The 57671-nt window shown below is 42.5% G+C and carries 46 protein-coding genes and 7 tRNA genes (1 of these 53 running past the window's edge); 49 read left to right on the plus strand and 4 right to left on the minus strand.

What is annotated here, in order from left to right:
• From G628_RS0106515 to G628_RS16630, 3 genes are all read left to right on the plus strand, one after another.
• Window positions 1-341, plus strand: partial view of a DMT family transporter gene (locus G628_RS0106515; RefSeq protein ID WP_051199060.1) — the 3' portion only. Its footprint begins 610 nt before the window's first position; the window shows 341 of its 951 coding nt (coding positions 611-951); its start codon lies beyond the left edge, outside the window; its stop codon occupies window positions 339-341.
• Between the two features lie 181 nt (window positions 342-522).
• Window positions 523-2514 carry a methyl-accepting chemotaxis protein gene (locus G628_RS0106520; RefSeq protein ID WP_026654292.1) on the plus strand — a complete coding sequence of 664 codons (1992 nt, stop codon included), beginning with the start codon at window positions 523-525 and terminating at the stop codon, window positions 2512-2514.
• Between the two features lie 327 nt (window positions 2515-2841).
• On the plus strand, window positions 2842-4233 hold the full coding sequence (locus G628_RS16630) for a methyl-accepting chemotaxis protein (protein WP_196803718.1): 1392 nt from the start codon (window positions 2842-2844) through the stop codon (window positions 4231-4233).
• Window positions 4234-4329: 96 nt separating this feature from the next.
• Here the strand turns inward: G628_RS16630 and G628_RS0106530 are convergent, their stop codons facing one another.
• Window positions 4330-5298, minus strand: coding sequence for an AraC family transcriptional regulator (locus G628_RS0106530; protein ID WP_026668376.1), 969 nt, complete (start codon window positions 5296-5298; stop codon window positions 4330-4332).
• Between the two features lie 337 nt (window positions 5299-5635).
• Here G628_RS0106530 and G628_RS16635 point away from each other — a divergent pair, with 337 nt between their 5' ends.
• The 7 genes from G628_RS16635 to G628_RS0106565 all read left to right on the plus strand — a co-directional run bounded on the left by G628_RS16635 (window position 5636) and on the right by G628_RS0106565 (window position 15612).
• Window positions 5636-7066 carry an extracellular solute-binding protein gene (locus G628_RS16635; protein ID WP_034461903.1) on the plus strand — a complete coding sequence of 477 codons (1431 nt, stop codon included), beginning with the start codon at window positions 5636-5638 and terminating at the stop codon, window positions 7064-7066.
• A 99-nt stretch (window positions 7067-7165) separates the two neighbouring features.
• Complete coding sequence (locus G628_RS0106540) at window positions 7166-8077, plus strand: carbohydrate ABC transporter permease (RefSeq protein WP_026668375.1); 912 nt, start codon at window positions 7166-7168, stop codon at window positions 8075-8077.
• Between the two features lie 2 nt (window positions 8078-8079).
• Window positions 8080-8949 (plus strand): carbohydrate ABC transporter permease, encoded by an 870-nt coding sequence (locus G628_RS0106545; RefSeq protein ID WP_242827187.1) that lies wholly within the window; start codon window positions 8080-8082, stop codon window positions 8947-8949.
• Window positions 8950-9011: 62 nt separating this feature from the next.
• Window positions 9012-11024: a right-handed parallel beta-helix repeat-containing protein gene (locus G628_RS0106550; RefSeq protein ID WP_027208774.1), complete on the plus strand. Its 2013-nt coding sequence runs from the start codon at window positions 9012-9014 to the stop codon at window positions 11022-11024.
• Between the two features lie 175 nt (window positions 11025-11199).
• Window positions 11200-12300, plus strand: a complete 1101-nt coding sequence (locus G628_RS18065) for a helix-turn-helix domain-containing protein (protein ID WP_051199061.1) — start codon at window positions 11200-11202, stop codon at window positions 12298-12300.
• A gap of 156 nt (window positions 12301-12456) precedes the next feature.
• Window positions 12457-13869: an extracellular solute-binding protein gene (locus G628_RS16645; protein WP_081670586.1), complete on the plus strand. Its 1413-nt coding sequence runs from the start codon at window positions 12457-12459 to the stop codon at window positions 13867-13869.
• A 15-nt stretch (window positions 13870-13884) separates the two neighbouring features.
• The gene (locus tag G628_RS0106565) at window positions 13885-15612 is read left to right on the plus strand and encodes a methyl-accepting chemotaxis protein (protein WP_027208775.1); all 1728 of its coding nucleotides are present in this window, start codon (window positions 13885-13887) and stop codon (window positions 15610-15612) included.
• 227 nt (window positions 15613-15839) lie between these two features.
• Here G628_RS0106565 and G628_RS18895 read toward each other — a convergent pair whose 3' ends face one another.
• Both G628_RS18895 and G628_RS0106575 read right to left on the minus strand, forming a co-directional pair.
• Window positions 15840-16163 (minus strand): type II toxin-antitoxin system RelE/ParE family toxin, encoded by a 324-nt coding sequence (locus G628_RS18895; protein ID WP_027208776.1) that lies wholly within the window; start codon window positions 16161-16163, stop codon window positions 15840-15842.
• 18 nt (window positions 16164-16181) lie between these two features.
• Window positions 16182-17240 (minus strand): LacI family DNA-binding transcriptional regulator, encoded by a 1059-nt coding sequence (locus G628_RS0106575; RefSeq protein ID WP_027208777.1) that lies wholly within the window; start codon window positions 17238-17240, stop codon window positions 16182-16184.
• Between the two features lie 247 nt (window positions 17241-17487).
• Between G628_RS0106575 and G628_RS0106580 the strand changes: the two genes are divergently transcribed.
• From G628_RS0106580 to G628_RS16650, 4 genes are all read left to right on the plus strand, one after another.
• On the plus strand, window positions 17488-19026 hold the full coding sequence (locus tag G628_RS0106580) for a glycoside hydrolase family 32 protein (protein WP_027208778.1): 1539 nt from the start codon (window positions 17488-17490) through the stop codon (window positions 19024-19026).
• Window positions 19027-19092: 66 nt separating this feature from the next.
• Window positions 19093-21219: a hypothetical protein gene (locus G628_RS0106585; RefSeq protein WP_027208779.1), complete on the plus strand. Its 2127-nt coding sequence runs from the start codon at window positions 19093-19095 to the stop codon at window positions 21217-21219.
• Between the two features lie 15 nt (window positions 21220-21234).
• Entirely contained in the window at window positions 21235-24009 is a 2775-nt protein-coding gene (locus G628_RS0106590; RefSeq protein WP_027208780.1) for a methyl-accepting chemotaxis protein, read from the plus strand.
• A 189-nt stretch (window positions 24010-24198) separates the two neighbouring features.
• Window positions 24199-25611, plus strand: a complete 1413-nt coding sequence (locus G628_RS16650) for an IS1182 family transposase (RefSeq protein ID WP_155833780.1) — start codon at window positions 24199-24201, stop codon at window positions 25609-25611.
• 141 nt (window positions 25612-25752) lie between these two features.
• Here G628_RS16650 and G628_RS0106600 read toward each other — a convergent pair whose 3' ends face one another.
• Complete coding sequence (locus G628_RS0106600) at window positions 25753-26097, minus strand: hypothetical protein (RefSeq protein ID WP_026654304.1); 345 nt, start codon at window positions 26095-26097, stop codon at window positions 25753-25755.
• A 218-nt stretch (window positions 26098-26315) separates the two neighbouring features.
• Here G628_RS0106600 and G628_RS0106605 point away from each other — a divergent pair, with 218 nt between their 5' ends.
• From G628_RS0106605 to G628_RS0106770, 35 genes are all read left to right on the plus strand, one after another.
• Complete coding sequence (locus G628_RS0106605; RefSeq protein WP_026514772.1) at window positions 26316-26537, plus strand: helix-turn-helix domain-containing protein; 222 nt, start codon at window positions 26316-26318, stop codon at window positions 26535-26537.
• Between the two features lie 10 nt (window positions 26538-26547).
• Window positions 26548-26618, plus strand: a tRNA-Gln gene (locus G628_RS0106610).
• A gap of 4 nt (window positions 26619-26622) precedes the next feature.
• A tRNA-Cys gene (locus G628_RS0106615) sits at window positions 26623-26694 on the plus strand.
• A gap of 6 nt (window positions 26695-26700) precedes the next feature.
• Window positions 26701-26773: transfer RNA gene (locus tag G628_RS0106620), tRNA-Phe, on the plus strand.
• 126 nt (window positions 26774-26899) lie between these two features.
• Window positions 26900-26972 (plus strand) — tRNA-Lys (locus G628_RS0106625).
• A 4-nt stretch (window positions 26973-26976) separates the two neighbouring features.
• Window positions 26977-27049 (plus strand) — tRNA-Lys (locus G628_RS0106630).
• Between the two features lie 4 nt (window positions 27050-27053).
• Window positions 27054-27126, plus strand: a tRNA-Gln gene (locus tag G628_RS0106635).
• A gap of 4 nt (window positions 27127-27130) precedes the next feature.
• Window positions 27131-27203: transfer RNA gene (locus G628_RS0106640), tRNA-Asn, on the plus strand.
• Window positions 27204-27373: 170 nt separating this feature from the next.
• The gene (locus G628_RS0106645; RefSeq protein ID WP_026668164.1) at window positions 27374-28153 is read left to right on the plus strand and encodes an Rpn family recombination-promoting nuclease/putative transposase; all 780 of its coding nucleotides are present in this window, start codon (window positions 27374-27376) and stop codon (window positions 28151-28153) included.
• 524 nt (window positions 28154-28677) lie between these two features.
• A complete protein-coding gene (locus G628_RS18900; RefSeq protein WP_242827188.1) occupies window positions 28678-29304 on the plus strand; it encodes an excisionase in 627 nt (208 codons plus the stop codon).
• An 86-nt stretch (window positions 29305-29390) separates the two neighbouring features.
• Window positions 29391-30125 carry a tyrosine-type recombinase/integrase gene (locus tag G628_RS19145; RefSeq protein ID WP_242827189.1) on the plus strand — a complete coding sequence of 245 codons (735 nt, stop codon included), beginning with the start codon at window positions 29391-29393 and terminating at the stop codon, window positions 30123-30125.
• Window positions 30091-30564, plus strand: coding sequence for a tyrosine-type recombinase/integrase (locus G628_RS19150; RefSeq protein WP_242827190.1), 474 nt, complete (start codon window positions 30091-30093; stop codon window positions 30562-30564). The genes G628_RS19145 and G628_RS19150 overlap by 35 nt, the downstream gene beginning before the upstream one ends.
• 135 nt (window positions 30565-30699) lie before the next feature.
• Window positions 30700-31797, plus strand: coding sequence for a redox-regulated ATPase YchF (gene ychF / locus G628_RS0106660; RefSeq protein ID WP_027208781.1), 1098 nt, complete (start codon window positions 30700-30702; stop codon window positions 31795-31797).
• A 15-nt stretch (window positions 31798-31812) separates the two neighbouring features.
• The gene (gene lgt, locus G628_RS16665; protein WP_242827191.1) at window positions 31813-32814 is read left to right on the plus strand and encodes a prolipoprotein diacylglyceryl transferase; all 1002 of its coding nucleotides are present in this window, start codon (window positions 31813-31815) and stop codon (window positions 32812-32814) included.
• Between the two features lie 227 nt (window positions 32815-33041).
• On the plus strand, window positions 33042-33482 hold the full coding sequence (gene mraZ, locus G628_RS0106670) for a division/cell wall cluster transcriptional repressor MraZ (RefSeq protein WP_026654308.1): 441 nt from the start codon (window positions 33042-33044) through the stop codon (window positions 33480-33482).
• 9 nt (window positions 33483-33491) lie between these two features.
• Window positions 33492-34430: a 16S rRNA (cytosine(1402)-N(4))-methyltransferase RsmH gene (gene rsmH / locus G628_RS0106675; protein ID WP_026654309.1), complete on the plus strand. Its 939-nt coding sequence runs from the start codon at window positions 33492-33494 to the stop codon at window positions 34428-34430.
• A 38-nt stretch (window positions 34431-34468) separates the two neighbouring features.
• Window positions 34469-34909 (plus strand): hypothetical protein, encoded by a 441-nt coding sequence (locus tag G628_RS0106680; RefSeq protein WP_026654310.1) that lies wholly within the window; start codon window positions 34469-34471, stop codon window positions 34907-34909.
• Between the two features lie 43 nt (window positions 34910-34952).
• Complete coding sequence (locus G628_RS16670; RefSeq protein WP_242827192.1) at window positions 34953-37289, plus strand: penicillin-binding transpeptidase domain-containing protein; 2337 nt, start codon at window positions 34953-34955, stop codon at window positions 37287-37289.
• 20 nt (window positions 37290-37309) lie between these two features.
• Window positions 37310-38275 (plus strand): phospho-N-acetylmuramoyl-pentapeptide-transferase, encoded by a 966-nt coding sequence (gene mraY, locus G628_RS0106690; protein ID WP_027208782.1) that lies wholly within the window; start codon window positions 37310-37312, stop codon window positions 38273-38275.
• A 15-nt stretch (window positions 38276-38290) separates the two neighbouring features.
• Window positions 38291-39661 (plus strand): UDP-N-acetylmuramoyl-L-alanine--D-glutamate ligase, encoded by a 1371-nt coding sequence (gene murD / locus G628_RS0106695; RefSeq protein WP_027208783.1) that lies wholly within the window; start codon window positions 38291-38293, stop codon window positions 39659-39661.
• A gap of 34 nt (window positions 39662-39695) precedes the next feature.
• The gene (locus G628_RS0106700) at window positions 39696-40853 is read left to right on the plus strand and encodes an FtsW/RodA/SpoVE family cell cycle protein (protein ID WP_026654313.1); all 1158 of its coding nucleotides are present in this window, start codon (window positions 39696-39698) and stop codon (window positions 40851-40853) included.
• Window positions 40854-40860: 7 nt separating this feature from the next.
• The gene (locus tag G628_RS0106705) at window positions 40861-41682 is read left to right on the plus strand and encodes a cell division protein FtsQ/DivIB (RefSeq protein WP_027208784.1); all 822 of its coding nucleotides are present in this window, start codon (window positions 40861-40863) and stop codon (window positions 41680-41682) included.
• A 121-nt stretch (window positions 41683-41803) separates the two neighbouring features.
• Entirely contained in the window at window positions 41804-43045 is a 1242-nt protein-coding gene (gene ftsZ, locus G628_RS0106710; protein WP_026654315.1) for a cell division protein FtsZ, read from the plus strand.
• A gap of 51 nt (window positions 43046-43096) precedes the next feature.
• Complete coding sequence (locus G628_RS0106715) at window positions 43097-45058, plus strand: DUF2142 domain-containing protein (protein WP_027208785.1); 1962 nt, start codon at window positions 43097-43099, stop codon at window positions 45056-45058.
• A 173-nt stretch (window positions 45059-45231) separates the two neighbouring features.
• Window positions 45232-45744, plus strand: coding sequence for a transcriptional regulator NrdR (nrdR, locus tag G628_RS0106720; RefSeq protein WP_026654317.1), 513 nt, complete (start codon window positions 45232-45234; stop codon window positions 45742-45744).
• Window positions 45745-45819: 75 nt separating this feature from the next.
• The gene (locus tag G628_RS0106725) at window positions 45820-47400 is read left to right on the plus strand and encodes an ABC transporter substrate-binding protein (RefSeq protein ID WP_027208786.1); all 1581 of its coding nucleotides are present in this window, start codon (window positions 45820-45822) and stop codon (window positions 47398-47400) included.
• 32 nt (window positions 47401-47432) lie between these two features.
• The gene (locus tag G628_RS0106730; protein WP_026654319.1) at window positions 47433-48377 is read left to right on the plus strand and encodes an ABC transporter permease; all 945 of its coding nucleotides are present in this window, start codon (window positions 47433-47435) and stop codon (window positions 48375-48377) included.
• The gene (locus G628_RS0106735) at window positions 48374-49198 is read left to right on the plus strand and encodes an ABC transporter permease (RefSeq protein ID WP_196803721.1); all 825 of its coding nucleotides are present in this window, start codon (window positions 48374-48376) and stop codon (window positions 49196-49198) included. The genes G628_RS0106730 and G628_RS0106735 overlap by 4 nt, the downstream gene beginning before the upstream one ends.
• The gene (locus tag G628_RS16675) at window positions 49189-49989 is read left to right on the plus strand and encodes an ABC transporter ATP-binding protein (RefSeq protein WP_051199063.1); all 801 of its coding nucleotides are present in this window, start codon (window positions 49189-49191) and stop codon (window positions 49987-49989) included. The genes G628_RS0106735 and G628_RS16675 overlap by 10 nt, the downstream gene beginning before the upstream one ends.
• Before the next feature lie 2 nt (window positions 49990-49991).
• On the plus strand, window positions 49992-50747 hold the full coding sequence (locus tag G628_RS0106745; protein ID WP_034461910.1) for an ABC transporter ATP-binding protein: 756 nt from the start codon (window positions 49992-49994) through the stop codon (window positions 50745-50747).
• A 195-nt stretch (window positions 50748-50942) separates the two neighbouring features.
• Complete coding sequence (locus tag G628_RS0106750; protein WP_027208787.1) at window positions 50943-51338, plus strand: hypothetical protein; 396 nt, start codon at window positions 50943-50945, stop codon at window positions 51336-51338.
• 206 nt (window positions 51339-51544) lie between these two features.
• Complete coding sequence (aroE, locus tag G628_RS19155; protein ID WP_027208788.1) at window positions 51545-52954, plus strand: shikimate dehydrogenase; 1410 nt, start codon at window positions 51545-51547, stop codon at window positions 52952-52954.
• Between the two features lie 42 nt (window positions 52955-52996).
• Window positions 52997-53767: an epoxyqueuosine reductase QueH gene (locus tag G628_RS0106760; RefSeq protein ID WP_027208789.1), complete on the plus strand. Its 771-nt coding sequence runs from the start codon at window positions 52997-52999 to the stop codon at window positions 53765-53767.
• 202 nt (window positions 53768-53969) lie between these two features.
• Window positions 53970-55739, plus strand: coding sequence for an arginine--tRNA ligase (gene argS / locus G628_RS0106765; protein WP_027208790.1), 1770 nt, complete (start codon window positions 53970-53972; stop codon window positions 55737-55739).
• 87 nt (window positions 55740-55826) lie between these two features.
• Window positions 55827-57182: an MATE family efflux transporter gene (locus tag G628_RS0106770; RefSeq protein WP_034461911.1), complete on the plus strand. Its 1356-nt coding sequence runs from the start codon at window positions 55827-55829 to the stop codon at window positions 57180-57182.
• The last annotated feature ends 489 nt before the right edge of the window (window positions 57183-57671 follow it).

Raw genomic sequence — 57671 nt, forward strand, 5'->3', positions numbered from 1 at the left:
AAGAGAATCCGGTGACGCTCAGCGGATATCAGTTCCTTATTGGTGGCTTTGTCATGATGGTTGTAGGATTTGCGGCAGGTGGAAGGATTCACCTGACAAGACCGATTGGCATTCTGCTTATCATATACATGGCATTGATATCGTCGGTTGCGTACTCGATATGGGGGATTTTGCTCAAGCACAATCCTGTATCGACGGTTACGATCTACGGTTTCTCGAATCCAATCTTCGGAGCTCTTTTGTCCGCATTCTTCCTTGCTGAGTGGGATAAGCTGAGTCTTAGGTATGTGACGGCTCTTTTGCTTGTCAGTCTGGGAATATATGTGGTCAACAGAAAGTAAAGGCGTTCAATTCCTCCTGTCGTCTGAGTCACAGAAAAATATACTGTATATCGTAAAAATATGTTAAAATGAATCAATAACGCATCAACGTAGTAATAACAGAGTGTACTGAAAATTTCCGGGGAATGGCGTTTAAGGGATGCTTGATCCGGTTTGTAAAAGGCAGGAGGAACTGTTTTATATGAAAGGTACTATCAAAGAAAAGCTTACGTTAGTTGTAATTCTCATTGTCGTCGCGGCAATGGTCATTTCCTCGGCAGTTATTGTCGGAACGTCGGGTGGCAAGCTTACCGGACAGCTTACAAATCAGCTTCAGATAAACGCTGATAAGTATGCAAATTCGATTAATGCCTGGATTGAGATGGAAAAAGGTCTTAACAGTGCAGGTGCTGCGGCATTGGCTGCACTTCCCGACAAATCCTATAATGTTGAACATGCTCAGCAGATGGTCACGACGCAGGCTGCCGGACATTCTGAGTTTCTTAATCTTTATTATGGTATGGCAGATAAGACACATCTGCAGATGGATCCAAATGCAAAGCCGCCGGAGGGCTACGATCCCACACAGAGGGGATGGTACAAGGCAGCAGAGGCAGCAGGAACGACCATAGTGACAGATCCGTATATGGACGTTTTGATTGGCGGTATGTGTATCACTATCGCAACGCCTGTTTACAGGAACGGCCAGCTTGCGGGCGTTCTCGGAGCAGATTTTACCCTTGATTATATCGCAAATGTTGTCAACAGCATTCCGTACAGCAAAGGCGAGTACGGCTTCCTTGTTGATGCAAGCGGCAATTACATAATGCATGAAAATGATGCGTTCCTTCCGGGGGAAGAGACGGCAACGGCTGTGCTTAACGTTATGCCGGGCATATCTTCGATAATTACGACGCCGGGTAGCGAAGTGGTTCTTACGAAGGACTACGATTCCGAAAAGAATTACATCGCAACATCCACTATAGAAGGCTGTAACTGGGCGCTTGGTCTTGTTATGCCAAGGAAAAACGTCAGCGGCACCATAACACAACTTATCGTAACTGCCATAATTATTACGTTGATAGCAATAGCTGCTGTAATTGTTATTATGACAAAGCTTATAGGTGTGCAGCTTGCGCCTATGGAAGAAATGAAGTCTTTTGTAAAAGAGAAAGTCATAGGCAATGAAAATATCAAGCAGACCCGCTCAGAGACGGAAGAAATAAGATATCTTTTGACAGAGCTCGAAGACCGCGTCATTGATACGATACATAAGACTAAAGACGAATCGCAGCTTATAAAAGACAAGATGACGAGTGCGTCCGATAAGATTACCGATATCAAAGACAGTATTTCCGAGATAAATGAAGCGATGCAACGCACGGAGGGAGGCATAGAGACCCAGACGGCCAGCATCCAGAACATTGACAAGATATGTGATAATGTTATGACTGCAACGGAGAGCTTTGCGGCTGATACCAAGAGTATGAGCGACAGAACCAATGAAGTGATCGGAAGAGTTAAAGAGATGGTTCCCGAGATCCTTGCAAACAAGAATCATGCGGTTGAGATGACGAACAGGGCAAAAGAGGAGCTTGAAGAAGCTCTTAAGGGAATTCAGGTAATTGAGCAGATTGTGAATGTGGCAAGTGCAATTCAGGATATCGCAAGCCAGACAAATCTTCTTGCACTCAATGCCAGCATAGAAGCGGCAAGAGCGGGAGAAGCGGGCAAAGGTTTTGCGGTTGTCGCAAGTGAGATCAACAGCTTAAGTACTACAACAGGAAATGAGATTGATAAGGTAAATGCACTTACAAACGAAGTTACAGCCAATGTAAATGAGCTTTCGAGAGTAAGTAATCAGATCATCACATTTCTTACCGACAGAGTGCTTAAAGATTATGATAATCTTGAGACTCTTGCGAAGAATTACATGGATGATGCAAATTATTACAGCGACATAAGTAAGGGGCTTGGCAGCGGTGCCAAGGAAGTAAGCACATCCGTAGCCGATATCAACAATGTACTGGAAAGAATAAATTCCGTGCAGAAAGAGCTTGGCGAAGCGGTTCGCGATATCTCGAACAATATGCAGAGTATCACAGAATACAGTGCGAATGTTTCGGGTGAGACCAAGGATGTAATGGATAGCATCATAAATCTTCAGGATACAACAGATAAGTTCAACGTATAAGGCGGTAACCCCTTTGCCGTGATATATATAAGAGTCTGCAACTGTCAGAAAATAGGCAGTTGCAGTTTTTTTTATATCATATGAAATTGCTTTGCAACTCTTTGTTCTTGATTTAAATACAACTGATATTTATAAAAAAGTTGTAAAATTCGCTAAAAATCCGTAAAGATTGTCAAGATTTACGTAAATGCGTAATAGGGTGGTATAATCTATAATATAGGAAAAGAACGGAGGAAGGGCGCTATGCAGGAAAATCATTTAAAACGCACTTGTAAACTAGTATTTCTAATTCACGTAATTACGACTTTTTTTTCAATTGTCGGTCTAATGTCGCAGATCACAATGTCAGATCTTGCTCCGATCAGAGGAATTATCCCTTTGATAATGGTTATATTGGTATTTATCGCAGATTCGGTGTATCTTTTCATCAGTAAGGGTGGAGTTACATATATAAGAATACTTGCGATCACATATTCTATAGTTTATTGTGCAATGCTTAACAGCGGGAACACGGGTACGACATATCCATATATGATCCCATTTTTGATCGTATTTCTTCTTACACTTGATAGCTTAAGTGTAAAAGTCGGAGTTATCGGATTTGCCGTTTCCAATCTTATAAGAGTAATACTTACTATTACTACTTCAGCGAATATTCAGAATGATATCGAAGTTATCATGATAGAGGCGATCATTTCAATCCTTACGGTTGTTACGATCCTTAAGGGTTATGGGCTTCTTTCAAGATTCTTTGAGGAATCACTTGATGAAGTTACATCGGTTTCGGATAAAAATAAGACTATCACCGAAAAAATCACGGAAGTTGCCGACAGTGTAGTGGAAGACGTTTCTTCCGTAAGCGAAGCGCTTAAAACTATCGGTGAATCTGTAGAGCTTCTTGATGAGACTATGGAAAACATCATGGTTGGAACGCAGAATACCGCTGAGGCAATTACTCATCAGACAACCCAGACGCATGATATTCAGGATATTATCGATGATACCAAGAAGAGTGCGGACATAGTTGAGAACATAAACAACGAAGCTGCAGATGCCCTCAAAGAAGGCATGGGTGTCATGGAATCCTTGTTTGAAGAGGTTGAAAAAGCCAGAAAAGCAGGAGAAAATCTTCAGACAGCTGCGGATGAACTTCGTTCCAACACTGAGGATGTAAGCGGAATCACAAGCATTATCCTTTCAATTTCATCACAGACCAACCTTCTTGCACTCAATGCCAGCATAGAGGCTGCAAGAGCGGGCGAAGTGGGTAAGGGATTTGCGGTAGTTGCCGATGAGATCAGAAATCTTGCCGAGCAGACAAGAAATGAGACAGAGAATATTACACGTATTATTGAGATTCTTACAGCGAATGCCGATACAGTCGCTGACTGCGCTACAATAAGCTCACAGTCTGCAATCCGCGAGACTGAATATACACAGAGCGCATCCAAGAAGTTTGAGTTTATCAGTGAGAAACTTGCGGAACTTAGTCAGGCTATCAATGATATTGCTAATTTCATTTCATCACTTAGCAGTGCAAATAACGAGATTGTAGACAGCGCCAGCACGTTGTCAGCTACGAGTGAAGAGATAAGTGCAAGTTCGACCGAGGCTTCCAAGGCAAGTTCAAGAAACGTTGAACTCGTTGCACAGTTCAAGAAGTCTATGGACGGTATTATTGCGAAGATTGAGGAACTTCAGAAATATACACAGGGATAAAAGAGAATACTAAAAAGCAATCAATATAAGGGTTGTGGAAAGCAAAAACTTTTCACAACCCTTTTTCTTTGGACTTTGGTGAAGCGATATTGCTTATTACGGCCTTATTTTTGCAAAATGCGGATTTGCGGAGAGCGGATGTTGCTCCTCGTTAAGTATCCTGAATTGTGAAGGCGGATAGCCGGTGGCTTTCTTAAATGCACGTGTGAAAGCTGTACAACTTGTAAAGCCGGCCTGATAGGAAATATCTGTGACGGTCAGTTCGGGATTTGAAAGAAGCGTTTTGGCATAGCTTATTCGCATCTGCTGAAGATATTGATATAAGGTCATTCCGGTGTATTCGGAAAAAATCCTCTCGAAGTAATATTTGCTGAAACCTGCATGAGCAGCGACGCTTTCAAGAGTCAGATCTTCCGTAAAGTGCTCTGAGAGGTAGCTGCATACATTGCTCAGAGAGGCATTGTTTTTAAAATTAGTCGAAGCTGAGGCAGACTCGGGCTCACGGAAAAGATTAATGTTTTTTCCGCAGAAAGCAATAAATTGCATAAGAATTGAATAAATCTCAAGTTCATCGTAAGGTGCGAGTTCTGAAAAAGATATAACTTCGTCGTCCATCTCTTCTTCGTGCATATGAACCCGCGGTGCGGAACCGAAATATAACTTCATTATCGTATCGATAAGGCCACACAGATAATTATATATATCAGGCGGACATGTCTTTTTCTTAATGTGCAGAGCGGGGGACATAAGACGGAATGCCCGATCCATTTCTTTTAAATTGATTATTCCGGAAAAGTCGGCTTGAATGTACACTCTGGTTCCCGGTGTCGGAGAAAAAATCTCATGAATAATGGTGGGGCAGATTAATAGAATGTCATCTATTTCGACATGATAAGTCTGATTGGCACAGATTACCTTGTAGGGAGCTTCTTTTGGCCAGATAATCTCGATATCTGTGTGCCAGTGCGGTGGAAAATCGGCGTGCAGACGGTTTATGAACATCCGCAAACTTGTGTTGATCTTGTGTCTGACATTTTCTTTGGTGCTTGAATAACAATATTTCATACTACAAAAAGAACTCCTGAAATAATAAAAAACGGTGCAAAATCATAAAAGGCAATTTTTGTTTTATGATACAACATTATAGCATGAATTGATGGTAAAAATGTCTAACAGCTCAGCATTATGTCATAATTTATGTAGATAAATAATGTAAACTGTGAAAAAATGCACAAACAATAGAGCAATTTTGGTATGGTAGATGGCAATTTTCCACACGCGTAAAAAAGTAAATTATTATAGAATTATGTAAAGGAATGAAACAGTTTATTGTTTCATGAAGGAGAGATTTTCAGAGAATCTGAAAAGTAACAAAGGTATTTATATGATAGGAGGGTAAGATATGAACAAAAAGGTATTGGCTACTTTTTTTGCAACGGTCTTGGCAACTACTACGCTTGTTGGATGTGGTGGAAGTTCTGCCACTACGACACCGTCGGCAGGTGGCTCCGGAGCTGATGCGACGGCGCAGGCAAATTCTTCTGCGGGAAAGCAGACGGACGGAAAGAATCTACCGACACTTACAACTGAGCCACTTGAAATAACTCTTTGGGACATAGCTACGGAGGATCCGGCAAAAACCACGCAGGAAGGTGCTGTGCAGAGATTTATGAAGGATTATCCGAATATCAAGGTTAATCAGGTACATCAGCAGAATGACAATTATAAACAGCAGCTTGTTGTTGCGATGAGTTCGGGACAGGCGCCTGACATCTATGTTCACTGGGGCGGTGGTCCTATGGCGGAGTATTACAAATCAGGTTTTGCCAACGATCTTACCGAAATGTATGCAAAATACGATCATCCCGAATTTATAGATGCTGCGGTTGCGCAGTCGACATATGACGGAAAGATGCTTGCTATTCCTTTCGGCGGACTTTCGGGCTGTGATATTTTCTATAATAAGACAATCTTCAAAGATCTTGGTCTTGAGGTTCCCAAAACGATTGATGAACTTGAGGCTGTTTGCGAGAAACTGAAAGCAAACAATATCATTCCGTTCTCACTTGCAAATGCATCAAAGTGGACAGGCTCAATGTATTACATGTATCTTGTTGCACGTCACTCCGGAAATGCTGAGTTTGACGCGGCTTATACACAGGAAAACGGCGGAACATTCACAAGCGACGCATTTGTTTATGCAGGCTCCAAGATTCAGGATTGGGTTAAAAAAGGATATTTCCCTGATGGCGTTAATTCACTTTCAGCTGATGATAATCAGGACAGAGCACTTCTCTATGACGGTTCGGCTGCAATGATGCTTCACGGTGCATGGCAGGTATCGGGAATAAAAGCGGACAGCGAAGAGTGGTACAACGAAAATGTCGGCGTATTCCGTTTCCCTGAAGATTCGGAAGCAAAGGCAAAGGGCGTTCCTCAGGATGTAGAGATCGGTACAGCAATCGGTATGGGAATGTCATTTAACTGCTTCAAAGATGATAAAACTGTGGATCAGGAAAAACTTGACGCATGCTATGTGCTTGCAACACAGTATTACAATGATGACACATATAACAATGACCAGCTTTCAAGCGGAACACAGCCTTCAATTAAAGGAATGGAAGAAAATATCGACGATCCTAACATGAAGGTTATAGCTGATGTATTCTTTAATGCTTCCAATGTACAGCTTTGGTATGATCAGTATCTTCCCGCATCAGTAACGGAAGTACACAAGAACTGCATGACTGAGCTGTTTGGCCTTGAAAAGACACCGGAAGAGATTGGAAAAGAGCATGATGATGCTATGAAGAAAGCTATTGCCGAACAGTGAAAATAAAAAGCAATGCGCATAGATCGCTGCCTGCGGGGAGTTTTTCCTGCGGGCAGCGACTGTTATAAAAAAGTGAAAATGCGGCAGGAAGGAGTTTATGTGAAAAATGAAAATAATATAGGGCTTGCACAGGCCAGAGCCAAAAGCACGGCAAAAGCGGCAACGGTCTTTCTTATACCGGCTCTTTTGCTTATAACGATATATATAATCTATCCGGTCATTGATACTTTCGTGATAAGCGGATATAAGTGGAACGGTATTTCATCCGACAGGATTTTTATAGGAACAGAGAACTGGGTATCACTCTTTAAAGATGAGATGTTTTGGAAATCTTTTAAACATAATCTGATCGTCATGGTATTCTCGATTCTTTTGCAGATACCCATGGGTATGCTTCTTGCAACATTCCTGGATGCGGGAGGAAAAAAATTCAACATATTTAAAATCATCTGGTTTCTGCCATATCTAATGAGTTCTGTTGCGATAGCTTTCCTTTTTGTATATGCACTTGCAACAAATGGAGGAATTGTTTCATCACTCGCTACGCTTATTATGGGTAAGAAAACTACGATAGATCTTTTGGGAACCGCGCCCAATGCGCTTTATACCGTAATAGGCGTTATGGCGTGGCAGTTTACACCTTTTTACATGGTCTATTTCATCGCCGGATACGGAAACATCGATACATCGATATACGAGGCGGCTATCATCGACGGCGCAACAAGATGGCAGTATATAAAGCATATTGCGATTCCTCTTTTGGGACCTATTTTCAAGACCGCATGCACGATGTCTCTTATAGGTTCGCTTAAGTACTTTGATATGATCTGGAACATGACTCAGGGAGGGCCTGCAGGTTCGACGGAACTTATGGCTACATACATGTACAAGCTCTCGTTCCAGCAGTTCAATATGGGTTATGGTTCGGCAGTGGCAGCAGGAATGTTCCTTCTTATAACGGCTATCGCGTTGATATTTAACAAAGTTTTCAAGGTTAAGGAGGAATATTGAGTATGGTCAATCCAAATATGAGTGAAGCGGATTATCGTAAGTCCAAGATAAAATCGAGGATCGCGTGGGGAGTAGCTATATTTTTCGCATGCATCTGGCTGGTACTTACGCTTACACCGTTCTTCTTTATGATAATAAATTCGTTCAGAAAACAGTTTGATATGCTGCAACAGGGCGTTTTCCATCTGCCCGATCCGTGGTTCTTTGATAATTATGTAAATGTTGTTTCGCATGGATTTTTCGGATATTTCTTAAGAAGTGTGATCGTGGTTGCGATATCGCTTGTGCTTATGCTTGCCATTTCGGCATTTGCGGCATATCCGCTTGCAAGAATGAGCTTTAAATTAAATCCGTTCATTTATGCGCTTATCGTAGCTATGATGTCGGTTCCGATGCACGTTACTTTGATACCTATCTTTAAGCTCACAACATCGGTGGGGCTCTACGATTCGCTCGGATCGCTGATAGGACCTTATGTTGCATTTGCGCTTCCGATGTCGGTGTTTATTTTGACGGCATTTATGAAAACGATTCCGAAGGAAGTGGAAGAGTCTGCGGAAATTGACGGATGCAACCGCTATCAGAACTTTTTTAAGATGATACTTCCTCTTTCCAAATCGGGACTTTCGACGCTTGCGATTTATAACGGCGTTTCGATGTGGAATGAATTTGCTTTTGCCAACACCTTGCTCATTACTCCCGAGAAAAAGACATTACCTCTTGCACTTGGGCAGTTTAAGGGCGAACATTCGCTTGATATTCCGATCATCTTGGCGGTACTGACTCTTTCGGTGCTTCCCATGATAACTCTTTTTATCGTTTTCCAGGATAAACTTGTAAAAGGAATGATGGCAGGCGCGGTTAAAGGCTGAAAACGGCGATATAAACAGAACTTACGGGAATAAAAACTTTTTTAATGTAAAGGAAGGGGCCTATGATAATTTACGTAGATGCAAGTGCTGAGCACGACGGAAACGGAAGCAGGAATTTACCTTTTAAAAGAATAAACGAAGCGGCGAAAGTTGCGATGCCGGGAGATGAGGTTGCTGTTGCGCCCGGAACTTACAGGGAATATGTCAATCCGGTCAATCCCGGAACTTCGGAAAATCGAATAACTTACAGAAGTGAGAAGCCGCTTGGCGCCGTTATAACAGGTGCCGAGAAGATCACGGGATGGTCGAAGTTTAAGGGCGGTGTGTGGACGGCACGGGTAAAAAACAGTATCTTTGGCAGTTACAATCCTTACACGACGCTTGTTTACGGCGACTGGTATTTTGCGACGCCAAATAAGCATACGGGCTGTGTGTGGCTTAATGACGAGGCGCTGTATGAAGCTCTTAGTATCGATGAGTGCGCTGAAGGAAAAGTTTACGAGTGTTCGTGGGATCCCGAGAATTCCAAGAGAAAATGGTACGCAGAGCAGGATAATGAAAATGACGAGACAGTTTTTTATGCCAATTTCGGCGGAGCGGATCCAAATAAAGAAAATGTCGAGATTACCGTAAGGCGCGAGTGCTTCATGCCTGAAAAAGAGGGCGTTGGCTATATAACCGTAAGTGGCTTTAATATAAACAAAGCTGCGACGACGTGGGCTCCTCCCGCTGCTTATCAGGACGGAATGATAAGTCCGCACTGGAGTAAAGGCTGGATAATAGAAGACTGCGAGATCTGGGGCAGTAAGTGCGCGGGCATTTGCGTTGGGCGTTACTACGATCCCGAGAATAGCAATTTTTATACAACAAAGCATGTTAAGAGTCCTACTCAGATGGAGAGAGATTCTGTGTGCCGCGGTCAGTATTACGGATGGTTAAAAGAAAAGATCGGCGGACATATAATCCGAAGAAACAATATTCACCACTGCGAGCAGGGCGGAATCATTGGCCGTATGGGCGGAGTGTTCAGCGTTATCGAGGACAATCATATTCATCACATAAACAATATGATGGAGCTTGGAGGAGCCGAGATAGCGGGGATAAAGATGCATGCCGCAATCGATGTTGTAATGAGACGAAATCATATTCACCACTGCACAATGGGAATCTGGTGTGACTGGGAGGCGCAGGGAACAAGGATAACGCAGAACCTGTTGCACGACAATCAGCGTCCTTCTTTTGCAAAGCAGTTGCAGGGCGGTATGACTTGTCAGGATCTGTTTGTTGAAGTAAGCCACGGACCTACGCTTATCGATAACAACATTTTATTGTCGGATGTTTCGCTCAGGATAGCAACTCAGGGTGTTGCGATGGTACATAATCTTTGCGCGGGCTCTTTTACCTATGTCGGAGACGGAACGACCTGGAGATATACGCCTTATCATATGCAGCACAGAACGGAAGTTATGGGCTTTATGACAATCCTTCATGGGGATGACAGGTTCTACAACAATATCTTCATACAGAAGTGGCCGGCCGAAGATCTTGAGCTTTTAAATGATTCTGACCCGGATGAGAAGTATACGGAGAACAGGAAAGTCGGAACATATTGCTTTGACGAATATCCTACTTATGATGAGTGGATCCCGCAATTCGATATGGAGACGGAATATCCAAACATGAGGAAGCATGAAGATGCGCACTTTAGCCATCTTCCCATATGGATTGACGGAAATGCATACTTTGAAGGCGCACTTCCGTGGAAAAAAGAGGAGAATGCATTCTTCGATGATTCGGGAAAGGTATACGTTGATGTGGTTGAAAAGGATGGTGAATATTTCCTTGATACAAATATCTACGAGGCACTTGGCGACTTTAAGGTCTGTATGATCTCGACCGAGACTCTCGGCGAAGCGTTTGAACCTCAGCAGAAGTTTGAAAATCCCGATGGAACCCCGATTACTTTCGATGTGGATTATCTCGGAAACCACCGAGGTGCGGGCATTATCCCCGGACCGTTAGCTTCAGGGGATGACGCTAAGAATAAGCTTTACGCGAAACTTGATATTGAATAAAGATTAATTAAAGGAGCAGCTGTCACGTTGATAGCTGTTTCTTTTTATTGGAGAGCAAGTTTCCAAATTGGAAAAAATATTTTATCTTATTTGTGCATTTGATGTATTATTTTTTTCCAAAGAGTCAAATAGAATTATTCCATAAGCGATTATTTACTATAGAAAGGAACAACGGATGAAACTTAAGTTGCATGAAAATATAAAAAGATTAAGAAGAGAGAGAAATCTGACGCAGGAAAAACTTGCAGAGATATTGGGAGTAACTGTCGGCGCGGTGTCTAAGTGGGAGAATGGAAACAATACACCGGATATAGTGATGCTGGCAACGATAGCAAGCTTTTTTGATGTGTCAATCGATGTCCTTTTGGGATATGACATGGCATCTAAGAAAGCCGCGAAACTGGTTGAAAGTATAGATTCACTTGTATGTGAGCACAGATTCGATGAAGCGGAAAATCTTTCAAAAGATGCCATTTCAAGGTACCCTCATGATTTTTCTGTCATCTACGCATCTGCCAAACTTTATTGTGTGAAGGCGCTTGAGAATATGGATAAGGAAGATGCGCGTAAGGCAATGGGGCTTTTGACAAGATCTATGGATTATATATCGCAAAACACAGATCCTGACATAAATGATTTCGTGATAAGAACGCAGATCGCGTACAATTACATGATCATAGATGAAAAGGCCGCCCTTGAAATGTTTAAGGAAATCAACTTCGGTGGGATAAACGACACAATCCTGGCGTTTGTGTATCTTCAGAACGGAGAAATAAATCAGGCACTAAATTATAGTACATCGGGCATAATAAACCACCTTGGCGAACTGATAGGTTCTACGGCATACATGATTCTGGCTCTTTCCGGAAAAGGTGGAAAGACGAATATCGGTGAGGCGGTCTGCATCGCGGATACGATGATCAAAGTAATCGATTTTTTTGCAAAAGACGAAGTCGGATGCTTTTACAAATATAAGGCTTTTTACCATGCGATAAAGGCATATCTTTGCGTTTGCATGGGAGACTTTAAAGGAATGAAAAAGAGTATTTCCGAGGGAAAAAAACTTGCAGCGTGCTTTGATGAAAAAAGTTCAAATGACATGGCGAAGCAGCTTAAGTTCTATCATTCGGACAAGAAGCAGTATTACATGATTGATAGCATCGGTGAAAATGCGACTTTGGGAATAGGTGCGTTTTTTTCAAAGCAGCTTGCGAAGATGGCATTTATCGATAAAGAAGCGCTTAAAATGATTAATGATTATTGGGACAAGAATTGATGAAGGGGGCTGTAAAGAATTTAAAATGAAATTTCGGGAAAATATTAAAAAACGATAAAGCGATTATAAATAATTTATAAAGTATTTACAGCACTGATTGAATTGTATAAAATATTATGATAGGTTATTTCCTCAGAATGAAATAGGAGGCGTAATATGTTCAAAAAAGTGTTAACAATTTTACTGTCTGCAGTGATTTCTTTGTGCTCACTTGCAGGTTGTGGTGCAAGTGGCGGTGAGGAAGGAATTTCTGAGGCAGAAGCTGTTAATGAGAATGAGCTTCCTTCAGGAGATATTAATCTCAGAGTATGGGGATCTGAAGAAGATACAGATCTTATTAATCAGATCATATCAAGTTTTGAAGCTGAATATTCCTCACAGGCAAAATTCAATATTACATTTGAAGCTCATAGCGAGTCTTCTGCCAAGGATGATATTCTCGGTGATGTTCTCAATGCACCTGATGTTTTTACTTTTGCGGATGACCAGTTGCTTGCGCTGATTGCGTCGGGTGTTCTTAAAGAAGTTCCCAATGCTTCGGAAATATCAGGAAGAAATCTTGCGGCTTCAAGTGAGGCTGCTTCTTTTAACGGAAATTTGTATGCTTATCCTTTGACAGCGGATAATGGATATTTTCTTTTTTATGATAAAAAGTATTTGACTGATGAAGATGTGCAGACTATGGACGGAATCCTTGCTGTTGCTGAACGGGAGGGCAAAAAGTTATTCATGGAACTGACTTCAGGTTGGTATATTTATTCATTTTTCGGTAATACAGATATGGAAATCGGTCTTGATGACGACGGAATATCTACTTTCTGTAACTGGAATGCAAAAAATACCAAGATAAAGGGTGTGGATGTTGCACAGGCTATGTTGGATATCGCTCGCAATCCGGGATTTTTGAGTGCGGTTAATGATGACTTTGGCGTTGGGGCTGCAAATGGAACTATTATTGCGGGAATTAGCGGAACATGGGATGAAAACGAGATTAAGGAAGCATGGGGCAATGATTATGCTGCAACAAAGCTTCCCACATATACTGTTGCCGGGCAGCAGCTTCAGATGTCAAGCTATGCGGGATATAAGCTAGTAGGTGTCAATTCGTATTCTGAAAATACTGCTTGGGCAAATAAGTTTGCCGATTGGATGACAAATGAACAGAATCAGAGTCTCAGATTCTCGATGAGAGGTCAGGGACCTTCAAATACAGCAGCTTCATCTTCAGGTGAAGTTGCTCAGTCAAAGGGACTTCAGGCACTTCAGAAGCAGGCTGAGTTTGCAAGTCTTCAGAGAGTCGGTGGAACATTCTGGGATCCTGCAACAAATTTTGGAACAATTATAAGCGAGGGTAATACTAAGGGCAAAAATCTGCAGACACTTTTAAATGAGATGGTTACCGACATTACAGGTATAGAATCAACAGGAGATGCGGAAGGTGCTGAGACTTCGGGAGAGGAAACAGATACAGAAGAGGCAGCAGAAGATTCTGCGGAAGAAACTGCGGAAGAGGGTGATAGCTCGGATAGTGATGACGGCGCAGAAGCAAGTTCTGAGGCAAGTGAGTAATAGGAGGTTGGATCGATGAAGAGAAAAGCAAGTATTCGTGTAATGATTATGGTTCCGGTCCTTCTATTGGGATTTGTTTCCATTTTTTCAAATGTAATGTCATTAACAAACCTTAGAAAAGTAAATAAGACAGCGTCAACAATTGCGGATGACTATATGTCTGCCATAAATGAACTTGATACTATCGGACAGACATCCAAAAGCATCCATACTTTGGCTCTGTCACATATTGTAGCCACTGATTTTGAGACGATGACTTATGTAATTACCGAAATTGAAGCGGAAGAGGCAGTTATGGATCAGACAATGGCTGATTACAAAAAGTATGTCACCAAGGATAGCACGGCAAGCTATGATAAGATGATTGCTGATTATCATGGTTTCAGAGATGCGGTTAAGGTTCTTTTGGCACAGAGCGCAGCTCAGAAAACCAAGGATGCATATGCGACTGCAAATGGCCTTGTTGCTGAGAGCTCAAAGCAGTTGAATGCAGACATCAACGATATTATTGGTGTATTTCGTGATAGTTCCGATACAGCAAGACAGGATCTCGGCTCCAGCTATATGGTTGCAAGAATTTCGGGATTTGCGGTGATTTTTATAAGTATTCTTGCTGTGGTAATTGCACTTTACATTGTACTTAGACATGTAATAAGCCCTGTGATCAAGGCTGAGGCGGAGCTTAATGAAATCATTGAAGGTATCAACAGACGTGAGGGGGATCTTACAAAGCGTATCACGATTGAATCCAATGATGAGATCGGAGCTCTTGGTAAGGGTATCAACTCATTTATTGAACATCTTCAGAATATCTTTTTGACCATCACAAACAATTCATCTGCAATGGATAAGGTTGTAAGCGATGTTTTGGGAAGTGTAAAGACATCAAACAGCAGTGCCGCAGATCTTTCTGCGCTTACGGAGGAACTTACCGCTACTATGGAGGAGGTTGCGGACAGTGCAGGTACTATTAATAAAAATACGGAAGCTGTAAGAGCTGAAGTTGATGAGATGGCTGATAAGAGTCACGAGATAAATGAATATTCAAAGATTATGAAAGAGCATGCGGATGCTATGGAACAGTCTGCAAGAACAACTATGGCTGAAACAAATGCTAAGGTTGAGGATATTCTTACATCTCTTAATCAGGCTATTGAAGACAGCCGGAGTGTTGATCAGGTTAATTCACTTACAGCTGAGATCATGAGTATTGCGACACAGACAAACCTTCTTTCTCTTAACGCTTCTATCGAAGCTGCAAGAGCAGGAGCAGCCGGAAAAGGCTTTGCGGTTGTTGCGAGTGAGATTGGATCTCTTGCCGAATACAGTAAGAGAACTGCCGGAAACATTCAGGAAATCAACTCTGTTGTTGTTGAGGCGGCTCATAATCTTTCAAGCAGCTCAAATGAACTTGTTGATTATTTGCAGAATTCAATCTTGCCTCAGTTTGAAAAGTTTGTTGAAGACGGCGAAAAATATAAAGAGAATGCCAATTACATCGAAAGCGTCATGAACGACTTCAGCAATAAGACAGAAGGATTTAAGTCAACTTTCAGTGATATAGCAGAGTCTATCAACAATATCACAACATCCATAGAAGACGGCGTCCGCGGTGTTTCTTCAGCAGCTGAAAGCACTCAGGTACTTGTATCCGATATGGACAATATTTCAAGACGTATGGATGAGAATAGCCGTATTGCAGGCGAACTTGATGAGGAAACGGCTATTTTCTCAAAGATATAACAAGGTAACTTTCCCTTATTTACAAGGATTGTGAACCTTTATATAGTGATTGGATTGCGGTTTTCCCTTGTTTTTGCCCTTATGAGGTAGATACAAGGGAAACTTTTTTATCCGACTATAACCCGATAAAGCTGCATGGTTGCACGTTTTTTCGTGCAATTTTTTAAACCGATAAATACAGTGATTAGGGAGCAAAAGTTTGATAGTTATTTGTGCTTTTTGAAATATTAGGTCATTTTTTCAAAGAATTTATCAAGATCCATTGCGCCATAAGGTTTACGGACAATTTCAACGCGCTCATTGGTTTCATCTACAATGTATAGAACAACGTAATTGTCAACATTCAATCGGCGCATACCAAGGCTTGCAATAGTTGATGGAATGGATCCTGCAACAGGTAAGATCATTTTCAGAAATTGATCATTGATATATAGACCAAGACTTTTTAGTAATTCCTCATCTGCTGGGGATATAGAAGTCTTGGTCTTTTCATTTATTTTTCTATGGCGTTCAAATACCAGGGCAAGGGCTTCTCGCACTTTGCTGAACAATATTTTAAAAAGTGTAGTTTATTTAATCGTATTTCCGGTTGATTCTCTTATTATGATATCTGTTTCTACATATGTTTTTTTGTAAGGAGTATTTGGATTTGCGATCCTGGAAAGCAGAATATCCGCAGCAATAAAGCCCATGGAGCTTGAATGGATCTTCACCGTGGTAAGACTTGGCTCGATGATGGTGGCTTCGGGCGCATTATCAAATCCGCAGACCGCAACGTCCTTCGGAACTTTTTTACCAAGCTGCCTAAGGGCCTTTATGGTGCAGATTGCAAGGTAATCGTTGGCACAAAAGAAAACTTCAGGCATTTTCCCAAGCTCGCTGATCCTTGCAGCGAGATAATCTGTATCTTTGTACGGACTCGTGTCGTCATCAAGAATACAGGATCCGGTGTCGATGCCAATCCCGCTATCTGTCATGGCTGAAACGTAGGCCTGCCACCTCTCATTGAAGGACTGGCAATGGAATCTGTCACCAACAAATGAGATGTTTCTCTTTCCGCTTTGGATAAATGAACTGATCAGGCGGTAGACGCTTGTAACATTCTCCATGTAGAGAGTATCAGCTGCCAATCCGAATTTCTGAAGAACAGGGGTATCTACAAAGAGAATGGGAATATTCAGGCTGCAGAGGAATTTGCTGTATTTTTCGGAAAAGAGCTCTATACAGAGAATTCCTGCTATATTGTCCATGGAAAAATTAGTTGGGAGGCTTAAGGATTCAATATCATTATCTTTAATAATGTTGATTGAAAGCTTGTAGCCCAGTGAATCTATTCTGTTCTGAAATGCCTCAAGAAGCTTGGTCCCTGAATGGGATGCACCGGGAAAAGAATGAGTGAACAGGGCTATTTCTGTCTTGCCGTCCTTTAATGCTAAGAGCGTACTTGATGCTGTATCAGCGGTATCAGCTAAACTAAACTGCTTGTAGCCCATGGCTGTAGCCATCTGACAGATCTTACTCCTGGTTTCCGAAGATACGCTTCCTGAGTTGTTAAGTGCTCTGGAAACAGTATTTCTTGACATTCCAAGTGCGTCTGCAATTTCCTGTAATGTTACTCTTTTTCCCATAATGGATGTCCCCTCAATACTTTCTGAGTTTTTTTATATTCGGTAAATATCATAACGCTGCAATAGTAATGTGTCAAATGCACTAATTTCTGTATGACAATTGTGCATAATTTACAAAAAAGAAACCCATAAAAACACTGAATTTCACGAAAAGCTGTGTCATATGCACTTTTAGATTGATACAAATGACACAAAATGCTATATTGTTTCTGTCAAGTGATAGTGCAAAATCACCAAGGGAGGAATTATGCATAGAATAAAAACATTGCTTTTGATTGGCATTATGACCATCGCCAGTGTTGGATGCTCATACAAAGCCGCAGAACCGGATACTACTTTAGATGAAACAACAGAGGAAAACGTGCAGTCAGCGGATGAAAAGTATCTGGGAGAGAACATTGAAGATCATATCGTTTTTCCGTCATCAGTGGAGGGACTTGTGGGCGATACAATGCCGTTTTACGACGAGGGAAAGTACAATGTCTTTTACCTGGCAGACCAGAGAGACGGTAAGCAGGGATATCACCCTTGGGGGCTGATCCAGACTACAGACTTTGCCTCATATGATGACAAGGGAGTTGTTTTGAATTATGGAGACGCTGTAGAAGACCAGGACATAGCTCTTGGAACCGGAAGTGTAATAAAGGGAAATGACGGTAAGTACCATGCTTTTTATACTGGACATAACGATATGTTTGAGCCAAAAGAAGCAGTGATGCATGCTGTCAGCAGCGATCTTATAAATTGGGAAAAGATTCCCGAAGATACACTTTATGCAAACGAGAATTATGCACAGAACGACTTCAGGGATCCGTTTGTTTTCTATGTTGAATCAGAAAAGTGCTATTCAATGCTTGTTGCAACAAGACAGAACAACATCGGAGTCATTGCAAGATACACTTCAGAGGACTTAAAGAGCTGGGAAGATGCCGGTGTTTTCTTTGAAAATGATATGGGAACCGATTCAAATCTGGAATGCCCGACACTCCTTTCTTATAAAGGAAAGTGGTACTTGTCATTCTCTGATCAGTGGCCTCACAGGCTTGTTCATTACAGGATAGCAGACAATTTTGAGGGCCCGTTTGAGATCCCTTCACAGGACATCTTTGACTGCAACGGCTTCTATGCAGGAAGAATGGAGACAGACGGAGAGAACTTATATGTTGTCGGATGGAACGGAACGAAGAAAAAGCATACAGACAATGAGGACTACGACTGGGGCGGAAATATGGTCACTCATAAGCTTGTGCAGCATGGAGATGGAAGCCTCACACCTGTTTTAAACCCTGAGCTTGAAAAGCTTTTATCTAATGAGCTTTCGCTTACACCAGTCAAGATGACTGATTCAGCTTCTCTTTCGGAGGGCGTTATATCTTTTGCCGGTGAAAAATATGAGATGGCGGGATTTAAGGAGCTTCTTGGCAGTTATCTTATTAAGACCACGATCAGGGATTTTGATAAAGACGGTATGTTTGGGTTCTGCTTTGATACAAACGAAGAAAGTGTCGGAAGCCTGAACATTGTGTTTAACGGCGCCAACAACAGGATTGAGTTCTACAACGGCAGCAATATTATGGAAAGAACAGCTCAGTCATATGTTGATTTCAATTTAGCAGATAAGAATGAGCTGAATGTTTCACTGCTTGTTGCAGACGGCGTTGTGTGCATGTATGTCAACGATGAGATTGCTTTCACAACAAGGATGTACATGTCACAGGGCTCTGATTTTGGGGTGTTTAGTGTTGAATCAAAGGCAAGTTTTGAAGATTTGAAGGCATTTAAGTAAGGATAGGATAGTTGTCTTTTGGGAGAAGGCTTAGGAAGCAGATATCGTTTATAGAGGTGGAATGCTATGGGGTTAGATTTAAAAAAAGTAGTGGCAGTTGCATCAAAATATAAAGTTGCACTCGGGGGAATGCTCGCGATCGTTGCAACCTGCACAGGAATTGCGGTATGCGGAACTAAAGAAGCGCTTCAGCAGTCAATCGAGGATGAGATTGTTGCGCTTGCGAGTTCATGGCCTTCATCTTTTTTTTCGCATGACTATATCGAACCGGAATATGTTGATGATGAAAACCGCACCAATAATGCTTTTAACGTTGCAGATTTTGGAGAGCAGGGAAATAACGGATGGTTTTACAGATATGGATCATCACAGGACCCGGCAAGGTCTAAGAGACTTGAATCTTATGATGGAGAGAGATACTTTCAGCCCGGACAAAAGGGATTAGAGATAAAGTCCAATTTTATTCATACCGCGGAGGAAGTCGCATCAATACTGGAGTGGCGAGCTGCAAAGGGCGGAGATATAAATATTGACCTTGCATATGTCAAAAACGTAAATAATGATAAAAATCCCATGTATCCTGATGGCGTAACACTGTACGTTTACAAGGGGGATGAACCTATCGGAAGATACAAGGTCGATGCAAAGACAGACAAGGAAGAAGTTGTAGAAGAGTCCTTAAAAGATATACATGTCGATGAGCTGGAAAGCCTGTACTTTGTTGTGGATCCGAACATGAACAACGCTTACGACGGTGGTTCATTATATGTTGCCATTTCCGATGTAAATGCCGGCGGTCCTACAGCGAAAAAGGATACAGACAGAATTGATAATAATGCTTATTCCATTGATGATTTCGGCCACCAGGGAAATAATGGCTGGACTTATATGTGCGGAAAAAGCATCGCTGATGCAAAACTTGTATCAACAGAAAAGGACGGAGAGTACATGAATTCTACATCTCCAAATCTTTCAATCAGCCAGTTCTTTATTCATCCATCAATAAATGATGAGGCGATGCTGTGCTGGCAGCCTGCGGTCGATGGTGCCGTTGAAATAAGAGGAACTTACACCAAGTTTGAGCAAAACGACGGAAATCCTGACTGGCCGGATGGTGTAACTGTGTCTGTCTACAGGAACAGAGAAAAGCTCTTTTCCCAAAAAGTTGCAGCACCAAAGAAGGGCAAGAATGAGATTTCTTTCAGGGAAAAGAATGTAAGCGTAAGCACGTCAGACAGATTATACTTTGTGGTTGATGCAGGAGGAAATGCGTCTTACGATGGCGGCGCATTCGATATTGCAATCCTTGACAGGACCGGCGCCACAACCGAAAAAGACGTTGTTATTGCCGGAGATGATACAAGAGAAAACTACGCAGACGTTAAATATGATTTTGGCAAACAGGGAGAAAACGGCTGGTTCTATCAGGAAGGTTATGGAGATGACCCAAATGATGTATGCAATATGCGCATCTTTGACGAAAAGGAGTACAGATATTTTGACAGCAGCTACCTGGAGATAAAGAGCGATTTTGTAAGTCCCGGAAAAGGAAAATCTGCTGTGATCAAATGGAAGGTCGCAAAAACAGGAACAATCAGGCTTAATACTTCCTATACCAAGTTTAAGAATGAGGATAAGAATCCAAGCTGGCCCGACGGAACCAGGGTTACTCTTTATCATAATAATACGGTTCTTACACAGGAGGAATTTGCGCCAGACACCAAGCAGGAAATATCTAAGCGCATGGATGTTGAGTCCTTAAAAGTAAATAAGGACGACTATATTTCCATGGTCATCAATTGTAAGGAAAACAACGCCTATGACGCGGGAAAATACGAGTTTTCCGTTTTTGACCTCACCGATGTTACCACAGAAAATGATATATCGATCAACGAATGCGAGACAAGGCAGAACTTTGCTGATGTTAAATATGATTTTGGTGAGCAGGGAAAAAATGGCTGGTTCTATCAGGAAAGCATAGGAGATGCTCCGTTCGTCGCCTACAATATGCGAAAATACAGCCCTGAAGAAGAGCGATACATTGATTCACGCGATCTGGAGATAAAGAGAGATTTTGTGAATCCCGGAAAGGGCAAGTCCGCAGTTATCAAGTGGAAAGTAGCCCAGAACGGAACGATCAGGATTGATGCTTCATATACAAAGCTTAAGAACGAGGATAAAAATCCGGATTAGCCGGATGGAACAAGGGTGACACTGTATCATAATGGCACAGTTTTAGTTCAGCAGGATTTTGATGCTGAACTCAATGAAGTTACCAAAAGACTTGATGTTGCAGGACTTGATGTTGCCAAGGATGACTATATATCAATGGTCATCAATTGTAAGGAAAACAATGCCTATGATGCAGGTCTTTATGAGTTTTCCATAAAGGGATTGTCTGCGCTTACGGGACAGACAGAGAGAGACGTTATAAATTGGGATAAAGGCCGTTCAAACAACGCATCACTCCAGGATGATTTCGGAAAGCATGGAGAAAACGGCTGGTGCTTCCAGTCAGGATACTATCAGGATCCATACTTTGCTGTGAACGTTGAGCGACTTGAAGAAAATGGCGAGAAATACACGACTCTTGACGGAATAGAGATAAAACGTGATTTCATCATGCCTGCTAACAAGGGAAGATCTGCAAATGTGAAGTGGGTCGCAGCTGAAAACGGCAAGATCGACATAATGGCATCCTATACAAAACTTCTTAATGAAGATAAAAATCCGGATTGGCCGGACGGCGTGACAGTGTATCTTTTCAAGAACAGAGAAGTCTTGAAAAAAGAGGATTTCGCGCCACTTACCGATGAGAAGATCACGAAGGATCTGTCAGTAGAGGATGTTGAGGTACGTGCCGGAGATTGCATTACTCTTTTGGTAGATGGAAAGGCAAATACCGCTTATGACGGCGGAAACTTCACTTTTGTGATCGAAGATGCAGAGCTTAGGACCATGAAGATGGTCAATAACAGCGGGAAGAATTATGCAAATCTTTCTTATGATTTTGGGGAGCAGGGCAGTAACGGTTGGTACTATCTTGAAGGCAGAAGAATAGACAAAGCAGAGGTCTTGTCAAAGAAGACTGCTGATGGAACAGGGTTTATTTCAAGAAAATTTAGCGGCCTCGAAGTGAAGAAGGACTTTGTGCAGCCAAGGCTCAATGCCGATGCAATGTACAAATGGGTTGTGGCAGTTGACGGAGAAATAGATATAACCGGTCAGTATGTGAAGTTTGGCCATGAAGATCCAAATGCAGACTGGCCTGACGGCGTAACTATCGAGATCTTCAAGAACAACTCCAGACTGTATAACACTGTTTGCAACTGCTCGAAAGGTGAAGGAAACGATAATGCAAGAGCTGTAAACATCGAGAAACTGCAGGTTAAGAAGGGAGACATCCTTACTTTTGACATAGGCTGCAACAGGAATAATGCCTGGGACGGAGGAAGACTTGAAATTGATATTGCTGATTCTGAAGGAATCAAGGTTTCAGTAGGCGATGAAGTCAGGACCAACAACACTGTACTCGGTAATCTTGAATCATTCGAGCAGGGTAAGGACGGATGGTGGTTCCTTGAAGGAAAAGACTTAAACAGTGCAAAAGTCCTTGTATATGCTAATGAGGATAAGACTGCTTTTATTTCTCCTTCCAATAAGAATCTCGAAATGAAGAAAGACTTTGTTCATCCCGGAGAGAAGAAGGCAGCAATATATCAATGGGTAGTGTACGAAGATGGAAAAATCGATGTGCTTGGCGACTATACCAAATTCGGGCAGACTGACGCAAATCCTGATTATCCGGATGGTGTGGGACTTAAGGTGTTCTTAAATGAAGAGCTTCTTGAGGAAAAAGATATAGCGGTTTTGCAGGGAGATGGCAATGATAACAAGGCAGACTTCATGTTTACTCAGCTTGACGTCAGGAGAGGTGATAAGCTTTCATTTGTTATTGACGGAAAGAATAATATAGCCTATGACGCAGGTAGATTGTCTGCGAGGGTTTATGCGGCAAAAGAGAAGGCTGAAGGTGAGGAACTGCGGACTAACAACACTAATCTCTTTGAATCATTTGGTGAGCAGGGCACAGATGGCTGGACCTATGGAATGTGCGACTGGGATGGAAAGAACTTTGAAGAGCTTTCCTATGATCCTGATAATGAAAGATACTATAATAACGGAAAACCTGAGCTGAAAAGGGATTTTGTAGAGCCCGGAAATGGCAGAAACGCTGCATACAGATGGGAAGCAGTTAATACAGGAAAAATAAAGGTTTGCGGAAGCTACACCAAGTTTGCCAATAATGAAGACCCTGATGCCAACGGCATTTGCATGAGAATTTTCGTAAACGGCGAAGAAAAGAAGTGGTTTGGTGGAATTACCCAGGGCAACTTTGATTCTGAAAAAGAGATAACATTCGATGAAGAGTATATTGTTCACGAAGGTGACATCGTAATGTTTGCTGTGGATCCTGACGGAAACGACAGCTACGATGGCGGAAGACTTTCTGTAGTTATCAAAGATGCTGACAAGAACTCAGATGATGAGGAAAATGGAGATAAGCCCGAACCCGGAGAAGGTGGCAATGCTGAGAATCCTGGTGAAGATGATGGAACGTCAGAAAATTCTGGAGAAGGTGGTTCTGATAGCGAAGGTAGGAGCAATAGCACAAGAGCGGGTGATGATGGAAAGGGATTTGCTGTTGTAGCAACTGAAGTTGGTAAGCTTGCAGAAAACACGCAGAGCTCACTTAAGGACGTTGGTGTAATAATTGAAAGAGTTCAGAAGAACGTAGAAGAGATTACAGGACAGGTTGAGATTAACCAGAATATCGCAGAGAGTATCAGAAGTGAGAACGAGCAGTTTGTGGCTATCAGTACCATGGCTGGAAATAATGCTACAAATACTGAGCATGTTGCACAGCAGGCTAGTGCAATCAATGACATGGTTGATGAGATTAATCGTCTTCTAAATAATTAAAAAGATGTGAGTGTCAAAAGACTGTGCCTTCTAAAAAAGAGGGCACAGTCTTCAGACTGTAGACAAAGTCCACGGCATCTGCCGTGGATTTTTCTTTATAAAAGTGCCTCGAGCCCAGTATTTATCTGGGCTTGAGGTACTTTTTCTGGTATAATAGAAGTATCAAAGTTGGGGATGAGGATTGCCTTTATGATGACTTCTAATACCGAAAGAAAGCGTGAACAAATGCAGTTTGTGAGCATGGATGATCTGGTACCTCAGGATCACATGCTCAGGCTTATTGATAAAGCAATTGACTGGTCATTCATATATGACCTTGTTGAAGATAAGTATTCATCAGATATGGGCAGGCCCAGCATGGATCCTGTCACACTCATTAAAATCCCTTTCATTCAGTATCTATACGGAATTCGCAGCATGCGACAAACTATCAAGGAAATAGAAGTCAACGTTGCATACAGATGGTTCCTGGGCTTAGAGCTTAACGAGCCTGTCCCACACTTTTCAACTTTTGGAAAGAACTATACAAGACGCTTTAAGGATACAGACCTTTTTGAGCAGATATTCCAGCGCATTCTTGAAGACTGCTATCGCTTCAAGCTGGTAGACCCTACTGCTGTATTTGTAGATGCTACTCATGTAAAGGCGAGAGCAAACAACAGAAAGATGCAGCATAAACTTGCAAAGCAGGAAGCATTGTTCTACGAAGAAATGCTCAAAAAGGAAATAAACGAAGACCGAGCTGAGCATGGCAAAAAGCCACTTAAAGATAAGGATGATGATGACGATAAAGGTGCTGGTGGACATGATGATTTCAGTGATTTCACAGACGACGTTCCTAAAGATACCAAGAAAGTAAGGTGCAGCACTACCGATCCTGAAAGTGGATGGTTCAGGAAAGGTGAACATAAGAATGTATTCGCGTATGGAATTGAAACAGCCTGTGACAAGAACGGATGGATTTTAGATTTCACTGTCAACCCAGGCAATGAGCATGACAGCCGTACATTCAAAGGACTTTACGATAAGATCAGGGATATCGGCGTGGAAACAATCGTTGCAGATGCAGGATACAAAACTCCAGCTATAGCAAAACTACTCATAGATGATGGCATCAAACCTCTTCTTCCCTACAAGAGGCCAATGACGAAGAAAGGATTCTTCAGAAAATCTGAGTTTGCTTATGATGAATACAATGACTGCTATATATGTCCAAACGATCAGGTGCTGGAGTATTCGACCACAAATCGCGATGGATACAGAGAATACAAGAGTTGCGGAAAGGTCTGCGAAAACTGTCCTTACCTTGAACAATGTACACTTAGCAAGAATCATGTAAAACTGGTAACCCGTCATATCTGGGAAGATTACATGGATGAATGTGATGACATAAGATACACCGAGGGGATGAAAGATCTCTATTCTCACAGGAAGGAGACAATAGAGAGAATCTTTGGGACAGCCAAAGAGAATCATGGATTTAGATATACACAGATGTATGGAAAGGCGCGGATGGAAATGAAGGTCGCGCTTACCTTTGCGTGTATGAATCTAAAAAAGCTTGCAAGAATCAAGAATGAATGGCGGTTAGAAATGGCCTGATAAGGGCTGTTTCTGACCATTTTTATTATGAAAATCCGGCTTAGGAAGACAAAATGGCCTTGAGAGCTATGCTCTCAAGACCACTTTGTCTACAGTCTGAAGACTGTGCCTTCTAAAAAAGAGGGCACAGTCTTTTTTTATTTAATACGAGGAGCTAACTATAAGCATTTCAGTAGCGTTAGACATCCTGCGGCTCTTGTTAACGAATTTAAATGATTCGTTAGTGCTGTAGTGGCAGTCAGGGTTGATGCAGCGCCATCTTCGCTGCTTAAGGATAAGAACAAGAGAGTAATTATCTTGTAAGATCGGATGATTGATGGTTCTTTTCTTGATGCCTCGTGAATACATCCTAAATCCGCAGATAGGACAGAAATGGGCAGTGGGGTGTGTTTCGAGAGTAAGAACTTTTGTCTGACCTTGGATATCAATGCTTTTGGTGATTACATCGTTATCTTCAAGGTCCAGTAAATCTGTGATACTATTCATGTATCCTCCTCCTTTGATATTTAGTCCAAGAAACATCATAAGAGACGGAGGAAGTGCAGGAAATGATTCTTGCATAAAAAAACCGGGATTAGTCAGTTTCAATAACTGATTAATCCCGGTTCTATTTATTATTACTGTAGACCCTCAAACCAAACCCTCAAAGTAGCCCCTCACGATAGACCCTCAAACTAGACCCTCAAAAACTTTGAATACCCAAAATGGATTATCCAATAATAGATATTGAAGGAACAGGAATACATATAAGAGATTTGATAAGGGAAAGCGGTCATACAGTTACAGAAGTTTCTGAATACCTTGGGACAAGTACTTCTCTTGTATACAGATACTTAAGAGGAGAGGTTCTTCCAAGCATTGACAGGATTGTGGCTCTTTCTGTGTATCTTGAAGTCCCTATAGAAAGAATAATAGCAGTCGAGTGAGGCTGCACTATGCGGTATGGGGTAATGGTAGCCCACAGGATTTTGGTTCCGGTAATCTTGGTTCGATTCCAAGTACCGTAGTTTAGGCGTAGTAGCCAAGATGGAAAGGCTCCGGATTGCAACTCCGGGATCGTGAGTTCGAATCTCACCTATGCCTCTATATGGATTCGTAGCTCAAATGGTAGAGCGGGAGATTGAAGATCTCCGCGTAGGCGGTTCGATACCGCCCGAATCCATTACGCTTCCTTGGCAGAGCGGATATGCACCGGCCTTTTAAGCCGAGAGATGCGGGTTCCCTCGCGGAACTCGGAGTCGCAAGCTTGGCATTCCCCGGATGCCTGCGCCCCCATGGGGAGTATTTAGCTGTCTTAGCTCAGTTGGAAGAGCAACGGTCTTTTAAACCGTAGGTCATGGGTTCAAGCCCCATAGGCGGCATTAAGCTGTTGTAGCTCAGTTGGAAGAGCAGCAGACTCTTAATCTGAAGGTCGTGGGTCCGACACCCACCAGCAGCATTGATGCGGTATAGCTCAAATGGTAGAGCGCTTGATTCTGATTCAAGATGTTACAGGTTCGATTCCTGTTACCGTAGTTTCGGACATATAGCTCAATCGGCAGAGCATCCGGCTGTTAACCGGAGGGCTGTGGGTTCAAATCCCTCTATGTCCGCTGTTTCGGTTTTTCTGTTTTGAGGAATCGGGTTATAAATTTCATTTTTTCTTTAGAAAGTTGCGTACTTTAGCGGATTTGCTATAATGTAAGTGAGTATAATTTGTTTTATGAATGGGTTATCTTCTGTTCTGCATAACAAAGAGTACATGATGGAAGGGAGCTAATTCATGAGACATAAGGAATTTAAAGACCTAACTTTTGCGGATGATTTTATGTTTGCAAAAGTAATGCTTAATGAAAAGTTGTGCAAGCAGCTGCTTGAGATTATTCTTGAGGTGAAAATCAAGAAATTAAGCTATCCGGAAGAACAAAAAACTATCAATCCTTCATATGATAGCAAGAGTGTAAGGCTTGATGTGTATGTGGATGATGAAAAAGGCACAGTTTATAACATTGAGATGCAGACAACAAATCCGGGTAATATTCCGAGGCGTGCGCGTTATTACCAGGGGATGATAGATCTTAATTTGATAGAAAAAGGCGAAGATTATCATAAACTGGCAAAGAGTTACGTCATTTTTATCTGTACTGAGGATATTTACGAATTAGATAAACCGGTTTACAGATTTGAGAATTACTGCAGAGAGTATGAGCTTCCGTTTGGAGATGATTCATACAAGGTTATTCTTAACGCAGCTTGTACTGAACTCCAGGACACAGAGCTTGGAAATTTCCTGAGGTTTGTTCGTACCGGTGAGCCGATGGATGAATTTACAGATAATCTACAAAACGAAGTTAATGTTGTTAAACGCAATGAGAAATGGGAGGTGGAGTACATGACACTTCTGATGAGAGATAATGAAAAGAAAAAAGAAGGACGAAAAGAATATCAGCTACTTCTTAGGGCTATTCCAAAAGAGTCTGATGATTTTACGCTTGCCCTGACTGCTGAAGACGATGTCATTGAAGCTCTTATGGAAAAATATAATATCTATTCTGAAGAATAATATATGACACAGCTGAATTATCGGTGTTTAAAATGATTTTTTATGATTAAGTTTTTGCGGCTTTCACTTATAGTATAGGTGAAAGCTGTTTTTATTTTTTTAAATAGACTTATTATTCCCCTTATTTCTGTAGTTATTAGTGAAGGGATTTTCCCTTGTCTGTACTTTGACAAGAGAATATACATTCACTAAGTACGTTCCTGTAGTATGTAGCCCCAAAGGTACGCCTTGCGCGATATAGCCTCACTGGAATGTCGGTAGCACCGGCACTGGCGATGACAGCTACGGGTATAATGATACTTCCGCTCAGCCACAACTCATCGTAATGGGAGCGGTCTTGCGAGAACCGCAGGAAGGGTTGAGCCTATGGAGCTGTGCTGCAGCCGCTTAGTGATTTCCCGTTCTCCGGGGCGCCGTGGGCAAATAGGGGAACATATAACTGTTTGATTTTAAGAAGGTATTCCGCTGTGTACTGGCAGTGGGTGCCTTCTTTTTACTTCATAATTATAGGAGAGAATACACATATGAAAGAGATAAAACGTGGTGATATATATTTGGTAGACTTGGGAGATAATATAGGGTCTGTACAGCGAGGAGAACGGCCTGTAATCGTCGTTCAGAATAATAAAGGTAACAGATATTCACCAACAATCACCGTGATACCAATTACAACCAAAATTCATAGGAGCAAAGGATTCCCGACGCATGCCATCCTGGATCATATGGGAGGATTAGATGAGGAATCGGCATCCATGGCTGAACAGATAACTACAATTAGCCGCGGCAAGTTGGCACGGTATATAGGACATTTAAATGATAAATTCATGATTTCCCATATAGATAAGACATTGCAGATACAATTGGGACTTTTTACGCCAGCAAGTGGCGTAAATTACGCCAGGGGCAAAGCCGCAGAAATACTGGATTCTTTCGGTTTGGGGAGTGAAAAAAGTAGCGGAATTGGCGTACCGATATGGTACAAGGTTTCCCTAACCGTTGAGGAAGCTGCAGAATATTCCAATATAGGTGTCAATCGCATCAGGGAATTGTGCAAAGATCCCATGACAAAGTTTTCGTTTAAGGTGGGAAAAAAGGTTTTGATCAAGAGAGAAGCATTCGATGAGTATTTGCGTGGCATCAGCTTGCTGTAGTTGTGCTATGCTTGAAAATATCGCGTTTCTGTGTTATTTTGTTATACGCATGAGGATGCTCTTTTTAATATGAAAAGGAGCGTTTTATGGGAAAAGATTTAAGAGGCCGGGAGATGGGCGAAGGCATCATGCAACGCAAAGATGGTCGCTACTCGGCACGATTTACAAGCAGAAGAGGACGTAGAGTAGAGAAGTGTTTCGATACTGTTGCTGATGCAAGAAAGTGGTATATGAGAAACAAGCTTCAGGATGAGCAGGAAGGTGAAAAATCCATAGAGTATACCATGACGGTAGACCAATGGTTTCATTACTGGTTGAAGACTTTCAAGAGCAACCTGTCACCCAATACCATTCGTAACTATACAGATCGTTATTACAGCGATGTAAAGAATGCGATCGGTGATATGCTCTTAGTAGATGTGAAGGCAATGCATTGCCAGCAGATTTTAAATAATATGGAACCATATTACGCGAAATCCACCATCTATCAGACATACATCTGTATAGGCTCTATGTTTAAATCAGCATTGAAGAACGACTTGATTACGAGGCATCCGCTGGATGGTGTTGATTTCAAATGTAACAAGATGAAGAAGCCGATTCGATTCTTGGATTTAGAGGAACAGAACATTTTCCTTGCGTATGCCGACAAGAACAGCAATGCCAAGGCTTTTCGCTTAGTATTGCAAACGGGATTAAGAACGGGTGAACTGGTAGGTCTTACCTGGGATAACTTTGACAGAGTAAAGAGAACGCTTACAGTTGATAAGACGATGGAATATCGTTATGAGAGCGGAGGCCTGGAGAGTCGGCCCGCCTAAGACGATGTCAGCATTTAGAACCATTCCTCTTACCAATGAAGCGTATGATATTCTTTTCGAGTTATATATTAAAAGGGAGACCAGAAAGGAATCGCCGGTACTGTCTCAGGTACTTACATTCAGAGATCCCAGAACCGGTTTGGTACGCGAAGTGTGCATGCAGGATTTGATTTTTATCAACTGCCGTACCGGCGAGCCAACCAAGAATTCAACGTATGATACCAATCTGGAGAAGCTTTGCAGAAAGGCTGATATTAAGCCATTCAGCATGCATACGTTGAGACATACTTTCGCAACCAGATGCGTCGAAAGAGGAGTTAATCCTAAGTCTTTACAGAAGATTTTAGGACATGCACAGTTGTCAACCACAATGGATACTTATGTACATGTTACAGACGATTCATTACAGGTTGCGATGATGCAGTTTCAGGCAGTTTAAGTTGCCTTGTTTTTTTACACCAAAATTTTGGGGAGTAAAAAAATAATAAAAACTTATCATTTCTGGCGTAAAAATTGCGAAAATCAGACATGGTGAAACAAAAAAACCCGTATTTACGGGCATGGAGGAATAAAAATGAAACTAGGCATAGTAGGTTTACCCAACGTTGGCAAATCAACTCTTTTTAATTCACTTACAAATGCAGGAGCGCTTGCTGCGAACTATCCGTTTGCTACGATTGACCCTAACGTGGGCGTTGTTGCTGTTCCGGATAACAGACTTAAGCAGCTTGGGGACCTTTATCATTCCAAGAAGGTGACACCTGCTACTATAGAGTTTGTCGATATCGCGGGACTTGTTAAGGGAGCATCTAAGGGTGAGGGACTTGGAAACCAGTTTCTTGCAAATATTCGTGAGACTGATGCAATCGTGCATGTGGTTAGATGCTTTGATGACACAAACGTTATTCACGTTGACGGAAGTGTTGATCCCGTGCGTGATATAGAGACAATCAACCTTGAGCTTGTATTTGCCGATCTTGAAGTTCTTGAGCGCCGAATCGCCAAGACTGCCAAGACTGCAAGAATGGATAAGACTGCAGCAAAAGAGCTTGATATATTAAATAGGATAAAAGAAGTTCTTGAAGCTGATAAGATGGCAAGAGAACTTGAGTTTGAAGATTCGGAGGAGAAGGCATTTGTAAACAGTCTTGATCTTCTTACATGGAAACCCGTAATTTATGCGGCTAATGTTAAGGACGAAGATCTTGCGGATGACGGTGCATCAAACAAATATGTTGCTGCCGTTAAAGAACTTGCATCCAAGACAGGAAGCGAAGTATTCGTTATCAGTGCGCAGATCGAGGCTGAGATCTCAGAACTTGATGAAGACGAGAAGGCTGAGTTCCTTGAAAGCCTTGGTCTTACAGAGTCGGGACTTGATAAGCTCATTGCCGCAAGTTACAAGACTCTCGGACTTATGAGCTTCCTTACATCGGGAGAAGATGAGACAAGAGCCTGGACTATCAAGATCGGAACAAAGGCACCTCAGGCAGCAGGTAAGATTCACACTGACTTTGAGAGAGGCTTTATCAAGGCGGAAGTTATCAATTATCAGGATCTTCTTCGCGAAGGCTCTATTGCGGCAGCAAAAGAGAAGGGACTCGTACGTATGGAAGGAAAAGAGTACGTGGTTCAGGACGGAGATGTTATTCTGTTCAGATTCAATGTTTAATACGGGAGGAATACTATGACAGCCGGTGATATGGGGAGAATGGACATAGATTTTCCTAATCTGCACATATATCTGCACAATGTCCCTAAAAGCTTTGAAGTGTTCGGATTTACCATTGCACTTTACGGAGTGATAATCGGATTCGGCTTTTTGTTTGCTCTTTTTCTTATAGCGAATGTTGCGAAAAAGACAGACCAAGACCCCGATATTTACTGGGACCTTGCGGTATATGTAATTATCTTTTCCATAATAGGAGCGAGATTGTATTACGTCATCTTTTCGTGGGACAGTTACAAGGATGATCTTCTTGGAATCCTTGCGATAAGAAACGGCGGACTTGCGATATATGGCGGTGTTATTGCGGGATTTGCGACGATATACATTTTTTCAAGAGTGAAAAAATGCAAGTTCTTAAAGCTTACCGATACCGTTATGCCGGGACTTCTTCTCGGGCAGGTAATGGGAAGATGGGGGAATTTTACCAACAGAGAAGTTTTCGGTGAGTATACGGACGGACTTCTTGCCATGAGACTTCCTATTGAAATGGTCAGAAGCAGCGATGTTTCGGATCTCATGATAGAGCACATGAACGGAGCAAACTACATTCAGGTTTCTCCGACATTTCTTTATGAAAGCTTATGGAATCTCGGACTTCTTATAATAGTTCTTCTTTATACAAAGCACAAGAAGTTCGATGGTGAGATCACACTCATGTATCTTGGCGGATACGGAATCGGAAGAGCATGGATAGAGCATGTGAGAACGGATAGGCTCTTTTTTGCCAATACCAAGATACCGATTTCCATGATGATAGGATTGTGCTGCTTTGTATTTGCGGCTGTTGCTGAGGTAGTCACGAGAGTAAGACTTTCAAAGGTTGCAGTTGGTGGCACAGAAGCCGTGGTAGAGCAGGAAAAAGAAGCGGATAAAGAATCTGAGCCTGAATCCGAAGCAATTGAGGGTGAAAAAGCTCAGAAAGAAATGAATAACGAAATTGAATCAGAAAATAAAGAATAAAAAGATAACGGAAACACAATAGCAGAAATTACTTTAGCTTAAAATCGATTAAGAGGAGTCTCGAAAGAGGCTCCTTTTTTATGCTAAAAATGTGCTAATTACGACAATATCTAAGCTAATTACTTTACTAAAATTTTATGTTTTTAAGGTTGTTTAATGATTAATTTTGTTTTATAATGACTTCAGGTGGTAAAAAGTGTTAAAAAGTGGTTGAAAGTGGGAGATAAGTGGGAACAGCATTTAAAGGTGAATACAGCCATTCCATCGATGCTAAAGGAAGGCTCATAATTCCTGCTAAATTCCGTGAACTTCTTGGTGAACAATTTGTGGTTACTAAGGGGTTTGACGGCTGTCTTTTCGTATTCGCCGAAGAAGGCTGGGAACAGTTTGAAGCAAAACTACAATCACTTCCTATGGATAAACCCGAAGCCAGAATGTTAGGGCGTTTCTTTATCGCCGGTGCTATTGATGCGGAGATTGACAAGCAAGGAAGAATACTTCTTCCCGCGAATCTTTTGCAACATGCCAAGATCGAGAAGGAGGCTATAATTGCCGGAGTCGGCAACAGAGCTGAAATCTGGAGCAAGGCTGAATGGGAGAAGGCAAGCACATTTGATGATATCAATTCAATTGCTGCCAAGATGAGCGAATACGGCTTAAGTATCTAAGGTAAACACATGGAATTCAATCACTATTCTGTACTTCTTGAGGAAGTGCTTGATAATTTGAATATTAAACCGGATGGATTATATCTGGACGGAACTCTCGGAGGGGCCGGACACTCTTTTCACATTGCGGAGAGACTTACGGCCGGAGGACACCTGTACGGAACGGATCAGGATGCGGACGCTATCGCAGCCGCAACCAAAAGACTTGAGCCGTTTAAGGACAGAGTTACTGTCATCAGAGACAATTACGAGAATGCTGTCAAGAGACTAAGAGAGCTTGGGGTTACGGGAGTTGACGGAATCTTGCTTGATCTTGGAGTGTCATCATACCAGCTTGACAACGCCGAGAGAGGCTTTACTTACAAAGAGGATGTGCCTCTTGATATGAGAATGGACCAAAGACAGCAGCTTACAGCGAGAGATATAGTCAACGACTATTCAGAGACAGAGATCTTTCATATTATAAGAGACTTTGGCGAAGATAAATTCGCTAAGAATATAGCAAAGCACATTTGCATAGAGCGTGAGAAGAGCCCCATAGAGACGACCTTCAGACTCAACGAGATCATCAAGGCTGCGATACCTGCAAAGATGAGAGAGAAGGGCGGACATCCTTCAAAGAGGACTTATCAGGCAATACGAATTGCTTTGAATAGAGAGCTTGACGTTTTGTCAGGTTCGCTTGACGGATTTATTGACTTTTTAAATCCCGGTGGAAGACTCTGCGTTATCACTTTCCATTCATTGGAAGACAGGATAACGAAGAATAATTTCAGGACCAATGAAAAGCCATGCACATGCCCGCCGGATTTCCCGGTCTGTGTTTGCGGTAAAGTTTCAAAGGGCAAAGTAATAACAAGAAAGCCTATTCTTCCAAGTGAAAAAGAGCTTTCTGAAAACAAGAGATCGCAGAGTGCAAAGCTCAGAGTTTTTGAGAGAGCGCTGTGACGGTCCGATCACACACTAAAACAGAAAGGAGAATGAATATGGCTAACGCATACATCTATGGCAACACAGTCAGACGAGTATATGAACCTGATCATGTGCGTAGAAGAGTCCATGTTCAGGAGCCTTTAAGAAGACATAAAAAACGCCATCATATGAGTTTTGGATACTTATTGTTCTTGTCTTTTGCAATGGTTGTAATGGTAGGAACTTTGGCTTTTTATATTTCGCTTCAGTCAAGAGTTACTGCCAGTATGAAAAATATAGCCCAGCTTGAGAAACAGCTGAACAGTTTAAAACAGGATAATGACGAGAACTATAACAGAGCCAACGGCAGGATGAGCCTTGATGAGATAAAAGAGGCGGCTATTGGCTTCGGTATGACTTATGCTGATGACGGCCAGATCGTAAAATACACTGACGATGGCGGCGACGATTATGTAAGACAGCTCGCACCTATACCGCAGGCGTCAAATAAGTAATAAGGAAATATCTTTTGCCATGAAAACTGTTAAAACTAAAAATGTGCAGAAATTTACAATAGGAATGAAGAAAAAGCTGGTAGTACTTTTTATGTTGGTATTACTGGCTTTTGCTGGATTAGGAGCGAGACTTATCAGTATCACTACCAATAACGGCAAGGAATATGAGAAAAAAGTTCTTTCCCAGCAGCGATATGATTCGACAACCATTCCTTATAAAAGGGGTTCGATCCTTGATTGTAACGAAAGCACGCTCGCGTGGAGTGAGAAGGTATATAATCTGATCCTTAATGCAAACGTACTTCTCAGTGATAAAGATAAAAATAAAGATAAGGATAAAGATAAAATCCAGCTTACGCTTAATGCGCTAAATAAGTATTTTTCCGCACAGATGAGTGCAAACGGGATCGACCTTAAATGGATACAGGATTATCTGGAAAAAAATTCGGATAAGAAGTATTACATTCTGGCAAAAAAACTGAGCTACGACGAGATAAAAGATTTTCAGGATTATGCGTCAAAAGAAAATCTTAAAGGTGTATATTTTGAAGCCAAATATATAAGAAAATATCCCGAGAATACTTTGGCAAGTGATGTTATCGGATTTACTTCTGCCGATGATGTCGGACAGTGGGGACTTGAAAAACAGTACAACGATATTCTGGGAGGAGTTGAAGGAAGAGAGTATGGTTATCTTGATGATGACTTAAAACTTGAAAGAACAACAATTCCTGCAATAGACGGTAATAGCATAGTTACTACTATAGACAGCCATCTTCAGGCGGTTGTTGAGAAATATCTCAATGTATTTAATGAAGAGAACAAAGGAAAAGTTCGTCCGGGAAACGGTGCAATGAACGTCGGATGCATTATGACGAACATCAATACCGGCGAGATTCTTGCAATGGCAAGCTACCCCAACTTTGACCTTAACAATCCGTGGGATGCTTCCAAACTTGTCGGAATGCCCGAGCTTCATAAATACACAGAAGATGTGTTGGATGAAGAAGGTAATATTAAAATCCAAAAAGGAGATGTAGAGCAGGTCGTAGATGATGATACTAAAAACCCTGTCTATATTACAGCGGAAAGAGCAGAGCAGTTAAATAATTCTGATGATGCCGAAACTTACGAGCAGAAAGTTACAAATCTGCAAGCGATGTGGAAGAACTTCTGCATATCTGATACCTATGAGCCCGGATCTGTCTCTAAACCTATTACTGTTGCCATAGGCCTTGACAGCGGAAAGATCACGGGTAATGAGACATATAATTGCGGAGGATATCTTGAAGTCGGCGGACATAAAATTCACTGCCATAACACAGGCGGTGACGGAATTATTTCTGTTCAGCAGGGTATTCAGAAATCATGTAACGTTGCAATGATGCATGTTGCTCAGGCGACGGGAATACATATTTTTTCAAAATATCAGAAAAACCTTGGACTTGGACTTAAGACCAATATTGATCTTCCGGGTGAACCTTTCATGGATACCGATGTGATGATACACAGAGAAAACGGTGAGAACAGTAAGAACGGGGATGTCGTAATGGTTCCGTCCGATCTTGCGACATACTCATTCGGTCAGGGTTACAACTGTACCATGATAGAAATGATAACTGCTTTTAATTCCTTAATTAATGGCGGTAAGTTTTATCAGCCTCATGTTGTAAAAAAGATTCTTTCAAGCAGCGGAAGCACAATAAAGAATATCGAGCCGAGACTCCTTAAACAGACTGTTTCCGATAGCACTTCAGAGAAGATAGTTGAGTACTGCAACACTGTTACTCAGGAAGGCGGTACAGGAACAACAGCCGTACCTGTCGGATATAAGATTGGCGGCAAGACCGGAACTGCCGAGATGAGTATCAATGGTAGGCGTGATAAGATAAACTACGTAGTTTCTTTTATGGGATATGCGCCTGCAGATAATCCGGAGATCTCGATATATGTTGTTGTGGACAGACCCAATACGATCAAGCAGGATAATGCTAGATTTGCTACAACAATTGTACATAATATTCTTACAGAAGCACTTCCTTATCTCGGATATCCGATGACAGAGGAAGTTACAGAGAAACAGCAGCAGGAACTTAATGAGTTCAGAGAAAAATACGGTATTACTTCCGCACCTCCCAAAGTAGAGGAAAATCAGGAAGACGAAGCTGCTGAGGGAAATTCTTCTGAAGAACAAAAAGAAGAGACAGAAGAAAATAAGGAGCCTATCTGGAAATCATTTGACGTTGACCCTGAGACGGGGTATTATATTAACCCGAACACAGGAAATTTAGTTGATCCTGATAGCGGATATGAATTGGGTAGCAGTGCATTTGAGGATGAGCTTTCAGATGACGCGCCTAAAGAAACTGCAAATAATTAAAATTCATTGGGGGTATTTACGTGAATGATTATATTGTAAGAACTTTGATACCGGTATGTGCATCATGCCTTATTGCAGTACTTGCGGGGCCTAAGATCATAGCGATTCTTAGAAAGCTCAAAGCGGGACAGACTGAGAGAGAAGAGGGGCTTGAGTCTCATCAGAAAAAGACCGGAACGCCTACCATGGGAGGGATTATCTTTTTGCTTCCCTTCTTTATTATAGGTGTTTCCTACGCTGCATTTCATAAGGAAGTAATTCCTATTCTTATACTGACTTTCGGTTTTGGTGTGATCGGATTTATCGATGATTACATCAAAGTTGTAAAGAAGCATAACCTGGGGCTTAGAGCCTGGCAGAAGTTTTTGGGACAGCTCCTTGTGGCAATTATCTTTTCATTATATGTAGAGAATTGCACGGATATGACACTTGCAATGAAGATTCCTTTTATAGGAAGCGAGATAGACTTTGGAATATTTAACATCCCGCTTTTGTGTTTCATATCACTTGGTACCGCTAACGGAACGAATTTTACTGACGGAGTTGACGGACTTTGTGCATCGGTAACGGCTGTTGTTGCAGGATTTTTTGTATTGGCAGCTATGCGCTACGGATCTACCGGAGCTGAAGTAATGGCTGCGGCTATGATGGGCGGACTCCTCGGTTATCTCGTATACAACGTTTATCCCGGAAAAGTAATGATGGGAGATACGGGATCGCTTGCAATCGGAGGTTTCGTTGCGGGGATATCATATGTTATGAATATGCCTCTTTTCATCGTGATTGTCGGATTCATTTACCTTATCGAAGTTATTTCCGTTATCATGCAGGTTACTTATTTCAAGCTTACAAACGGAAAAAGAATCTTCAGAATGGCTCCGATCCATCATCATTTTGAAAAGGGCGGCTGGTCAGAAACAAAGGTAGTTAATGTATTTACAACAGTAACAGTTATCATGTGCCTTATAGCATATGCAGGATTATAACAGAGGTTGAGAGATATGAAAGCTAGTGAGATATCAGGAAAAAAAGTACTTGTGATCGGAACGGGATTGTCGGGAGTAGGTTCCGTGCGACTTCTTCATCAGGTTGGCGCCGTGCCCGTAATGCTTGAAGAAAATACCAAGGTCACAAAAGAAGATATAGTAAAAAAGCTTAATGAAGAGGATAGAGAGAATACAGAGATCATCATAGGCGAGATCTCAGACGAAGTTCTCGACGAGCTTGTGCTTGTTGTACCAAGCCCTGCGGTTCCTCTCGATGCACCTACGGTACTTCGTATCAAGGAAAAAAATATTCCTATCTGGAGCGAGATAGAGCTTGCTTATAACTTTGCAAAAGGAAAGCTTGTTGCAATCACCGGAACAAACGGAAAGACTACAACAACAACTCTTGTAGGAGAGATAATGAAGGCTCACTTTAAGAGCAGCTATGTTGTTGGAAATATCGGTGTTTCATATGCTGAGAGCGCACTTGAAATGAAGGAAGACACCGTTACTGTCGGAGAGATAAGTTCTTTCCAGCTTGAGGCAGTTGATAATTTCCATGCACAGGTTTCGGCTATCTTGAACATAACACCCGATCACTTAAACAGGCATCACACTATGGAGTGCTATGCCGAGATGAAGCAGAACATTACAAACAACCAGACTAAAGAGGATACATGCGTACTTAACTACGACAATCCATATACAAGAGAGTTTGGAGAAAAATGTCCCGCTAAGGTGGTTTTCTTTTCGACATCCGAGAAACTTAAAGACGGATTCTATCTTGACGGCGAAGAGATATACATGAGTATCGAAGGTGAAGCTGTCAAAGTTATGAATATTCATGACATGAACCTTGTAGGAATGTGTAATGTTGAGAATGTTATGGCTGCAATAGCAATGTCAGTGGCTATGGGGGTTCCTTTTTCAACAATTCTCAGAGTTGTTCGCGAATTCAAGGCAGTTGAGCACAGAATTGAGTTCGTTGCGACAAAGAACGGCGTAGATTATTACAACGATTCCAAAGGTACTAATCCCGATGCGGCTATTCAGGGAATCAAGGCGATGTGTAAGCCTACAATCCTTATCGGCGGTGGCTATGACAAGGGTAGTGAGTACGATGAGTGGATCGAGAACTTTGGCGATACGGTAAAGATGCTCGTTCTTATCGGACAGACTAAGGAAAAGATTGCAGAGTGTGCGCAGAAGCACGGTTTTAATAAGTTTGTATTTAAGGATACTTTTGAAGAGGCGCTTGAATATTGCAGTTCTAACGCAAAAGAAGGGGAAGCGGTGCTTCTTTCACCTGCATGTGCAAGTTGGGACATGTTCCCGAACTACGAAACAAGGGGTAAGAAATTCAAGGAGTATGTAAACAGACTTTGAGAATATGACAAAAAATATGAGGGGATGATCTGATATGGCAAGAACCGGAGTAAACGTTTTAAGAAGGCAAAGAGAAAGAGAAGAAACATATGTTGACTACAGTTTGATATTTGTAATACTTTTTTTGCTTGCGTTTGGGCTTGTAATGATATATTCGACAAGTACATATTGGGCTAATCTTAAGATGAACGGTGACTCGTCATATTACTTCAAGCATCAGTTCGGAGCAGTATTTGGTGGAATTATTGCAATGATATTTATGTCCTATTTCCCTTATGGGTTCTTGAGAAAGTTTGCTTTTCCGTTGTATGCAACGTCAGTGGTCCTGCTTATCCTGACTCCTATCATAGGAAAAGAGATCAACGGTGCGAAAAGATGGATTCAGGTTCCTTTAATCGGATCTATTCAGCCGGCTGAGATAGCAAAGGTTTCTGTTATCATTTTTGTTGCGGCTTTCATCTTAAGGCTTCAAAAGCTTCTTTTAACTCCCAGAGGATATGGAGTGGCAATAGGATTTCCGGCATTTCTTGCGATAATGATTCGTCTGTGTACCAAGAACCTGAGCTCAGCTATTATCGTAATGGGAATTGCCGTTACCATGCTTTTTGTTGCAACTCCCGGTTATAAGAGATATGTAATGGCAGCTATGTCTGTAGGTGCTTTTGCGGCTGTTACGGTTCTTATAATTGCAAACGCGGGAGCAAAAGGAAGTTTCAGATCCGAGCGAGTTCTTGCGTGGCTCGATCCTCAGGGGCATGCGACAGACAAGGGATTCCAGACACTTCAGTCTCTTTATGCGATCGGCTCCGGCGGAACATTCGGAAAAGGTCTCGGCGAGAGCATGCAGAAGATGGGATTTATTCCCGAGGCACAGAATGATATGATCTTTTCCGTTATATGCGAAGAGCTCGGACTTTTTGGAGCCATTGCCGTAATGCTCATGTTCCTTCTTCTTATCTGGAGACTTATGATCATTGCAAACAATGCACCTGATATGTTTGGAGCACTGCTTGTTATCGGCGTTATGGCACATATTGCTATTCAGGTTATTCTTAATATAGCGGTTGTTACCAATACAATTCCCAATACGGGAATTACACTTCCGTTTATAAGCTACGGTGGTACCGCGGTTGTTTTCCAGCTCGCGGAGCTCGGAATAGCGCTTAATGTGGGAAGAAACATAGGAAGATAGTTTTGATATGGCAAAGAAGAAGCGTAAAAAGAGAAAAAAACGTTCATATACTGCCAGACCGGCTTTTCATCCTTTTGAGAAACTGAGAGACTCCTTTAGATATAAACGGAGTCTTTATGTTATTTCAGGTATAATCACTGCGTCTGCTCTGGTCGTCATAGCGATAGTTTTTTACATTGCGGACAATTACACCGTAAAGAATATCGTGGTTGACGGAAACACTCATTATACCCAAGAAGAGATCGCGGATATGGTTATAACCGATAAGCTGTGCCATAATTCAATTTTTTTGTCCATGAAATATATGAACAAGAGCATTGAAGATGTTCCTTTTATTGAGAAGATCGACGTGGACATAGTTTCGCGCGATACGGTCAAGATCAATGTATTTGAAAAAGCTGTCGCAGGATATATAGCATATCTGGGAAAATATATATACTTTGACAGAGAGGGCATTGTTGTGGAATGCTCTTCCGAAACGACCGAAGATGTCCCTCAGGTTATGGGACTTAATTTTGATTACATTACTATGCATGAAAAGCTCCCTATCGATGATGCTCATCAGGTGATTTTTGGTGAGATCCTTGATATTACGCAGCTTTTAAATAAATATCAGCTTCATGCGGATAAGATTTTTTTCGACAGTGATTTTAATGTTTATCTTTATTTTGGCGGAGTTGAAGTCAGTATAGGTAAAAATGATTATATTGACGAAAAAATTCAACAACTTCGATATCAATTGCCAAAACTTGAAGGACAGACTGGAATTCTTAATCTGAAAGATTTAAATGAAGACACTAAACTATTTACATTTACCCCGAAAAATTAAAGAATTGTGTCTGAGTAAAGTGAAATTTAAACAAAATTCTACTTAAAAAACGGGTTGATAATTGAGTAAAAAAATCGTATCATAGCTAATAAGGAGTCCAAGTTATGAAGGAGGAGAAAACTTGCTTGAAATAAAGTCAAACGATGCTGAAACTACTTGCAAAATCATCGTCGTAGGGGTTGGCGGTGCAGGTAATAATGCTGTTAATAGAATGGTAGACGAAAATATTACCGGCGTAGAGTTTGTCGGTATTAATACAGATAAGCAGGCGCTTCAGCTTTGTAAGGCACCCAAGCTTTTACAGATTGGTGAAAAGCTTACAAAGGGTCTCGGAGCAGGTGCTAAGCCTGAGATTGGTGAGAAAGCGGCAGAAGAGAGTGCGGAGGAAATTTCTGCAGCACTTAAGGGTGCAGATATGGTCTTTGTTACTTGCGGAATGGGCGGTGGAACCGGAACCGGTGCAGCTCCCGTTGTTGCTAAGCTTGCCAGAGAGATGGGGATTCTAACCGTAGGCGTTGTTACAAAGCCTTTCAGCTTTGAAGCACGTGTACGTATGCAAAATGCTATGCTTGGTATCCAGAATATCAAGTCTAATGTAGATACACTTATTGTGATCCCTAATGATAAGCTTCTTCAGATCGTAGACAGACGTACAACTATGCCTGATGCGCTCAAGAAAGCTGATGAGGTCCTCCAGCAGGCCGTTCAGGGAATCACAGATCTTATCAATGTTCCTGCTGTTATCAACCTTGACTTTGCCGATGTTCAGACTGTTATGAAGGACAAGGGCATTGCTCATATCGGTATCGGTAACGGTAAGGGAGACGAGAAGGCTATTGACGCTGTCAAGATGGCGGTTGAAAGTCCTCTTCTTGAGACTAAGATCAATGGAGCTTCAAGTGTTATCATCAATATTTCCGGTGATATCACACTTCAGGATGCATCCGATGCTTCCGAATATGTTCGTCAGCTTGCAGGAAATGATGTAAACATCATCTTCGGTGCAATGTATGATGAAAGCAAGACAGATAATTGTACAATAACTGTTATCGCAACAGGTATTGAAGAGAAGGTTCAGACCAGTACACAGACTAAGGCAGCTGCTGCACAGAGCGCAACAAACCGCGTATTTGCCGCATCTCAGCCTACACCTGTACCAACACCGGTCGTTTCAACACCTATAACACCTATCGCAACTGTACCTCCGGTACAGCCGATAATTTCACCTATCTCCGCTGTGACTGATGCTCCCGCCGCAAATCCATCACCAAGGCCGGGACTTTCAATTAACAGACCAAGCGAGATTAAGGCAACAGTGGAACCCAAATCACTCAAGATTCCGGATTTCCTGCAGAGAAAATAAAATCTAAAAGCTGTCACAGAAGTGTGGCAGCTTTTTTTACGGGGAGTAAGTATGAAGGTTGCTAACGTTTTGAAAGAAAATGTAAGTTATATTGTTATATCAATCATTGTTCTGATTTTTTCTTTTTTGACTATCAAAGGGTCTGTAGGTGGAAGTTTGGAGTTTAGTTTTCCGGCGGAGGGAGTGGATTATTCTACTATTTCGTGGGGAGAGGTTCCTATAGATGGGAACGGACAGGAATTTAGTGTTGATTATAAGGCATGGGATATCGGGCAGTTAGGGCTTAGGATGTCGAATGAAGGCGACGGTGAGTTTGAGCTGCTGATAAAGGACTCCAAAGGCGGAGAGTTTGCAAGAACGTACAATACTTCGGGGCTTGAAGCGGATGATGAGGATGTGACTTGGATTGATGTGGACCGACATGTTTCGGCGGGTAATCTGAAGCTGGTCTTTAAGAATATAAGTGTGAACGGGCTTAAGCTTATTGGATATTCGCAGGAAGATGTCTTGGATGACAGTGGGAATGCGGCTTTGGGACTTAATATGCAGGTTAGGGCGGCTTCTTTTCCCAAGGTGAAGGCATATCTTTTTTCTACTGTATGGATATTGATAGTTCTTGCGGGATTTGTGGTTTTGAAGAAGAGGAGCATTTCCTATGAGAGGCTGTTCTTGGCGTTGTATATCGTAATGGGGATGCTTGCGTTTATGGTATTTACGCCTTTTGCGGAGCCGGATTCGGGCAATCATTACAGGAGGGCGTATGCAATTTCTGAAGGCGACGTGTTTCCTGAGCTTGATGAAAATAATGCGATAGGAAGGTCATTTGCGTGGCCTTTGACGTGGGGGACAGGAGACGGAGTCTCTGTTTCCTGGTATGAAGCACGTAACAGAATGGGCTTTGATGTAAAAGATGCCTCAAATATGCAGTACATAACATATACGAATATTGCGCTGTATTCGCCTGTATGTCACGCGGTTCCGGCTCTTTTTATGGCAATGACAAGGCTGTTTACGCATAGCATGATCGTAATCGATATGGTCGCTAAGATTGCGAATTTTATTGCGATAGGAGCTCTTTTGTATCTTGGAATCAAAATCTCGCCCTTTGGAAAAGAATATTTCCTCTGGATGGCGGTTCATCCTTTTATGATGAAGCAGTATACATCAATATCTCCCGATCTTATGACTGCCGCGCTTGTGTATCTCCTTACTGCGCTGGTTTTAAGACTTAGATATGATGAGAAAGCGTATGCAAAGAAGGGATATCTTGTGGCATTATATATAATTCCGTTTTTGCTGGGGCAGTTTAAGATTGTGTATGTCGCTTTCTGCCTGCTTCTTTTCCTTACTCCGATGGATAAGTTTGAGAGTAAAAAGAGCTATTTTACCCATGCGACGGCGATCGGACTGCTGACAGTCGTGCCTGCGCTTGCGTGGTTTAAGATTTCATCGCATATATTAAGCCTTGGATACTCAGACATAAATGCGACAAACAGAGTGATCGCGATGAATCCCGTTAAATATATCCCGATTCTTCTCAATACATTCAGGATAAAGGGATATGACTATATCATGCAGTTCTTTGGAAGTGCGCTTGTATTTAAAGACGGCACAAATGAGGCAGTGGTACTCATATTTATAATGCTTGTTGCGGCGTATATAAGCAGAAACATTTATATGAACAGGCATAATGAAGCGGAGATTGCTGTCAAGGTGCGAAAAGACGCTGCTTTGAAGGTATTTATGGCAGCGGCGCTCGCCATTACAACGGTTCTGATATTTACGGCTGAGTATGTTCAGTGGACGGATCCGGGAGCTTCAAGCGTAAACGGAGTTCACGGAAGATATTTCTTTCCGTTTATTTTCCCTTTGCTGATTCTTCTTACGGGAGTGTCTGGAACGAAGGAAATTGACGGTGAAGTCTTTATAGAACCATCGAGAAAGTCACTGTTTTCGCTGGTTTCGGTTACTCTTTGTTTCGTCGCACAGCTGTATATAGTGTACCGGCTGTGAGGCCGCTTTATATCGGGATCTGAGACTCTATGTTGTCCGCAATGCCGCATTTTACCTCGCGTCACAGAGTTAATTATAAATTGTGTGGAAAAATACGAAAAATGATGATACAATAATTTGTGGAAATGGATTATGTATAGTCAATATATTGTGGACATAATGGAGGATTCTTTATGAAGTGCCCATTCTGCGGAAAAGATGATACGAGGGTAATTGATTCAAGACCCGCCGATGAAAATACTTCGATCAGAAGGAGACGTGTCTGTGATTCATGTGGGAAGCGATTTACGACCTATGAAAAGGTCGAGACGATTCCTCTTATCGTCATAAAAAAGGGTGACATCAGGGAACCTTATGACAGAGCAAAGATTGAAGCTGGTGTTTTCAGAGCTTGCCATAAGAGACCTGTAAGCGCAGAACAGATAACCAAGATGGTTGACGCCGTTGAGACGGAAGTTTTTAATATGGAACAGAAGGAAATACCGAGCAGAGCTATTGGTGAGATAGTTATGGACAAGATGAAAAATCTCGATCCCGTAGCTTATGTAAGATTCGCCTCTGTATACCGTGAATTTAAAGATGTTAATACTTTTATGGATGAGCTTAAGTCAGTTCTTAAGAAAGAAGCTGACGGTATTATAACCGACTCAACCGATAAGAGCACACCGCTCCTTAAAAAAGAGTAAACTATAGCCTTGACATTTTTTTGTCAAGGCTATAATGTATCTTAGGAAAATAAATTCAGGAAGGATGATTTTAACATGATCACAAGAAGGCATGGCAGAAAAAAAATCTGCGCACTTCTGACTGTTGTGTTAACGACACTGACTGTTGCATTGAGCGGTTGCTCAAGCGACAAGGCAGGGGATTCCGCAAAGAACTCAGGCGCAGATTCATCTGCAACTTCTGAGCAGGCAAATGCGGGAGATACTTCCAAACTTATCGTAGGAATACCTCAGGACATAGACAGTCTTGACCCCCACCACATGACAGGGGCAGGTACGAAAGAGGTAATGTTTAACGTGTTTGAAGGACTCGTTAAGCCCGATGAGAACGGTAATCTTAACCCTGCTGTAGCAAGTGAGTACACAATATCAGAGGACAACAAGGTTTACACCTTTACACTCAGAGACGGAGTAAAGTTCCACGACGGAACCGATGTTACAGCGGAGGATGTCAAGTATTCTTTGGAACGTAACGCGGGAGTTGACGGTAGCGAACCGCTTATTTCTTCTTTTTCAGAAATTGAAAGTGTAAATATTGTTGATGACAAGCATGTTGAGGTAGTACTTAATAAGGCTGATTCGGAGCTTCTTCCGCAGTTTACTGTGGCGATAATCCCTAAAGCCAATGCAAATCCCGAGACAAACCCTATAGGTACGGGACCTTATAAGTACGTTTCAAACGCGCCACAGGAGAGTCTTGTTGTTACAAGATTTGATGATTACTGGGGCGAAAAAGCTTTTATTAAGGATGTAGTTTTTAAGATCGAGGCAAATTCAGATGCGATCGTGCTTGACCTTGAGGGCGGTTCGATAGATATGTACGCAAGAATCCCTTCAGCACAGGTAGCTCAGCTCTCCGACAAGTTCGAGATCTACGAAGGAACCATGAATCTGGTTCAGGCTCTCTATCTTAATAACGCAGTTAAGCCGTTTGATGATGTGAGAGTTCGTCAGGCGCTTTGCTATGCGATCGATCCTCAGGAGATAATGGATTTTGTTTCCGACGGAGCGGGTACTGAGATTGGAAGTGCGATGTACCCTGCATTTACGAAATATTTTTTGCCTGAGCTCAATGATACTTACAACCATGATCCTGAGAAAGCTAAGGCTCTTTTGGCTGAGGCGGGATATCCGAACGGATTTGAGTTTACGATAACCGTTCCCTCCAATTACAAGCAGCACGTTGATACGGCGCAGGTTCTTGTTGAGGAGTTTAAGGCTGTCGGAGTTACGGCGAACATTCAGGAAGTTGAGTGGAACACATGGCTCAGCGATGTTTATACGGACAAAAAATATGAGTCGACGGTTGTAGGATTTGATGCTTCCACAGTATCGGCGGGAGCGCTTCTTGCAAGATATGAGTCGACTTCAAGCAAGAATACATTTAATTACAGCAACAAGGACTTCGACGAGGCGCTTCACAAGGCTACAGAAACAGCCGATGATGCACAGAAGACCGAGTATTACAAAGAGTGTGAGCGTATCTTGTCAAAAGATGCAGCGAATGTCTACATTCAGGATCTTCCTGAGTATGTAGCACTCAATAAGAAATTTACGGGATATGTCTTTTATCCTATTTATTTGCAGGACATTGCAAAGATAAGACCGGCTGAATAAGTCATTTTTAAGAGCTTGCGAGGAATATGCACATGAAATATATCATTAAAAAAGTCATTTCTATGATAATTACTTTAGTGGTTGTTTCACTGTGTGTATTCCTCGCTTTTAGTATAATTCCGGGAGATCCCGCGCTCAAAAAGCTGGGAACGGAGGCTTCTCCCGAACTCATCGCTCAGACAAGAGAGCAGATGGGATTAAACGATCCTGTTATAGTCAGGTACTTCAGATGGTTTGCAGCTTTTTTACACGGTGATATGGGGAAAAGCTACAACTACAGCGTTCCTGTTGCGGGAATGATCTTAAATAAGATACCGATTACGCTGACTATGGCGATCATGTCCTTTTTACTTACAATTGTGGTTTCGATTCCGATGGGAATCATCACGGCCAAACACGAGGGGGGAGTGCTGGACCGCGTAGTTACGGTTATAAATCAGATAATCATGGCCGTTCCGCCTTTCTTTTCGGGAATACTTATAACTTTTATTTTTGGAATGGTATTTAAACTCTTTACTCCGGGCGGATTTGTTTCGTACACGGATAATTTTGCGGGATTTGTGGGATATCTGATCTTTCCTTCAATCGCTGTTGCTCTTCCTAAGATCGCTATGACGGTCAAGATGCTCAGGGGAAGCGTCATTGACGAGGCGAAAAAAGATTACACGAGAACCGCTTACAGTAGAGGAAATAACACGAACGGCGTTCTTTACAGACATGTTCTTAAGAATGCGCTTATTCCGGTCATAACCTTCCTTGGCATGCTTCTTGCCGATATGGTTGCGGGAAGTATTGTAATAGAGCAGGTTTTTGGAATTCCGGGAATAAGTAGAATCCTTCTTACGAGCATAAGCAACAGAGATTACCCTGTGGTTGAAGCCATAATCATGGGAATTGCGATGATAGTTATTGTCACCAATCTTTTGGTGGACATTATTTATAGAATTGTTGACCCGAGAATAGGGATTGAAGAATGAGAGATAAATTTACGGAAGATTTTAAGAAAATAAAAAAAGATCCCTATATGTGCGCGGGTGTCATTATTACCGGAATTATCCTTTTGATGATAGTAGTGGGACTTTTCTGGATGCCGTATGAACCGACCAAGATGAGTGCGGCAGAAAAGCTTCAGGGGATTTCTTTTAAACATATTATGGGAACCGATAACATGGGAAGAGATGTGCTCAGCAGAGTTATGTACGGAAGCAGGGTTACGTTTCTGATCGCTCTTGGAACCGTGTTTATCGGTGCGTTTGCGGGAACACTCATCGGAGCGCTTACGGGTTACTTCGGCGGGCTCTTTGATGAGATCACGATGAGAGTTATTGATGCGATGTTTGCGTTTCCGAGCATTTTGCTGGCTCTTGTGATTGTCAGTGTTTTCGGAACGGGATGGATGCAGCTTCTTCTTTCACTCGGAATAGCATTTATTCCGAGCTTTGCAAGGATCGTAAGGGGAGAAGTGCTTCGTTGCCGCAATACGGATTATGTGGAAAGTGCCAAACTCCAGGGTGTATCTGATGTCAGGATGATATTCGTACATATTTTGCCCAATATAAAGGGAGTTCTGGCTTCGTCGATACTTATCGGATTTAACAACGCGGTGCTAGCGGAAGCGGGACTTAGCTATCTGGGCGTCGGTTCCCAGCCACCGTATGCAAGCCTTGGAAAGATGCTTTCGGATGCGCAGCAGTACATGTTTACGACTCCAAGTTATTGTCTTTGTCCCGGACTTGTGATTGTTTTGATGGTTTTGGGCTTTTCGTTTTTGGGTGAGGGAATCAGAAGATGGGAGTGATACTTGACGTAACTGATCTTCATATAGAGTTTCACGATCACGGGTTTCCCGAGGTCGCGGTGGAAGATTTTGACCTGATGCTTGAAGAGGGCGAGATTGTCGGTATTGTCGGAGAGTCCGGCTCGGGAAAGAGCATGAGCGCGCTTGCGATAGCGGGGCTCTTAAGCAGGCATTCGATCACCAAGACGGGAAGGATCATGTTTAACGGGGACGATCTTCTTACCTGCGACAGAAAGACTTTGAGGTCGTATCAGGGAGATGAGATCTCGATGATCTTCCAGGAGCCGATGACGAGTCTTAATCCGGTTAAAAGAATCGGGTGGCAGGTTGAGGAGTCTCTTTTCATCCATCATCCCGATATCGATAAAAAGAATCGCAAAGAAATGGCGATAGAGATGCTGAAGGCTGTTGGCTTAAGTGATGCGGAGAATATTTATCACATGTATCCGCATGAACTTTCGGGCGGAATGAGGCAGAGGGTTATGATTGCGGCCGCGATGATAGGAAATCCCAAGATACTTATCGCTGATGAGCCAACGACGGCACTTGATGTGACTGTTCAGGCGCAGATAGTCGAGCTTCTTAAAAAGATTAACAAGGAGCGCGGAACGTCGATCATCTTTATTTCCCATGATCTTAGCCTTGTAAGTCAGCTCTGCGAGAGGGTTATCGTGATGCAGAAGGGAAATATTGTTGAGAGCGGCGATACTGCGAGGGTGTTTGGGACTCCGCAGGATCTTTATACCAAAAAGCTGATCGCGGCTATCCCAAAGATTGACATAGGAAACTGATTATGAGTGAGGATAAGGTTTTAAGAGCCGCTAATCTTAATGTTTTTTATAAGAACAGAAAGAGAAAGCTCTTTTCCAAAAATAAAAAAATACAGATTCTTCACGATGTGACTTTCGAGATGGAAGAGGGTGAAGTGCTTGCGATCGCAGGCGAGTCCGGATGCGGAAAGTCGACGCTTGCAAGGACGATAGTCGGGATCAATAAGGACTACACGGGCGAGCTTATGCAGAAGTACGAGGGGCCGCAGATGGTGTTCCAGGATCCGTACAGTTCGCTGAATCCTTCCAAGAAAGTTGGCTGGCTTATGGAGGAACCGCTTAAGGTTGATAAGAAGCGGAAGTGGACGAAGGAAGAGCGCCTTGAGCGGGTAAAAGAGGTGATGAAGGATGTTGAGCTTCCTGTTGAGATGCTGGACAGATATCCTTCACAGCTTTCCGGAGGACAGAGGCAGAGAGTGTGCATAGGTATTGCACTTATGAGATATCCGAAACTGCTTATCGCTGATGAGCCTGTTTCTGCACTTGATGTGACGATTCAGTCGCAGATTATGGAACTGCTCAGGTCGCTTCACAAAAAGCTCGGGATATCCATAATTTTCATATCTCATGACCTTAGGGTGGTCTACCAGATCAGTGATCACGTGATGATCATGAAGGACGGCAGGATAATTGAGCATGGTAAGACGGATGAGGTGTACAGGCATCCTCAGGCTGAGTATACCGAGCGGCTATTGAAGGCGGCGGGCATCAGAAAGTGAGGCAAAAAGCATTTTTGACTTAGGGTAACTTTATGAAAGTAATATTTTATGCGAGATTTCATAATTTTTTTATAATTAACGCTTAATTTATGGGCTTTTCTTCCGATATATATTTTAAAAGGGCGACAGTGTGTTACCTTAAACGATTACGTTTTTCACAGTAGCAGATGTGGCAAGGAAAGGAGGCTTGGTGTTATGGCGATTAGCAGAGTTAGCAGGTATGGTGGAAGCAGTGCTTACAAATATCCGACAACTGTGGGTAATGACGCAAAAGATAATACCGAGTTCCTTGATAAAGCTGAGACCGGTGCACAGGGTAATGCAGAAGAGGAGCTTTCGAGCGATCATGTGCAGAGGGGAAATGCTTCTATTGATAATGTTGCGATTTCTTTTGGAATCTATGACGATGCTTCGGGAAATCTTTTGGGAATGGATGGCCTTATATCAAATGACATGATGCAGGCTATTTCCGGAATGCAGAAAGATCAGATTCTTCGCGAGTATCAGTATTTTGTGGGAGACGATCTTTCGGGAAATAAGAGCAGTATCATTGCCAGTACCGAGGATGGACTTGTAATAAAGAAGAATTAAACTTTGGGAAAGTCAAATATAGAAAAGTGCGAAAGGGACGCTGTGATCGCGTCTCTTTTTCTTTATGCTTGAAGCAAAATTTTTTTACATGATAAAAAGCAATTTGCCATGGGCTCAGAGAATTGCTTTATTAGAGAATAGAAGGTACAATTTAGCATAAGACAAAAATGACCGTGAATATAAATGAACAGAAGAGGTGACAGAATATGAATCATACTGATGGAAATACATTGACATGCGGACTGATAGGGAATCCCGTGAGACATACATTGTCTCCTCTTATTCATAATTCAATCGCAGCGATGAAGGGAATTAACCTTGTTTATGTTCCGTTTGAGGTGCCGAAGGGCGGCGTGAAGAACGCTGTCAGGGGTGCAAATGCTCTCGGAATAAAGGGACTTAACGTTACGGTTCCGTATAAGAGTGATGTTATCGACCATCTTGTTGAGGTTGATCCGCTTGCGGAGGGAATCGGTGCGGTTAATACGCTTGTGAGAACGGAAGGTGGATTTAAAGGCTACAACACCGATATGTCGGGGCTTTACCATGCCATGCAGGATGAGGGCATAGTGCTTGACGGGGAATGTGTTGTTATACTCGGCGCCGGCGGAGTTGCAAGGCCTGTTGCATATCTTTGTGCAAGCAAAGGTGCAGAGAAGGTGTACGTTCTTAACAGAACATATGAAAAGGCTGAAGCTGTGGCAAAAGAAGTTAACAGCGCGCTTGATGAGAGCCTTGGTGAAAAAATAATTCCCATGCCGCTTGAAGATTATAAAGAGCTTTTGGAGAAAGAAAAGAGATTCTTTGTTGTCCAGTGCACGTCAGTAGGTCTTTTCCCCGATGTGAACAGTGCGCCGATCGAGGACGCAGAGTTCTATAAGCATGTGTACGCGGCGATAGATGTAGTGTACAAGCCGCTTGAGACTAAGTTTATGAAGATGGTTAAGGATGCCGGTGGAAAGGTCTTTTCCGGACTTAAGATGCTTCTGTATCAGGGAATCGATGCATTTGAGCTGTGGTTTGAGGAAGAGGGCGTTAAGATAAGTAAAGAAGAGGCTGACATCATATATAAGTCGCTTATGATGGAGGTTCTGGGCGCGACCAACATAATCCTTGAGGGCTTTATGGGAAGCGGGAAGAGCACGGTTTCTGAGATTCTTTCCGATAAGCTTGATCTTGAACTGATAGATACCGATGAAGCAATTGAAGAGGCTGAGGGCAGGAAGATTTCCGATATTTTTGAGCAGGACGGCGAGGAAGCTTTCAGGGATATGGAGACCGGACTTGTGGAAATGATGGTTTCGGATCATATGAGAGAAACTGTTATTTCGCTTGGCGGCGGGCTTCCTGTCAGAGAGAAGAACAGGGAACTTCTTAAGAAGGTTGGCAAGGTCGTGTATTTAAGGACGGCGCCCGAGACTGTGTATGATAGGCTTAAGGGCGACGACACAAGGCCTTTATTAAAGAGCGAAGATCCTCTTGCAAGGATAAAAGAGCTCCAGGATAAGCGTGGAAAGATCTACGAAGAGGCGGCGGATATCATTGTTGATACGGATGGAAAGACACCTGCGGAAGTTGCGGATGAGATTATTTCTGCGATAGGCTTTGCGGATTAAAAGGAATATAATAAAAAGCACTTTTTAGAAAGAAATATAGAAGTGAACAAGGTTAACTATTCTAAGGAACTGGAAAAGAGAATACAGGAGTTTCAGAAAAACGGCGAGGTGCCAAAGCTTCTTTTGCATGCGTGCTGTGCACCCTGTTCTTCGCACTGTCTTGAGTATCTTCGGGAATATTTCGACGTGACGGTATTTTTTTACAATCCAAATATTACTGAGAGTGCGGAGTATTACAAGAGGGTTGCCGAGGAGAAGAGGCTTATAGATGAGTACAACAGGCAGGTTGATGCGCAGGATTTTGCCGGGATGCACTCGGATGAGCGCGCGAGGAAGATAGGTATCATTGAGGGTGAGTATGACGTGAAGGAGTATCTTGATGCCGTGCGCGGGCTTGAGGATGTTCCCGAGGGCGGAGAAAGGTGCAGAAAATGCTTTGAACTGCGGCTTAGAAAGACTGCTGAGATTGCGGCAAAAGAGGAATTTAAGTATTTTACAACGACGCTTACAATCAGTCCTTTGAAGAATGCGGATGTCTTGAATGAAGTCGGGGCACAGGCTGCGGAGTTTGTGAATGAGAAGATTGAAGCCGGAGAGATGGAGTCTTTGGATGCCGGCGGCGAAACTCATGGCGACAGAGCAGTTTGGAACGGCGGGAAGGTAGTTTTTTTGCCATCTGATTTCAAGAAGAAGGAAGGCTATAAGAGGTCTATAGAGTTGTCGCAGAAATTCGGGCTGTACAGGCAGGACTACTGCGGATGCGGGTTTTCAAAGGCGGAAAGAGAAAGGCAGAAGACCGAGGCGGCTGATTGATGGCTTTGGGCCGATCGGAATAAAGCGGCGGAATGAGTGGTTTGTGGCTGATCTTGATAATGTGCGGCATAGCGGCGCGTGGCATTTGACGTTGCCATAGATAGTAGATTTTGATAAAATCGTGTAGTTGGTAATCTAAAGAAATACCGAATCGGTGTTTCTTTTTACGGAAATAAAAAGCTTTTAGAAAGAAGGTTTTGATTTGGATAAAGTATTAGAGATTATATCAAAGGAAGTCGGAGATGCGTTTGAGAAGGCAGGATATGACAGGGAGCTCGGAAGGGTTACCATTTCAAACAGACCCGATCTGTGCGAGTATCAGTGTAACGGTGCAATGGCGGGTGCCAAGAAGTACGGCAAGGCTCCGTTTATGATCGCTGATGATGTTGCCGCAAATCTTGCAGGCAACGAGATGTTTGAGAAAGTTGAGTCGGTTAAGCCGGGATTTCTCAATATCATCGTGAGCGGTGATTTTGCAAGAGGTTACATCGTAAAGATGCTTCATGAGAAGCACATGGGTGTTACAATGCCCGGTCATGAGCCTTCATATATCATCGATTACGGCGGACCTAACGTTGCAAAGCCCCTTCACGTGGGGCATCTTCGTTCTGCCGTTATCGGAGAGAGTATCAAGAGAATCTTGAGATACACAGGAAACAAGATTATCGGTGACGTTCATCTCGGCGACTGGGGACTTCAGATGGGACTTGTTATCACGGGGCTCAAGGAGAGAAAGCCAGATCTTTGCTACTTTGATCCCGATTATACAGGTTCTTATCCCAAGGAGGCGCCTTTTACCGTATCAGAGCTTGAGGAAATCTATCCTGCAGCAAGCAAGAAGTCCAAGGAGGACGAGGCATTTAAGGCTGAGGCTATGGAAGCAACCAAGCTTTTGCAGGACGGATACAAGCCTTACAGAGCTCTTTGGCATCACATTTTGAATGTGTCTGTAGAAGATCTTAAGAAGAACTATAACAAGCTCGGAGTATCTTTTGACCTCTGGAAGGGCGAGTCTGACGCGCATGTAGCAATCCCTGACATGGTTGAGTATATGAAGAGCAAGGGATATGCGCATGAGAGCCAGGGCGCGCTAGTAGTTGACGTTGCAGAGGAGACTGATACAAAAGAGATTCCGCCTTGCATGATTCTTAAGTCTGACGGAGCTTCTTTGTACAACACAACAGATCTTGCGACTATCAGACAGCGTATGGACGAGGTTCATCCTCAGGGAATCATCTATGTTGTTGACAAGAGGCAGGAGCTTTATTTCACACAGGTATTCCGTTGTGCAAGAAAGACAAAGCTCGTTATGCCTGAGACAGAGCTTCATTTTGTAGGTTTCGGAACAATGAACGGCGCTGACGGCAAGCCTTTCAAGACAAGAGAGGGCGGCGTAATGCGTCTTGAGAATCTCATTTCTGAGATCGATGAGAAGATGTTTGCAAGAATCAAGGAAGGTAATCCTGAGATTTCTGACGAGGAGGCAAAAGATACAGCGCACAAGGTTGCCGTATCTGCCATTAAGTACGGAGACCTCTCAAACCAGCCTTCAAAAGATTATATATTCGATATTGATAAATTCACTTCTTTCGAGGGAGATACAGGTCCGTACATCCTTTATACAATGGTACGTATCAAGTCTATCCTCAAGAAGTTCGAGGAAGCAGGCGGAAACGTAAAGGATGCAAAGCTTGGCAATCCCGACAGCGATGCTATGAAGAGCCTTATGCTTCTTCTTACAAGATTTGCCGATTCGGTTGAGAGCGCAGCCAAAGATCTTGCTCCTAACAGAATCTGTGCATATATCTACGACCTCAGCAATGCATTCAACAGTTTCTACCACGGAACAAGAATCCTTGCAGAGACAGATGAGTACAAGAAAGAGAGCTACATTGCTCTTCTTGCGATAACACTTAAAGTATTAGAGACAGGAATAGACCTCTTAGGCTTCAACGCGCCTGAGAGGATGTGAGCGATATATGGAATGAGTAACCACAGTATTTTCGTGCTTGCACGAAAAATACTGTGGTTATATCGCTGTTTTTTATGGGAAATTGATATGAGTAAACAAATAAATGAGACAAATCATATGTTCAGCAACAGGAAACTCTTTCTGTTGCTGATTCCTATTATAGCTGAACAATTCCTCACTTCTCTTATGGGCATGGCAGATTCCATGATGGTAAGTACCGTCGGGCCTGCGGCTCTTTCGGGAGTGTCGCTTGTTGATGCTGTAAATCTCCTTGTTGTTCAGGCATTCAATGCCATGGCAACAGGCGGAGTTATCATATGCTCAAACTACATAGGTCAGAAAAATCTCAAGAAGGCCAATGACTCTGCAAGACAGGTACTTTTGGTCTCGCTTTCGATATCTCTTTTTATGACAATTCTGGGACTGATTTTCAGGACAAGCCTTTTAAGCCTTATATTTGGTGAAGTTGATGCTGATGTAATGAGAGCTTCGCAGATTTATTTTCTTTTGACCATAATATCATACCCGTTCGTATCGCTTGCAGCGGCGGCCAGCGCGATTTTCAGGGCGCAGGCAAATACGGGGCTTCCTATGAAGATTGCTATTATTTCAAATATGCTTAATGTTGTGGGAAACGCCGTGCTTATCTATGTTTTCAGGATGGGCGTTGCGGGTGCGGCGACATCTACGCTTGTTTCAAGGATGTTTAACGCTGTTGTGCTGCTGGTGCTTCTCAGAAGCAAGAAGAACGAGATATCTGTGAGAGATTATATGAAGATTCGTCCGCATAAGCATAGCATTAAGAAGATTCTTGCTATGGGTGTGCCGAACGGAATCGAGAATTCCATGTTCCAGTTCGGAAGACTTGCGATTCAGTCGTCTGTTTCAACGCTCGGGACAATAACCATTGCGGCGCAGTCTATGACTGTTATTTTGGAGAATGTAAACGGTGTGGCAGGTGTCGGAGTCGGAATCGGCCTTATGACTATTGTTGGGCAGTGCCTTGGCGCAGGCAAGAAGGATGAAGCTGTTTTTTATACCAAGAAGATGATCAAATGGGGATATATAGCGGTGCTTACGAGTTGCCTCATTGCATATGCGATTGCGAGGCCGGTAACAGTGCTCGCAGGAATGCCTTCTGAGAGTGCGAGACAGTGTATCTATATGATGGGTTGGATTACGATCATTAAGCCTCTTTTTTGGGCTCCTTCATTTGTGACTGCTTATGGTATGCGTGCTGCAGGAGATGTTAGATTTTCGATGATCGTATCAACACTTACCATGTGGCTTTGCAGAGTTTCACTTGCAACTTATCTCATTCGCGTTGCGCATATCGGCGCTATGGGTGTTTGGATTGGTATGTTCTGTGATTGGGGAATAAGAGCAATCATATTCACGATAAGGTTTGCGAGCAAGAAGTGGATTCATAAAGTGGTGGAGTAAGTTGGGTGCGGATTCGCAGAATACTGTTGTGAGAAAACACCGGATGCGGATTCGTAGAATACTGTTGTGAGAAAACGCCAGATGCGGATTCGCAGAATGTTGTAATGAGAAAGCGCCGGATGCGGATTCGCAGAATGCTGTAGTGAGAAAACGCCAGATGCGGATTCGCAGAATGCTGTAGTGAGAAAGCATCAGATGTGTAAAATAGCGTGTTGGCGCGGAGCTGTGCACCTGATTTACGCAAAGAAGTGAGGCGGACTTGTGGCAGAGTTTGCTTTGTGATAGAATAATTTCTGCTTTTATGTTGTTATGTATATTATTCGGTCGCCGGTTCCGGCGCCTGTATCTTGAGTTATCCGTTCGGATAAGGATTTTCACTGAGAATTTAGCAGTGTATTTGGGATGTATTTGAGAATGCTTTGCAGATGAGTTTTATTTGGGAACTTTTGTTTGAACAGGGCTAGTGTGATGTCTTGTTGACAATTTGAT

Origin of the sequence: Butyrivibrio hungatei NK4A153, assembly GCF_000424465.1 — a bacterium.
GTDB classification, from domain to species: domain Bacteria; phylum Bacillota; class Clostridia; order Lachnospirales; family Lachnospiraceae; genus Butyrivibrio; species Butyrivibrio hungatei_A.

Excerpts from the sequence above, each read along its gene's own strand:
- G628_RS0106520 (WP_026654292.1), top strand. The coding sequence starts at position 523 with ATGAAAGGTACTATCAAAGAAAAGCTTACGTTAGTTGTAATTCTCATT.
- G628_RS16630 (WP_196803718.1), top strand. The coding sequence starts at position 2,842 with ATGTCGCAGATCACAATGTCAGATCTTGCTCCGATCAGAGGAATTATC.
- G628_RS0106530 (WP_026668376.1), bottom strand. The coding sequence starts at position 5,298 with ATGAAATATTGTTATTCAAGCACCAAAGAAAATGTCAGACACAAGATC.
- G628_RS16635 (WP_034461903.1), top strand. The coding sequence starts at position 5,636 with ATGAACAAAAAGGTATTGGCTACTTTTTTTGCAACGGTCTTGGCAACT.
- G628_RS0106545 (WP_242827187.1), top strand. The coding sequence starts at position 8,080 with ATGGTCAATCCAAATATGAGTGAAGCGGATTATCGTAAGTCCAAGATA.
- G628_RS0106550 (WP_027208774.1), top strand. The coding sequence starts at position 9,012 with ATGATAATTTACGTAGATGCAAGTGCTGAGCACGACGGAAACGGAAGC.
- G628_RS18065 (WP_051199061.1), top strand. The coding sequence starts at position 11,200 with ATGAAACTTAAGTTGCATGAAAATATAAAAAGATTAAGAAGAGAGAGA.
- G628_RS16645 (WP_081670586.1), top strand. The coding sequence starts at position 12,457 with ATGTTCAAAAAAGTGTTAACAATTTTACTGTCTGCAGTGATTTCTTTG.
- G628_RS0106565 (WP_027208775.1), top strand. The coding sequence starts at position 13,885 with ATGAAGAGAAAAGCAAGTATTCGTGTAATGATTATGGTTCCGGTCCTT.
- G628_RS0106575 (WP_027208777.1), bottom strand. The coding sequence starts at position 17,240 with ATGGGAAAAAGAGTAACATTACAGGAAATTGCAGACGCACTTGGAATG.
- G628_RS0106580 (WP_027208778.1), top strand. The coding sequence starts at position 17,488 with ATGCATAGAATAAAAACATTGCTTTTGATTGGCATTATGACCATCGCC.
- G628_RS0106585 (WP_027208779.1), top strand. The coding sequence starts at position 19,093 with ATGGGGTTAGATTTAAAAAAAGTAGTGGCAGTTGCATCAAAATATAAA.
- G628_RS16650 (WP_155833780.1), top strand. The coding sequence starts at position 24,199 with ATGATGACTTCTAATACCGAAAGAAAGCGTGAACAAATGCAGTTTGTG.
- G628_RS0106600 (WP_026654304.1), bottom strand. The coding sequence starts at position 26,097 with ATGAATAGTATCACAGATTTACTGGACCTTGAAGATAACGATGTAATC.
- G628_RS0106605 (WP_026514772.1), top strand. The coding sequence starts at position 26,316 with ATGGATTATCCAATAATAGATATTGAAGGAACAGGAATACATATAAGA.
- G628_RS0106645 (WP_026668164.1), top strand. The coding sequence starts at position 27,374 with ATGAGACATAAGGAATTTAAAGACCTAACTTTTGCGGATGATTTTATG.
- G628_RS18900 (WP_242827188.1), top strand. The coding sequence starts at position 28,678 with ATGAAAGAGATAAAACGTGGTGATATATATTTGGTAGACTTGGGAGAT.
- G628_RS19145 (WP_242827189.1), top strand. The coding sequence starts at position 29,391 with ATGGGAAAAGATTTAAGAGGCCGGGAGATGGGCGAAGGCATCATGCAA.
- G628_RS19150 (WP_242827190.1), top strand. The coding sequence starts at position 30,091 with ATGAGAGCGGAGGCCTGGAGAGTCGGCCCGCCTAAGACGATGTCAGCA.
- ychF (WP_027208781.1), top strand. The coding sequence starts at position 30,700 with ATGAAACTAGGCATAGTAGGTTTACCCAACGTTGGCAAATCAACTCTT.
- lgt (WP_242827191.1), top strand. The coding sequence starts at position 31,813 with ATGACAGCCGGTGATATGGGGAGAATGGACATAGATTTTCCTAATCTG.
- rsmH (WP_026654309.1), top strand. The coding sequence starts at position 33,492 with ATGGAATTCAATCACTATTCTGTACTTCTTGAGGAAGTGCTTGATAAT.
- G628_RS0106680 (WP_026654310.1), top strand. The coding sequence starts at position 34,469 with ATGGCTAACGCATACATCTATGGCAACACAGTCAGACGAGTATATGAA.
- murD (WP_027208783.1), top strand. The coding sequence starts at position 38,291 with ATGAAAGCTAGTGAGATATCAGGAAAAAAAGTACTTGTGATCGGAACG.
- G628_RS0106700 (WP_026654313.1), top strand. The coding sequence starts at position 39,696 with ATGGCAAGAACCGGAGTAAACGTTTTAAGAAGGCAAAGAGAAAGAGAA.
- G628_RS0106705 (WP_027208784.1), top strand. The coding sequence starts at position 40,861 with ATGGCAAAGAAGAAGCGTAAAAAGAGAAAAAAACGTTCATATACTGCC.
- G628_RS0106715 (WP_027208785.1), top strand. The coding sequence starts at position 43,097 with ATGAAGGTTGCTAACGTTTTGAAAGAAAATGTAAGTTATATTGTTATA.
- nrdR (WP_026654317.1), top strand. The coding sequence starts at position 45,232 with ATGAAGTGCCCATTCTGCGGAAAAGATGATACGAGGGTAATTGATTCA.
- G628_RS0106725 (WP_027208786.1), top strand. The coding sequence starts at position 45,820 with ATGATCACAAGAAGGCATGGCAGAAAAAAAATCTGCGCACTTCTGACT.
- G628_RS0106730 (WP_026654319.1), top strand. The coding sequence starts at position 47,433 with ATGAAATATATCATTAAAAAAGTCATTTCTATGATAATTACTTTAGTG.
- G628_RS0106735 (WP_196803721.1), top strand. The coding sequence starts at position 48,374 with ATGAGAGATAAATTTACGGAAGATTTTAAGAAAATAAAAAAAGATCCC.
- G628_RS16675 (WP_051199063.1), top strand. The coding sequence starts at position 49,189 with ATGGGAGTGATACTTGACGTAACTGATCTTCATATAGAGTTTCACGAT.
- G628_RS0106745 (WP_034461910.1), top strand. The coding sequence starts at position 49,992 with ATGAGTGAGGATAAGGTTTTAAGAGCCGCTAATCTTAATGTTTTTTAT.
- G628_RS0106750 (WP_027208787.1), top strand. The coding sequence starts at position 50,943 with ATGGCGATTAGCAGAGTTAGCAGGTATGGTGGAAGCAGTGCTTACAAA.
- aroE (WP_027208788.1), top strand. The coding sequence starts at position 51,545 with ATGAATCATACTGATGGAAATACATTGACATGCGGACTGATAGGGAAT.
- G628_RS0106770 (WP_034461911.1), top strand. The coding sequence starts at position 55,827 with ATGAGTAAACAAATAAATGAGACAAATCATATGTTCAGCAACAGGAAA.